Origin of the sequence: Confluentibacter sediminis (genome assembly GCF_003258355.1) — a bacterium.
GTDB classification, from domain to species: domain Bacteria; phylum Bacteroidota; class Bacteroidia; order Flavobacteriales; family Flavobacteriaceae; genus Confluentibacter; species Confluentibacter sediminis.
Genome location: NZ_QKPO01000006.1, coordinates 1 through 57,671 on the forward strand (window position 1 = coordinate 1; position 57,671 = coordinate 57,671).

Consider the following 57,671-nt stretch of genomic DNA (forward strand, 5'->3'; position numbering starts at 1 on the left):
AAGATACGAATTTAAAAAGAATCATTAATGGTTTTTAAGAAGAAGTTTTTGCGCAGTCTGACGGTCTGTGTATGATGTCGTAGCTGACGTTAGGAAGCTATGCATTATACACCTTGTTGTGAATCGTATTTAATCTAACCTCTGAGCTTGTATTCGTTTGCTTTGTGCCTCGCTATCAACTCACTTATTGTTTCTTTCATGCCATTCGGTAGAGATTTGATGTTCTTTACTATGTACAAATAGTCTAAAATAAATGTAGGGCTGAAGATTTCTTCTAAAACTTCTTTTGCATCTGTCTTATCCGATTCATCCAAATAATGCAAAAAATCATTTAGCCACCTAGAATATTCCCACACTATTCGATTTACTTCGCCAGAAGATATAAGGGAATCTCTGTTTTGTTTTAATTCATTGAGAACAGCAGTCGCAAAAATTTTCGGGTCACCGTTAGCGTCATATTGATTTACTATTTCATCTCTTGTTTCGAGTAAATTTCGGTTATAAAGATTCTTGAATTTTAGACGATCATTATACCTTTTAAAAAAATCAATGTAGATCTGAAATATTTCATGGGAGCTTTTTTTGTGGTAAACTTCATCAAATTTACTTACAATGAAACTTTCAACCCGTAGTTGAGACCATTTATGCCACTGAGAACTGTAGAATTCTTCAGAGCTTTCTAGCGTCATCAAATCAGCAAAGTATTCTTCTAAGCGATCTAAACCTGTCGCGTCAATAAGTTTTTCTGACTCAACTGCTGCTTCGAAGAATTTTCTGATATTTTGTTTAGTTTCTGAGGGGAGTTTCACATACAAGTTATTCTTCAGAGGATCGATAATATGGAAGCATTCAGAAATGATAGTGCTATCAAGATTACTGCGTAACGTCTTAATTGTAGTCTTTATATAAAAGTTGAGTAAATCAAAATCGATCTCTTCTTTTGGGATGTGCCATAAAAAAACACTTAACAAATGCAGAAATCTCATTGAACTATATATTCTACTATCTTTCTTAAGATCATGAAATATCTGATTGGCCAGTTCAGGAGATAGTTCTATTCTTTCGTTAATTAATATGGTATCCAATTCATTGATAAACTTCAATTCCGACTCTTTAATTAATTCACTGGTATCTAACAGTTCTAGGAATTCAGTATTTAACTTTTCATAAATTGCTTTTGATTCTTCATAGTCATTGTTTTCCTTCAAATATTGATATTCCCAAAATCTATTTTCAATTTCTATTAACTTATCATTATTAGTCGTTTCAAACTTGTCGTAAGCATATGATAAATAATTTTTTTGATCCTTATACACTAAAATTTGCTTTGTGAGCTCAAGTCTTTTGGGGCTTGATAGATAGTGTTGAATTCTTCTTTCTCTATATATCCAATATAGAATTATTCTGTTATCAAAATTGTGATCTTTTAAAATTTCAATTAAAGCCTTGATCTCACTATCGCTATTCCCTCCTCCAATGAAGGATTGCTTTGTTGTAAAGATGCGAGCATAAATCTCAGGAATATTAAAGCTTATGTTGATTTGAAGTTGAAGTGAGACCGAGGCTTTGAATTTACTATGCCATTTAGTATACCATTCTGAGATTTTATCATTATCCACTTTTGAGAATGATTGTATGAGTCTTGCCTGAGAATAGTAAAGATCGACTAAAGGCAACTTTAGTTCTAGTTGATTGAACAAGAACTCACAATCTATATATTGATTTGCTACCCATTCATAGCTTTCTCTCATCCCTCCTTCTTGATGAAATAAAGTATTGAAATCTGAATCATGAAGTCTTTGATGACTTGAATTACTTTGCTTAAGGCACAGCCAATAATGTACAGCTAAAGCATTCCAGTAAATCCTTAACGTTCTTAATGCTAATTCGTGAGTTTCTATCTGATCAACTCTTTTAACAAGAGAATCTAAGGTGCTAAGAAATAATTTAATTTTTTCTTGTTCCAAGTAGACATCAAGGAGTAGAAAACGATACCTCATTTCAAATATTGGAAAGTCACTTTTTAATGGTAATGCTAAATCATCAGTTAACCGTAAATCTTTTCGAAGCTGAAAAACAAACCCATCTGCCTCTCTAATTCTAAGATGTAAAAGGAGTAAGTAGTACAAGTTGCTTAGCCATGGCTTTTCCTTGATCCTTTGATGATCTTCCAAAGACTCTATTTCGGACAATAATGATAAGGGCTGCTCTTTCGCTAACAACCTTCTATATGCAGAAAAAACTCGTTTTGAAAGTATACTCTCTTCCTGAGTAAGAAGCTCATCTAATTCGAAATGAGCATCACCGGAAAGCTCAAATAGATATGCAGAATAATAAGCTAGCTTCTCTCTTTCTATCAAAGTGAGACTCTCGTCCTTAATTAATGAGTTCAATTGATTTAATGCTTTAAAAAATTGTTGAAATGTTCGAAAAGAAAGGTGACTAAATAAACTATCTAATAGGTTGACAATGTCGATGTGGATTTCCTTTAAAAGTTCCTCACAATTGGAAATACCATTGTGGTTCTGCTTGATGAAATTAATCCTATAAAGAATGCGTTTTGCCAACAAATCTTCCATCCCAATTACATAATCTCTCAGGTATTTTTTGATCCAAAATAATTGTATAAGTATCAAAGTACTCTTGTCAAGGGAGCTTTCAAGAATTATTCTCAATTTGTAAGGAATCACAAAAGCACCGGTCGCAAAATGTCTACTTTGAAAAAAATCCTCAATCTGCTTAAGCCTAGTTGCTAATTCAAAATAGTCCGGGTTATTGGTCATTGTATAGCACAGATGGGAATTTAGCGAAGTGATAATGTTTTTGGGGGTGTTAATAAAAAGCTCATTTATCTTATTGGAATTCCATCTCTCTATATGATGCCGATTCCCACTGAACGCTAAAAATTTCAATATGTCATATTCTGAGAAAACATTTTTATTGTCATTTTTCTCAATTTGATCTGTCCATTTTTTTTTCAATTGATTAATGGCTCTTTTTTCATCCTTAGAAATCAGGTAGTTCCCTTCAAGATCTAACTCAGGATTTAGGCCTATGATTTCTCTTAGTTCTTCGTTATTGTATGGCTTAAGTTCTAAAAGGTAATTAACATAGTGTTTTTCTCTGCAAACCGTCATCAAATCATCCAGATTATCTGACTTAGAAGTAAAGAGGAAAACCCAAGTACATCCAAATCGATTAGCACCATCATATGAATTCATTAAATCGAGGAGAAAATGGTATGGCTCCTCATCTAATAGTTCAGCATTATCAACTACTACTACCGTAGGTTTTTTTCTGAAACCCCTCTTATTCAAATATCGAATAATACGTTCTTTTTCAAAGGAGAAAGAATCATCCTGTTGTTTCTTTTTTTCGATTCTGCTCTTCAGGTTTTTAGGAATGAAAGTGAAAAAACTGAGTACTCCTAAAACTGATAGAAAAATACCTGCAAACTGCTGTAACGTTGGTGTTGAAAGTTTTCCGACATTGAATTGGTAGGATGAGATAATTAAAAGTGATATTATTCCAATACTTGCAACCATAAAACCAAACCTAGTTTTTTGGTCAAGACGCCTTATTTGATTTGTCAATGAGTTGTAGTTATTAACCAGACTCTTTAGGATCACATTAAAGTTTGCATTTACATAGTGTGTGTCTTCTAACGTATCCTCTCGTTTGACATCAAAGAATATGGAACAAGAACTCCGATTCATCGATTGTCTCTTCATGGAACCGATCAAATCTTTTTGAAACTCTTTCAGAAATGTAGTATTGTGATTATTTTCTGAAGATGTAATCGTGAAAACAGTATTCGTTCGTTTCAAAGATTTCTCAACCTCACCCGAGAACCTAGGTGCGAAGTTCTTTCCGTTTTCTCGTAATCTTGATTTCTGATCAATCATCGGCTTTTATGATTCACAACTTGTTTATATGCGGAACTTTCTTCTGCTTATCCAACCAAATTGGCAGGATATGCCCAAGTTTTAACATATTTTATTCCGTATACTTTTTTATTTATTTTGCTTTTTCACAACACCAACCAATATTAACCTTTTCTTACAAAAAAACCAAATAATTTAATAGTATTTACAAGCCCCCAGCAAAATCAAGCGGCTCCCCCTTGATACCCTGTTATAAACATTGCAAACACTTAGGTGCCTTTTCATGTTTTTTACGCTTGTCTTGATGCATTAACGATAGGTCATGCTTTTAACAAGTCCATAACAAGTCCATAACAGGTCTATAACAAGTCCATAATAAATATGGACTTGTTATAGATTTAATATGCATTAATTATGCACTTTTATAAAACAAAACAAAAGGAGGTTCTTAAAAAAAGCTTGTAGGGGTTAAAGATTGAGTATCAACCTTATTAAAAAACCTGATATCATGGCAAAACCTATAAACGATGGCGCGCTAAGTGGCGCTCTAGGCAATGTGGTGTTTGTAAACAAAGGCCGTTATACCTATGCGCGCACCAAACCCACCAAAGTAAAACAAACCGCCAGCACTAAGGCGGCAGCCAATACCTTTGGCTGGGTAAGCCAACAGGACAAAAAATTCAGGTTTGCCTTGACTCAGGCATATACACTCATAACGGACAGTTATTATGCAGCACGGCACCGTGCCAGCATGGCCAAGGCACTGAACGCTAGCGTACCGCCTGCTTCTTTGGCATTAAACATGCCCCAAGCACTAGAAGGGTTTGAGTTCAACAGCCAGGTACCATGGACTAAAACCTGCCGTTTCTATAGGGCGTTTACCCAAGGGGACAGCCACATGGCAGCGTGCCTCATCACCGCCCTCACCTTAGGGTAAAATATAAAACCGCCCCAGGCGGTGCGCAGTGCCCACCTGCAACTGCATGCCTTTATGGTGGATCACAACCAACCCAACATCGATTTAGTACCCATAAGCAGTTATGAGCGTACGCTACAGCCTCTTAAAACCTTGCCGGAAGCCCTTTGGAGTTTTCACCTCCCCACCCAACCAGCTTGGTTGCTGGTCGTAGGCACCATGACTTTTGAGTTTAGACAGCCAACGGTGCCTACCCATTTACGGGGCTGTTCGTCCTATTTGTTTACCAAGGAGGTGTAATCCCCGAGTAAGGAGCGCAACAACAAAACCAACGGCTTCATGACAGTCCCCATAACCATGGAAGTGGCCATAGGCTTAAAAACAAAAAATCCCTCCCACAGCGGAGAAGGCCTTATAGTGGTGAGAGAGGTAGGACTTTCAATAACTGCGCAATCACCTTTATCCTCCTTATTGTAAGCACAGGTGGTGTCGTTCAGCAAATGTCGTACCAAAATCAAAGGAATTATTTAAGCACAAGTTTTACAAGTCCCCGTTAAAACACAATTTACATGCTCCACAATATAAGCCTCCGAAAGCGAAAAATGGACTTCAATAGGCAGGCACTCAATCGTGTCGCAGGTGGTGCATCTAAAATGGAAATGATGTACGGGTTTTTTGTGGCCATCACATTTTTTGCATAAAGCAAAATACTGTTTCCCATCTTCGGCTACCACTTTATGCAAAATCCCATCCTCACAAAAGCGGTTTAAGACACGATAAATGGTGGCTCTGTTAATTGTAATGTCGATGTGCTGCTCAATGGCATCTTGGCTCATGGCCTTACCCGACTTTGCCAACACGTCCATCACAGCCTCCTTGGTAGGGGTGTTTCTTCTTTTCATTAGTTAATGCGAATGATTCGCAACAATTTATTGCGATTGTATTGCAATAGTATAAAAAAATAATATATTTGCAAACATATTAATGCGACATTTTTGCATTTAAACCCATAGTGGTGGCTACACATGCCCTGATCCTAACAGACCATGTGGGGATTTGGTTCTTAACAAGACCCACCATTAATAGTGGTTTTTACAAAAAATTAAAACGATGACAAGAACAGAAGACTTTGAGGTGATTATTGTAGGAGGCAGTTATGCCGGACTTTCCGCAGCCATGGCCCTGGGGCGCTCCTTACGGAAGGTACTGATTATTGATGCAGGCAAGCCCTGTAACAGACAAACCCCGCACTCCCATAACTTTTTAACCCAAGATGGAAAAACACCCAAAGAAATTTCCACCATCGCCAAACAGCAAGTGGCGCGTTATTCAACGGTATCTTTTATAAATGACTTTGCCGTTAGCGGCAAAAAGCACCCTACAGGCTTTGAGATTGAAACCCAAAGCGGCCAGGTATTTACAGCACAAAAAATAATTCTAGCCACCGGTGTTCAAGATCTCATGCCCGACATCCAAGGGTTTGCAGCCTGTTGGGGCATTTCCGTCATCCATTGCCCTTATTGCCACGGTTACGAACACAAAGCGGAAAAAACAGCCCTTATAGCCAATGGCGAAAGGGCCTTACACCTCGCGTCGTTGGTGAATAACCTCACGGATGATCTGACCATTTTAACCAATGGCCCTATGGATTTTGAAGCCGCCGCGTTAAAAAAATTCCAAGCACACCACATAGACGTGAAGGAAAAGGAGATAGCAGCCATAGAACATGCCGATGGACATATGAAAAAAATAGTCTTTAAAGATGGGAGCAAGGAGACCTTTCTGGCGGCCTATGCAGCCATCCCTTTTGAGCAAACCGTATCCATCCCGATGGCTCTAGGATGTGAATTAACAGCCCAGGGCCACATTCAAGTAGATGCTTTTCAGCAGACCACCGTAGAAGGTGTTTTTGCCTGCGGCGATAATGCCAGCCCCATGCGTGCGGTAGCCCATGCCGTAGCCACCGGAAATATGGCAGGAGCCATGGTGAATAAAACATTAACCGAAGCACACTTTTAAGTATGGGGGAGCCATGATTGAAGGTTTTACCACAAACATCCCCAGCATCCATCACGCAGCAAGCGTGATAAAGACCCTTGAAAATAGATTTTTAGAATAGAAGATTAGTTTCGACATAGAACGCCCCATCATCCATTACCCTGACGAATACAGCATACTAAGGGTGGAAGGCGAGACCATTGAGATAGCTAAATATAAATGAAACACAGATGAAAATTAAAAATAACACCCTCGACATCATTGCCCTTTCAAGTTCCTTAATATGCGCCGTACATTGTGCAGCCATCCCTGTAGTACTGTCATTTTCCTCCCTAACCAGTCTGCACTTTCTAGAGAACCCCTTGATTGAATGGACTTTTATTTGTTTGGGCGTAGTGTTTGCCATCACCTCGCTTTGGCCCAGTTATAAAAAAATACATCACAATAAAAAACCACTGTTATACGTGGCATCAGGCTTTACCTTCATAGCCTTAGGACGACTGGATTTTACAGAACTATGGGAAATGGGCAATACCGTGCTTGGAGCTTCTTTGGTTTCGATAGCCCATTATGTTAATTGGAAATTATCAGGTACAAAAAGGGGGCATAAACATTAGTTTCATTTAGAAGGGATGTTAGCACCCTAATTTTTAATTTATTTTAGTAAGTTTGCATCTCATGAAACAAGGTCGCTTAAAACATAGCATTACGTATTTGTTGCTTGTTGTTTTCATATCCATGAAAATGGCAGGGCTGCATGTGCTATCGCATACAGACGATAAAGACCATGCCTTGCATTGTGTGGTCTGCGACCAAGCCATCACCCATAATTTCACCCCGGCACTGACGCCCGATTCACAGGAGTTCGTTATAGGTGAGACGACAGCATACCTTGTTAAAAAGGAGATCAGCAAAAGCTATGGCTTTATCATCTCCAACACCCTTGCCGCCAATCAGCTTTTTTCCCGGCCCCCACCTTCGTTACTATAAGTTTTCCTATACATTCATTATTTAAGATCGATTAGACGCGTCTGATGATGGCATGCCTTGTACCACATGTTTAGTACGAAGTCATGTAATGACAGGCAGTGATGCTGTATGTCATCACAGTTTTCAAGAGTCAGATAGCGATGCATCGTCGTAGAGGTTTTACACCACTACGGCTTGCCATGTCATATCATCTTAGCGATGAGTGTCCTGATCGTCCGGGGCTTCCGGACACGTGTTCAAATCTTATAGTATCTCATTATGTTCCATAAAACATTGTGCGCATGGCTAAGTTTTAGCCTATGCACACTATCATTTGCCCAAAAAACCTTTACCATTGAAGGTACCGTTAAGAATGCCCAAACCCAAAGCCCAATTGCCGGCGTAAGTATCATTGGAGAAGGTATATTCGCCGTGTCGGCAGACGATGGCTCGTTTACCTTAAAAAATGTCGGCGAAGGCGTTTACACCCTTCAAGCCACACACCTGGGATATACGCCCAAATATTTCGACCTGGAAGTAAACGGCCAACCCGAAAACCTGCTGGTCACCTTAAGTGAATCCAATACCCTGCTCCAAGAAGTACAATTACTCGGGAAAACCAAAGAGAAACTAGCCAAAGAACAACCTTTGGTGACGGTGGAGGCCTCCAAAGCATTTATGGAAGCCAATCGGGAAAATAGCCTGATGCAAACATTGAGCAAAATCCCGGGCGTAAGCACGATTAACATTGGCTCTGGGCAGTCGAAGCCAGTGATTAGGGGCCTCGGTTTCAATCGGGTGGCCGTGGTACAAAACGGCATCAAACACGAAGCACAACAATGGGGCAGCGACCATGGTTTGGAAATCGATCAATACGGTATGGGAGCCATACAAATCATAAAAGGTTCCGCCTCCTTCATGTATGGCTCCGATGCCATTGCCGGGGTGGTAAACATTAAACCTGCCGCAGCCCCTGAAGAACATTCTTTTAGTGGGGAAGTAAACCTGTTGGGTGAAAGCAATAATAACCTGTTAGGCATTTCAACGGGCATCCAGGCAAGAAAAGAAAAATGGTTTTATAGAGCACGTTTGACTTTTCGCGATTATGGCGATTATAAAGTTCCAACAAATAGGATAAACTATGAAAATTACATTTTTGAACTGCACGAAAACCATTTAAGGAACACGGCCGGTATGGAAGCCAACGCCAGCTTTAGTGTGGGTTATATCTCAGATCATATAAAATCGGAAACCTTCTTTAGCAATGTGTACAACAAGAACGGCTTCTTTGCCAATGCCCACGGTCTTGAAGTGAGAACCTCCAGCATAGATTACGACCGTTCGGACAGGGACATCGACCTCCCTTACCATCAAGTGAATCATTTCAAAATAACGAACAACACGGTGATTACCGGCAATAAGCATACATTGTATTTTGAGACCGGTTTTCAAAATAACCAACGCGAAGAGCATTCCGAGCCTGTACCACATGGATATATGCCCAAACCAGCCCATAGCAAAGAGCGAGAGTTCCATAAAAACACCTTTTCACTGAATATCAGGGACGCTTTCCAAATGCAAAAAGGACACAGCATGCATGCAGGCGTGAATTTGGAGTTTCAACAAAACACTATTGATGGTTGGGGGTTTTTAATTCCGGCGTTCAACAGGTTTACAGCCGGAGTATTTGCTTATAACCAATTAGAAATCAACCCCAACTTACATCTTCAGGCAGGCCTGCGTTATGACTTTGGATTTTTAGATACCAAAGCCCATGTCGATTGGTACCCTTCCACCAGAACGAATGAAGATGGTTCCACCTCTTATATCTACCTGCAAAGAGCACAGAACAAACAGTTGGATTTTGGGAATATGAGCGCTTCGGTGGGCTTAAGCTACCTGCAAAACCATACCACCTATAAAATAAATATAGGAAAAAGTTTCCGGATGCCTTTGGCCAACGAATTAGCTTCAGATGGGGTTAACTATCACATGTATCGTTACGAGCGGGGCAACATTGATTTAGATCCTGAAACATCCTATCAACTGGATATCGATATAGACCATACGGCAGAACTATTTAGTGTGGGCATAAGTCCCTTTGTGAATGTCTTTGATAATTTCATTTATTTAAACCCCACCCCAAATTACTTCGAAACCTTACAGATTTACGAGTACACCCAAAACAAGGTTTTTAGGATGGGGGCTGAGGTTCGGGCCAGTACCACCCTGTTTGATAATCTACAAGTAGATGCTTCTATGGAATATGTGTATTCCCGACAAACCAGTGGTGCAAAAAAAGGTTTCACATTGCCCTTTGCGCCGCCTTTGTCCACACTGCTTTCCGCAAGCTATCAGTTTAAAAAACTTCTGTTCTTTAAAAAGCCACAATTCATCGTGGATTACCGAATAACAGCCGCACAAGATGAGATTGTCCCCCCAGAGGAAAAAACAGCTGGATACCAAGTTTTAAATATGGCTTTAATGAGCCATTTTAACCTGTTCAAATACGATGCCCAATGCCGTTTAAAGCTCAATAATGCGTTCGACACCAAATATTTCAACCACACCAGTTTTTACAGACTTATAGATGTTCCCGAAGCAGGCAGGAACATTTCTTTGTCCTTAACAATACCTTTTTAACAAACAATAATTATTAACAATCAAAACAAAAAAAATGAAAACAAAAAAAATGAAAACAAACATCAAACTTTTAGCCATGGTAGCCTTTTTAGGAATCTCTTTATACTCCTGTAGTGATGATGATGATCCGATTTTAAAGGCCCCCGTTATCTCTAATTTTGAGTATGGCGAAGGAAGTACCCATTCTACAGAGCAGGTAGCCTATAAAGGCTCAGACATTCACATGGAAGCAGACATAAACGCAGAAGCCACCGTAAGCAGTATAAAACTGTCTATCCATGCCCATGATATAACCCTAGGTGAGGGAGAAGTAGACTGGGACTTTGAGAAAAGCTTTACCGATAGCAAATACCTGGTAATAAACCCTAATTTTCATGAACACATCGATATTCCAGACAACATTCCAGCAGGAGAATACCATATAGAATTGGTAGTCACCGATGCCTTGGGAAATAGCACGGAAGTGGAAGGACATGTTCAAATTCTAGACCCCATTACCTTAAGTGATGTCTCTATCGATACTGAAGTAGTTCGTGGGGATGACTTTCATGCAGAGTTCTTAATCGATGCAGTAAACGGCATCCATAACATCACTGTTGACATTCATGCACACGGCATTACCCCTGGTGTTGGGGAAGTAGAATGGCACTATGAAGAAGTTTTCGAAAACGGTTATCATGGTGAGACCTCGGTAGAATTTCATGAACACATCGATGTGCCTACTACGGTGCCTGCTGGGGAATACCACATGGTCATCATCGTGGAAGATGAAGATGGCTATACCAAACGCTACGATACCCACATAGATGTAACAGCAGCCGTATAAATAACTTTTATCAACACCGCATAATTTCTGAAGAGGTTATGCGGTTTAAAAAATGAGCTATATGAAATTGACAATAAAACACCTGTTCTTTATCCTTTTTAGTGCCTGTATCATCTCCTGTTCTAGCGACGACAGCGTAGATAAGGATGAAGAAAAACCAACCATTACCATACAGTATGCTGGCGGATTTCCACAAGCCTGTGCAGAACTTCAAAAAGGACAGACCTATACCTTTAAAGCCAAAGTAATGGACAATAAGGCCCTGGCTTCCTATAGCTTGGACCTTCACCATAATTTTGACCATCATACCCACGATGACCAAGGTGAGACCTGTGATTTAAACCCTATAAAACAGGCTGTAAATCCATTCATATTCATGAAGAACTACACTATAGAAGGACATCAGACGGCTTATGAAATAAATATATCCTTAACCATTCCGAACGATATCGATTCTGGAGATTACCATTGTTCCTATTCCGTAACAGATGCCACAGGCTGGCAATCCAGAACCTCAGTAGATATAAAAATCATAGAATAAACAAAAGCATGAACCTCATCAATAAGAACAAACCATTCTTTTTCCTCTTATCAACGTTCGTATTCACATGCCTATTGGCATCCTGCTCCAAGGATGACGATACCGCAGTGCCTATGCCAATACCCAGCATGAGTGCATTGGAGATAGGGTCGGGGGAACACCAAGGTGTTATTGGCAGAGACTTTCACTTTAATGCCGACGTTGTAGCAGGGGGCCGTATTGACTTTATACAAATCAATATAAAACCCAAGGCAGGCGAGACCTATAGTCACGATTGGTCTTTTGAGATTGCTTGGGATGAATTTAAAGGCCTTAAAAACAGTACGGTGCATAAACATTTTGATATTCCCGAAGACGCCCCGGAAGGCACATTTGATTTTATCATCACCATCACCGATGAAAACGGCACCCAACTACAGGAAACCCATGACGTCAATTTGGTTGACCCCGCAAATCTTCCGGTAGATCCCTACTTGTATCTCTGGGACTTTTATACACCAAATGCCTATCAATACGTGAATGAATTACTTCAAAATCCAGAAGACGTCACCTATTCACAAGGCGATGTCTTTAAATCTTCAGTGACCATCAAAAAGGTGAAAGGCGATGGGAAAATGTACCTGCTGTTTATCAAAAAATCCGCAAACCATCTGCCTAGGATTGTAGATGACATAGATTTTTCAAAAGTGATTGTCTATGATGTGTTTGAGCATGAAAACTGGGAAGATGTAAATGCCTTTGCGAATATTATATACGACGGCCAAGGCGGATTTACCCGCCCTACCCCAGAGTTTGTTATAGGAGCCTCTGTTGATAACAACACTCCCGAACCCAACCCCATAGAAGGCGACAAAGCTTGGGAAAACGGCGCCTATTATCTTGGTGTCGTGTATACCAATACCACCTATAATATAAGTGTTTACCATTATTTGGAAGTCCAAATAAACGGTTTTTAATTTCATTGGAAATAGGCTGTCCTGAAAACAGGAGCAGCCTATGCATTACTACAAAACTGCTAATAAAAGGTCATACTATGAAAAAACTACCTGTAACTATATTAAGTGGATTTCTAGGTGCTGGAAAAACCACGCTGTTAAACCACATCCTCCATAATAAAGAAGGCTTAAAAGTAGCTGTCATTGTGAATGACATGAGCGAAGTAAATATCGATGCCCAGTTCATTGAAAATGAAAATACGCTCTCTAGAACCGAAGAAAAACTAGTGGAAATGTCCAACGGGTGTATTTGCTGTACCTTGAGGGAAGACCTGATGGTTGAGGTTGAAAAGTTAGCCAAACAAAACAAATTTGATTATTTGTTGATTGAAAGTACAGGCATTAGCGAGCCCATTCCCGTTGCTCAAACATTTACCTTTGAAAGCGAAGATGGCACCATAGATTTGAGTCGTTTTAGCTATATAGATACCATGGTAACGGTGGTAGATGCCTATAATTTTTTAAAGGACTTTTCAAGTCCCGATTACCTAGCCACCAGGGAACTTACCAATATGGAAGGCGACAACAGGACGATTGTTAACTTACTGACCGATCAAATTGAATTTGCCAATGTTATCATCATTAACAAAATTGATTTGGTAACTAAAGACCAGCTTGAAGAGCTTCATGCCATCATCCATAAGCTAAATCCGGAAGCTAGGATGATTACGGCTACCGAATCTAACGTTGCGCTTAAAAATGTAATCAACACAGGTCTATTTGATTATGCCAAAGCGGAAGCTTCTGCAGGATGGATAAAAGAACTGGAGAACGAGCATGTACCAGAAACCGAAGAATATGGTATGGGCTCCTTGGTTTTTAGAAGTAAAAAACCGTTTCACCCAGAGCGTTTTTTAAAATACCTTAATACGGGTTTTCCGCAAAACATTATAAGAAGTAAAGGTTTGTTTTGGCTGGCATCCAGACCCAGCCAAGCACTGATATGGAGCACAGCGGGCGGTTCTTTTAAGGCCGACAATGCGGGGGTTTGGTGGGCATCCATGCCTTTTGGTGAGCGTATTAGCTATACGGCCTTTGTAGAAAACAAAGACCAAATTGAATCTGATTGGGATCCGTTGTTTGGAGATCGCAAAATCGAATTGGTATTCATTGGGCAGTACCTAGAGAAAAAGACCCTGGAAAAGCAATTGGAAAATTGTTTAGTAAGCGACCTAGAAATCAAGCAATGGAACCATAAACTAGTAGAACAAGAAGATGAATGGTCCATTGCAAGATAAATACCATTAAAAACTTAAAGCGATAAAAAATGCATCATCCATGTTTTATAATAGAACAAATCCAGCTAAGAAATAGCAACATAATTTAAACATTCACTAAACATGGATGTGAGTTGGTTTTCTTAATGTGAGTGGGTAGAGCTGGACAATTATTGCTAGCACTGCTTTTTAAAAAAAGAAAAAAGAGTCTAAAAGAGGTTGCGACATGATTAAGACCAAAAACATAACATTTAAGTATAAAAAAAATGGAAACCATCGTTTTACTTTCCCGGACATTACTTTAAAAGATGAGGAAAATTTACTCATTTTAGGTAAATCGGGCATAGGAAAAACAACACTTCTTCATCTTTTGGCAGGCTTGCTAAAACCTGTTAGCGGAACGATCGCTATTGGTTTTGTTGATATCCATTCCCTATCACCTTCACAATTGGATACATTCAGGGGACAGCACATTGGATTGGTATTTCAAAAAAACCATGCAATTCAATCTTTAAATGTTACTGAAAATTTAGAGTCACGTCTTTTTTTTAGCAGAAAAGCCATCGACCATGTTATGATAAATGACTTATTAGAACAATTGGATTTGAGCGACTTTAAAAAGAGCAAAGTAAACGAACTGAGCGAAGGGCAATTACAAAGGTTGGGCATTGCTTTATCGGTCATACACAATCCACAAGTTATTTTGGCAGATGAGCCCACTTCAAGTTTAGATGATGAAAACTGTAAAATGGTTATGGATTTGCTTATCAATCAGGCAAAACAAAACCATGCCAATCTCATTGTTATCACACACGACCACAGGATAAAACCATTATTTTCAAAAGCCATTACATTATGACTATTTGGAGCATTAGCATACAAAACCTCAGGTCAAAACCATTCTATACTTTTTTAAGCGTCTTCAGTTTGGCATTAAGTATCGCACTTCTTCTAGGAATCCAACAAGTGGAAGCGTCCTTTAAATACCAAATGGAAAACAACTTAGGAGATATTGATTTGGTTATTGGTGCCAAAGGAAGCCCCTTACAATTGGTTTTAGCATCTGTACTGCATATGGACAACCCAACAGGGAATATTCCCTATGAAGATGCAAAAAAGGTGGGCAAAAACCCTATGATTAAAAGTGCCGTACCTATCTCTTATGGTGATAATTATAAAGGATATAGAATTGTAGGAACAACTAAGGGATTTGCCCCCCTTTACAATGCTGCACTGGAAGAAGGACGTGCCGTAAAAAAGTCAATGGAAGTCGTCCTTGGCCATACCGTGGCAAAACAACTGCAACTTAAAATAGGGGATACCTTTTTAAGCTCCCATGGATTGGTTGATAATGATATAGACGTGCATTCCGAAAAACTTAAAGTAGTTGGGATCTATAAACCCACTCAAAAAATAATAGACCGTCTCATCATTACAAATTTAGAAAGCATATGGGACGTTCATCATACCGAAGGCGAACATGAACATGGTGATGAACAGGAGGGAGGCTCTATTGAGCATTCTGGAAATGCATATGAAGGAAAAGAAATAACGTCCTTATTGATTTCTTTTAGAAATCCATCTGCCTTTTTAACGCTTCCTAGAAAAATCAATGAACAGACCAATATGCAAGCGGCATTACCTAAATATGAGTTGGACAGATTGTATGAATATATGGGCGTTGGGGTGAAAACAATTTCATGTATTGCCTATATCATCCTTGTTATTTCTTGCATGACCATTTTTATAAGCCTTTATAAAATGGTAAAAGAACATGCTTTTGATCTAGCACTGTTACGCACTTACGGTGCAAGCAATGTCCAATTGATACGCATGGTCGGGTATGAAGGATGCATAATGGGGCTACTCGCCTTTTTATTGGGGATTTTACTATCTAAAACGGGACTGTCCTTGATGTTTAAAATGGTAGAAACCGAATATAAACAAAACATGCTCCATGAATTGCCATTGATGGAATTCTTGCAAATAGGAGCTTTGGTCTTTATAATGATATTGGCCGCTATAGTCTTAGCCATCCATCCTATCATAAAAATGAACATATCCACTATTTTGAGCCATGAAAACTAAGATGCTGATAATCGCTACACTTTTAGCTTTCAATATAGGCTTTAGCCAAAAGAAAATCACTTGGACGGATTTATCCCATATAAAGTTTACGGAAAAATTTTTCCCAGCGTATGACACCTCTTTTTTTGTTCCTACTTTTTTGCCTCCCGTAAAGGCTTTAGATGGTAAACAGATAACTATTACAGGATATTTTTTAAATATAGACCCTAAAGGAGAATTGTATATCCTCTCCAAAGGCCCCATGTCTGCTTGTTTTTTCTGTGGGATTGGAGGGCCAGAAACAGCCATAGAACTGCAATTTACATCTAAACAGCTGTTTAAAACTGACAATATAGTGTCTGTAACGGGAATATTAAAATTAAATGCTACCGATGTAGATCATTTTACTTACATCCTAACGGAATGTAAAGGACAACGAATTAATTAATAACAGCCATACACAACACATATGAACAAAAGAATTTTTTTTAAACGGACGCTCCTTCCTTAGGAAAGAGATCACCTATACGCCCTGGAGTTTTGATTGCACAAATACCTATCAATTATTTTCTAAACCAGATCGTGAAAAACGAGTGAAAAACACTTGTTTCAATCGGTCATAATATTTAAAACCATGAAAGAATCCTTAAGTTTTTTAAATCAAAGTTTGCATCAAAAGAATACGGTATTCAATAAAAAAACAACCGTTATTTCTCAGTTAATAAATCTCTTAACCGGATCCACGATGGTTGGAGAATATTATCCAAAGAACAAGGGGAACGGCTTAAGAAGTAAAACAGGAGGTGGCAAAAGCAGGAGTCAAGAATTGAGCCTGCTAGAAAAATGGCAATCATTATTTGATATCCAACATTGGACCATTACCTATGAATCCATAGATGAAATGCAAGTTCTAGACGATTTGAAAGGCGATATGCCTGGCCATGAATTTGTCGGCATTGCCATCGATTTTGCAAATAAAACAGGTGTTATTTACCACACACGACCCTTACAGGAAGATGATATTATACATGAATTGCTACATGTGCGCTTTCCTGACTGGAGTGAACAAAAAGTGAATTACTGGACAAATTTACTTATAAACCAACCGAAAAAAGACATGTCGAAAATGTCAACCTAAGCAACAAAGCTTTCTGAAGTGAATTTAATTCAACGATGGCGAATTTTGCCTGCAAAAACAAAGCGAGAGAAAAAAATGCGATGTTTACGCTTAACACAAAACATGGGAGAAAAGTACCCACGCTCAAAGTCGAAACCATACAAAATTCATTTTTAAAGAGCCCCCTTTAAATTCATCACTCTAACGGATTATCCTATAGGGCGTGAAATACCTCTGCACTTACCGACTATGGATATTAAGTTGTTAGGCGTGCAAAAAAAAAATTAAGAGTTCGAGAGTATACCAATACAATAAGGTTTCATTGGAAAAAGACCGTTTTCTTGAAAAACAGAAATAGAGAAGTGGTTAAGGAGGTTTGCTGTTATTTCCATTTTGAAAGAAACCCAACTTTATAACTTTCTCCAATAGGTAGTTTCTGATTGTTGAGCAATACAATTTGATTGCCTTCTACATATTTTATGGCTGCTGCATTAACAATAAATGATCTATGGATTCTAAAAAAAAAGTTCTCTGGAAGGGAATCCTTAACGGATTTCATAGTACCATATACAATTAAATTTCCTATAGAAGTATGATACATTACATATTCATTATGTGACTGAATGTAAGTAATATCATTATAATTAACATTGAATAATTTCTTATTGGATTTTAATTGAACACTCTTTGTGGATTTATGCGCAGATTCTTTTTTAAAACTTGTTGAGGGATGTTTATCAATCTCTTTCTTTGCTTTGTTTACGGCTTTTAAAAATCGGTGAAACTCTATAGGTTTTAAAATATAATCTGTGACTTCCAGCTCAAAACCTTCCACAGCGTATTCTCGGTATGCGGTGGTCAGTATCACCTTTGGTTTCTGCGACAGCGATTTTAAAAAATCAATTCCAGAAATGTCGGGCATATTAATGTCTAGAAATAAGATGTCGATTTCTTCCTTTTCCAAGACAGCTAGGCAATCCAAAGGAGATTTGTAGACTCCAATGACTTCTAGACCGTCTATTTTTTCACTATAGTCATTCAGCAATATTCTTGCTGGTTCTTCATCGTCTACGATAATACATTTATAGACCATTTGCCTTAATTTTTAAAGATATACTAAATACATTTTCAGCTTCCTCGATTTTAAGCTCATGTTGTTCGGGATATAATAGCTCCAATCTCCTACTTACATTGGCAATACCTATTCCACCAGTTTTATCCACATTTTTTTTCTCTTGGTAGGAATTGATACAGTCAAATAAAAGGAAATCATGTTCGGTTTTTATTTTAATGGTTACAAATCCGTTTTTGACATCTGCGATATCTCCATGTTTAAATGCATTTTCAACAAACGGTATCAACAACAATGGTGCTATTTTCTGATTCGGATTAGCATTAGAATACTCAAATGCAATCTTGTTCATGGCACTGTCCTTTAACTTAAACAGTGCTATAAAATTATTTATATAGCCAATCTCATCCTTTAAACTTACTCTTCCCTCTTTCATGATATATAATGAATAATCTAACATCTTAGAAAGTTGCAAGACCGCCTTCGATCCTTTGGGCGATGTTTTATGGGTTAGTGAATAAATGTTGTTTAATGTGTTAAACAGAAAATGAGGGTTTATTTGCTGAACCAAGAAATTTTTCTCGGCCGTAATAATAGCCAATACTTTTGCCTCTTCTTGTTTACGCATATGAAAATTATACATAAAGTAACTGATAAAAATAATAAGCACTATCGGCATAGCATGGCTGAACAATTGTTCTATATCAAAAAGCTCAAGGGTATTTTCATCATATTCACCATTAATCAGTCCCTTTTCAGTATAATACTGTTGTACTTCAAGAGCTTCAGATTGATAGATAGGGGTTCTTTCTTCCAAATATTCTCCAAGAATGGCTCCAAATATGACGAACACCAAATTAATCACCACATAGGTTAAATAGCGTTTGGTGTGGTAGTAAACGGGTAAAATCCACTTTAGATTGGAATAAAATACAACCATCTGGATCGAAATGATAGAAAATACGCGAATAAATGCCGATAAACTATCTGAAACCCAGTTAAAAATAAAAAATATAAATAGGGTGTATATGACCCATGCCAAAGCATGTTGATAGCAATTTTTCATATTTCAAAAGTACCTATTTTGCCAAGAGGTTTGTTATTTTTTCAATGAAACCTAGCAAAGTTTAAATCAACGACCACATTTTAAAACTAAACGGATAAAAACTTGACTTACCCTGTTTTTAATGGTTCGTTTAAACAATTTGCCCTTTGGTTGAAAAAGTTTTTAAAGGTGGGGTCTCTTTTTCAATTTTGATCTTAAATTATTTAAAGAACTTAATTTAATGAAATCATGAAACTACTAAGAATCCTACTCCCGGCGACCCTATTTGTGTTAAGTGTATGTTCCACGGAAGCCCAAAGACGGTCTGTAAAGGAGGATACTCGAGAAGTGATTTTGGAAAATGAAACCTTTGGATTTAACGAAAGGCAATTTAAGGGTATCATTTTAGATTCCAAGACCAATGCACCCTTAGAATATGCTACCATATCAGCAATCAATAAAAAAACAAGTGGTATTTTAAAAGGAACGATTACAGATGATCAAGGGCAATTTAGCCTTACTATTGAGAAAGAAAAAGAGGATTATTATTTCTTAATAGAATTTTTAGGTTATAAACCCCAAACCATTAGTAATCTAGATTTTTCACGGAATAAAATAGATTTGGGTACTATTTTAATGCTATCAGAAGATAATCAATTGGATGAGGTGGTTGTTACTTCAGAAGTTTCCAAGACCAGTTTCAAACTTGATAAACGTGTATTTAACGTGGGCGCAGATTTAAGTAATTCTGGAGCTAGCAGCCTGCAAATTCTTGAAAGTGTGCCTTCGGTAACCGTAGGTATGAAGGGCGACATTTCATTGCGTGGCAACAGTAACGTAAAAATATTGATAAACGGAAATGCGTCCGCCAATAAAAGCAATGGTAAAGCGGCTCTAAATGGTATTTCGCCAGATATGATCGAACGCATAGAGGTCATTACCAATCCATCGGCCAAATATGACGCTGCTGGATCTGCGGGTATCTTGAATATCATCTTAAAAAAAGAACGTAAATCAGGCCTTAATGGCACATTTACAGCGACTGCTGGTAAACCTGAAAGTTATGGGTTGGGAGTGAATTTAAATTACAGAACCAATAAAATAAATCTTTTAGGAGGCATTAATGGGGAATATGGCATAATGAAAAGTTATGACACGTCCATAACCCTTGATAAAACACAAACGCCCAATGAAAATCGCTTTTCAAACGGGAGTGGTCTGGAAAAGAGAAAAGATTTAAGCGCAAATTTTGGTATGGATTATAATATATCGCCAACCGATTTTTTAAGCGTATCAACCTCTATGGGGATTTCTAAGAGTGATAGTGAAAATAGGTATGATTACAGAACTGAAGTAGGAAATACGACGACCCATAGCAATAGAACAGAAACAGGTAATAACAAAAGCCCCAATTATGAATTAAACGCCAATTATAAAAAGACTCTTGGAGGAAAAGATGAGCATACTTTGGAAGCACGGTATAGCGGTTTTAATTATACGGAAGATAAAAAAGCAGGTTTTATAAATACTGGAGATTCCGATCTTCAACAACGTTCCAATACAATGTTTCGTGAAGACTCCAATACGGCACAAATAGATTATAAATATCCTTTCGGAAAAGAGGAAGAAGAAGGTGCCTTGGAATTTGGTTTAAAGTTCGGCAACAGAAAACTTAAAAATGACTATGTTGTGGATGATTTATCAGATGGAAACTGGAGAAACAATACCAACTTTACCAATGTATTTCAATTTAATGAAAATCTGTGGGCGGGTTATTCGACATACGGGCAGGAATTTGGAAAATTTGGTGTAAAAGCCGGGTTGCGTTTGGAAAATACAAGACTTTTAACCGAGCTAGAAAACACTAATGAAAAAAACAAACAAAACTATACCGATTTGTTCCCTAGTTTGCATACCTCCTATAAATTCACTGATGCTCTTTCGTTACAGTTAAGCTATTCACGCAGAATATCGCGGCCAGATATGTTTAGTTTAAATCCGTTTGAATCGATTAGCGATCAGTTTAGTCAATTTCAAGGAAATCCAGCTTTAAAACCAGAGTATAGTAATTCCTATGAGTTTGGAACAATTCAAAACCTCGACAAAGGGTCTTTATTCGCTTCTGTATATGCCAGAACGACCAACAATACGGTTGAAGAAACCCAACAATTGGTCAATGGTATAACTATTGTAAAACCCCTAAATATTGGTAAACGCAATGATTTAGGAATTGAGTTTAATGGTTCTTACCGTCTGGTCGATTGGTTTAAAATGACCTCGGAGTTCAACTGGTTTTATTACAAACGAACAGGTAATTATTTAAATCAAAGCTTTAACTTCAATAGCAACCAATGGTCGGCTGGATTAATTAGCACCTTTAAAATACCTATCGATTTGGATGCTGAAGTAAGTTTGAATTATACCTCTAAAGAAAAGCAATTGCTACAGACAAAAAACAGTAATTTTTATTCCAATTTAGGTCTAAAAAAGAAACTATTTACCAATAGGGTTGCCGTAAACGTATCCGTAAGGGATTTATTTAATAGTAGACGATGGAATACGATAGTGGATCAACCAAGCCTTTACAGAAGTCAGAACTTTCGTTGGGGCGGACGACAAATTAATCTGAGTGTAAGTATAAAACTTGGGAAAGCCGATGTTGAAGGTGGTGAAATGGGTGATTATGGCGGTGATTATTAATTTAGGTGGTATGGTCTCCAATGATAGTGGTTATATCTCCTCTGGTTGTAATCTTTTAAAAATCAATAAAATTATTATAAATTTTAAAAGAGGTATGTTTGCGTATGCTTGTCTTTAATACAATGATCGTCAGCAATCCTATCGCGGAATGGCCTCTCTACCATAGCGGCAAGAAAGCCATGCTGGATAAGCTAAGTCATAAATATCCAAACACATTATTAAGTTTTTGTTATAGAGGATGGGAGCAAATGATGAAAAGCAAATTGAAATAAAAATCTTTTTTGATATGTCAAGTGTTTTTAAGCAAAAAACTTGACATATATTATTTGTTTAGGCCTTTGCAGGTACATGAACATAGCAACTAAAATAGCAAGCCAGATAGTCTCTGCTAGGTAAAAATTTTGGTTATAAAGGTTGCTCTCTTTTATTCATATAAAAACCTTATAATATTTTAAAAAAAAACAGGGTTGATATAGTCAGATTCAATGCTTTGAATTTTTCTACCAAACCACTTGTACTTTTTCTCCTTTTTTTAATTCAAGCTCTTTTTTAAGAGTTCCATACACCAAGGTTGTTTTTCCTGTAGTTTTTGCCAGAATAGACACAGCGGTTATTTTTTTATCTTTCCATGCCATAGAAATTTCGAAACCACCACGCGCACAAATACCTTCAATAGACCCATCTTTCCATGCATCTGGTAAAGCTGGCAATAAAAATATTTTGTTATCATTAGATTGCATCAGCATTTCTATAACAGCAGCAGTTCCTCCAAAATTCCCATCTATTTGAAAAGGCGGATGAGCATCAAAAAGATTTGGATAGGTGCCACCATGTCCTTTGTGTATGCCATCAGATTTGTCGGGATCTACATACTTAAGCAACTCTCTATACATTTTATAAGCATGATTACCGTCCCAAAGTCTGGCCCAAAGGTTGATGCGCCATCCTTTAGACCATCCTGTGGTTTCATCACCTTTTATTTCTAAAGTTGTACGAGAGGCTTCGGCCAATTCCGGAGTATCGGTAACTGTGATATGATTCCCGGGATATAGCCCGAATAAATGGGATTGATGGCGATGTTTTGGGTCTTCATCTTCCCAATCATAGTACCATTCTTGTAAATTTCCTTTTTTGCCAATGGTGTAAGGGTGTAGGTTGTTTTTGGCTTTAATGACCTGATTTAAAAATTCATCATTAATATTCAACACTTTTGATGCACTTATAAAATCATTGAACAATTCTCTTATCATAGCCAAATCGGCAGTTGCCCCATATAAAGTTGCCCCATGGTACCCTGTAGGAGTGATGTACATGTTTTCAGGAGACGTTGATGGCGAGGTTATCCAATGGCCTTTGTCGTCTTTGACCATCCATTCTAAACAAAATTGTACAGCCCCTTTCATTAAAGGATAAGCGTTCTCTTTTAAATAGGTTTTGTCTTGAGTGAAGTTATAGTGTTCCCATAAATGTGTGGCAAGCCAAGTACCACCCATATTCCAGTTCGCCCAGTTGGGGTCTCCGCCACCAAAATCGCCAACAGGATTACTCAATGCCCAGATATCAGAGTTTTGGCAGGCTGCCCAGCCATTAACACCATAATAGGTTTTGGCGGTAACAGCCCCCGTTAAAGCGACATTTTTTATAAAAGATAATAGAGGTTTGTGTAATTCTGAAAGATTGGCTGTTTCTGCTAGCCAATAGTTTTCTTCTGCATTAATATTTAAAGTGTAATTGCTGCTCCATGGCGGACGCATATATGGATTCCATATGCCTTGTAGGTTGGCAGGGACACCTTCAGTTCTAGAGGAGGATATAAGTAAATAACGGCCAAAATTGAAATACAGAATTTCTAGGTTTTTATCTTCAGATCCGTCGTTATAGCGTAATAATCTTTCATTAGTTGGTAATTTAGGAGCCTCAGTGTTTTCTAAATGGAATGTAACACGATTGTATAATTCTTGATAATCTTCTAAATGTCTTTTCTTTAAAGCCTTAAATGACTTTTTACAGGCGTTTTTAAGATTGTTTAATGCCAATGCTTTATTATCAACTCCTTCTGTTACTGGGTTTCTATCAAAACCATTAAAACTTGTCGCTATAGAAACATAAATGGTAGCTGCTGTACAATTTTTAAGTTCGATGGTATTTTCTGTAGTTATAACCTCACCGCCAGTATTAGAAACTTTAAAAAGAGTGGTAAATCGGGTGCCTCTATTTTCATCAAAGAGTATGGCGTTTGGTATGTCTCCTCTGTAGCTTGGTTCAGCATGGTAAGGAGCATATCCATTAATGTTTAAAATGTTTTTGTTTTTAGTTATTTGATATTTCAATAGGCTTTCAAATCCAATGGAACAATTAATAGCTTTTTTCTTGTCGCTGGTTAACTTAATTGCCATTATTTGGTCTGGGTAAGATATAAAGTATTCGCGCTGAAATGTTACGCCGTTACTTTCATAGGTAACTTTAGAAACCGCATTATTTAGGTCAAGTTCACGATGGTAATTCTTGAAATTTTCTTGATCTTTATAATTAATAAACATAGTTCCCAATGGGGCATACGATTGGGAATAGGCTCCTTGAATGAAACGATTTAAAGAATCGGCTGCTTTATAGTTTTCTTTTTTTAAAGCTTCTCTTACAAGTTCAACATATTTATAAGCCTCAGGATTATTGTTAGGGTTAATAGGTTCTCCAGACCAGAATGTAGCATCGTTCAGGTATATTTTATCTGAACTTACACCACCAAAAACAGAAGCTCCCATTTTACCGTTACCTAATACCAGAGTTTCTTCAAAATAATTAGCTGGCTTGTCGTACCATAAAATATTCTTGGATTGAGAATACGTTACATGGGACATACAAGTGAAAACGATGAATAAAGAAAAAGATTTAAACATGATTTAAATTAAAATTTAGAATATTATGGTTTTATTAAGTACTTTAAGAATCCTGATGTATGTAAAAAATAATAAGAATCTGGATATCGATAAATCGAAGATATATAATTAAAAATTCTCCATCAAAGCTTTTAAGGTCTTTGCCCTTTGAAATCACGATTTGTCCATGCATTTGGATAATATATCTATATCGACAAAAGGTGTTATCTATAATTTTAATGTTTCTATTGAGTTAGAGTTTTGAATATTTAGTTTAGTTGAGAACATTAGGGGGGATATTTTTCGTCTCCCCTTTTTTTGAATAATTTGAATTCATTGTTGAGAGCAACTACCGTATTTTTTATTAACAACTCGATTATCCAATCAACTTTATAAAATAACATCATTTCAAAGTAACATAACCATAATATTAAAACATGAAAAAAATCATTTTCTATCTATTGTTAATAATCGTTAGCCAAAACATCTACAGTCAAAACGATTGGGAAAATCCTAAAATGTTCCAACAAAATAGAGAAAAAGCGCGGGCTTCTTTTTACACCTATTCAACATTGGAAAAAGCCAAGCTTGATAAACCAGAAAATGAAGCATATATTAAATGTTTAAATGGAAAATGGAAGTTTAACTTCACAGACCATTCAGACCAAGGTATCCCCAATTTTCAGAACCTTGGTTTCGATGACAGTAAGTGGGATGAAATTCCTGTACCAGGTAATTGGGAATTATATGGATATGGGTATCCTAACTATACAAATATGGATTATCCGTTTGATAAAAACCCACCTTTTATTAAGGCATCCCAAAACTCGGTAGGATCTTATATAACCTATTTTACAGTAGATAAAACATGGTTGAATCGCGAGGTATACATTCAATTAGGTTCTGTGAAATCGGGTTACTATCTATGGATAAATGGGAAAAAAGTTGGTTATAACCAGGACTCTAAACTTCCTGCGGAATTCAATATCACAGCTTATTTAAAAGAAGGGGAAAATAAATTGGCCGTTAAAGTATTTAAGTTCACAGATGGTAGTTATTTAGAAGATCAAGATTTTTGGAGATTATCGGGTATTCAAAGAGATGTGTATCTTTTTGCCAGGCCAAAAATTCACATACGGGATTTTTTTGCAAAAGCACTATTGGATACCAATTATAAAAATGGCGAGTTTACGTTAGAAACAGAAATAAAAAATACATCTAATAAAAAAGCCTCTAATTTAAAACTGCAATATCAAATTTTTGATGCAGACGGTAAAGAGGTTTTGTCAAGTCAATCTGCTTTTAATAGTAAAGCTTCAAATATAAATATGATAAGTTTTACGGGTAATATTCCTAACGTGAACAAATGGTCTGCCGAAAATCCATATTTATATACTTTATTAATAAATCTACAAGACAACAAAGGCGTAACCATTGAAGCTACTTCCATTAAAGTAGGGTTTAGAACTACCGAAATTAAAGGAGGTCAATTATTGGTCAATGGAAAACCCATTCTTTTAAAAGGAGTCAATCGTCATGAACATGACCCAGATTATGGACATGTGGTTAATGAAGAAAATATGCTGGCAGATATCAAAATGATGAAAGAGAATAATATCAATGCGGTTCGTACTTGCCATTATCCAGATATGCCGCTTTGGTATAAATTATGCGACCAATATGGTTTGTATCTGTACGATGAAGCTAATATTGAATCTCATGGTATGGGTTATAATCCTAAAAATACGTTGGCAAATAAACCAGAATGGAAAGCGGCACATATCGAGCGCATTACGAATATGGTTGAAAGAGACAAAAATCATCCAGCTGTGATTGTTTGGAGTATGGGTAATGAAGCAGGTGATGGCCCTAATTTTTTAGCTGGTTATAAAGCGATTCATGCTCGTGATAAAAACAGACCTGTACATTACGAGCGAGCCGAAAGAGAAACAGATGTCACCGAGCATCATACTGATATCATTGGAGATATGTACAGATCTATTGAAGATGCAGTTGCTTGGATTGGAACCGATCTTGAGCGTCCATTTATTTGGTGTGAATATGCACATGCTATGGGAAATAGTACCGGTAATTTTAAAGAGTATTGGGATTTAGTTCGTAATAATAAACAATTTCAAGGAGGCTTTATTTGGGATTGGATGGATCAAGGATTAACAAAGTATAATGCTGAAGGCACTAAATTTTGGGCTTACGGAGGACATTTTGAACCAGAAGGGATACATCACGATGATAATTTTTGTTTCAATGGGCTAGTAAATCCAGATTTAACACCGCATCCTGGTTTGTTTGAAGTCAAAAAAGTATATCAAAATATTCATTTTAAAGATTTAAATATTTCTGAAGGTACTATTCGAATCATGAACGAACAGTTTTTTAATAATTTAAGCGATTATGTAATTAGCTGGGAAGTATTGGAAAATGGAAAAATTATTCAGACGGGGATGTTTGAACCCACAGGTGTTTTACCACAAACTGAAAAAGAATTCAGCTTAGGTTTAAAAGAGTTTATCCCTAAAAGTGGCAGTGAATATTTTTTAAATATCTATGCTTTACAAGCGAAAGATAGTGAGATGATTCCTTTTGGACATGAATTAGCCTCCGAACAGTTTCCGCTATCTACTGTGGAATATAAAGCTTTTAAAACAACAACTTTAAGTAAAATGATGGCAAACGATACTTCAGAAGCTTTTCTAATTACTGGTGAAAATTTTAACATCAATATATCTAAAAAAACAGGCGCCATCACATCATATAAGTTAAACAATTACGAGTTGTTGAATGAGCCTATAGTTCCTACATTTTGGCGCGCTCCAACTGATAACGATTTTGGTAACAAGATGCAAATCCGTGCGGAAGTCTGGAAAGAAGCAGTAAACAATGCGAGCTTAGAAAGTATAACTTCTAAAACCATATCACCCTCTGAAATATCTATAAATAGCATCCTTAAATTACCAACTGTTGATGGTAAAATAGTTATGGTTTACACTATTTATGGTGATGGGGTCATCAATGTAAATTATAAATTTGAAGCTAAGAAAACCGATTTACCTGAAATTCCACGTATTGGTATGGTATTTAGGATGCCAAAAGAATTTAATAATCTTGAATATTATGGTCGTGGTCCTTGGGAAAATTATATAGACAGAAATACGGCTTCTTTTGTTGGTATTTATGAATCTAAAGTGGCTAATCAATATGTCGCTTACGGAAGACCACAAGAAAACGGACATAAAACAGATACCAGATGGTTAAATTTGACCAATCAAATAGGTTTAGGATTTGAAATTGTAGCACAAGGAGCCCCCCTTGAATTTAATGCGCTTAATTATAGCACTGAAGATTTAGATGAAGGAAAGACAAAACGTTTAAGAACTCCTGCAGATATTAAAGAAAGAGATTTTGTTGAAGTTCATATAGACCATAAAATGATGGGGCTTGGTGGCGATGATAGTTGGGGAGCAAAACCACATGCACCATATATGTATTATGCCGATAAAGATTATCAGTATTCTTTTTCTATCATTCCAAAACTTTAAAAAGTAAATTGATGACATCTGTAAAATTTTTAAAAATAACCTATCTACTGTTTTTAGTTTTATTGACTAACAATATGGATTGTTTAGCACAAAAAGAAAGTGCTTTAGAAATCATTTTACACACAAATAAAACATTTCAAACCATACACAATTTTGGAGCTTCAGATGCTTGGTCTATACAGGCTGTTGGTAAATACTGGAATGAAGATGCCAAAGATAAAATAGCCACTCTTTTATTTAGTACATCAAACAAACTCGATGGAAGTCCTGAAGGTATTGGATTAACTACATGGCGGTTCAATATTGGAGCAGGAAGTGCCGAACAAGATCATAATGGGCAAATAGAAAGCCCATGGCGTAGTTCAGAAAGTTTTTTAAATGCAGATGGAACTTATGATTGGAACAAACAATCTGGACAATTATGGTTTTTGGAAAAGGCAAAGGCTCTAGGTGTAAAAAGTTTTATTGGCTTTGTGAATAGCCCCCCAGTTAATTTTACTAAAAATGGGAAAGCATGGTCTGATGATGGACTTTCGGCAAATATTTCAGCAGAAAATTATAAAAAATATGCCGATTTTTTATCAGATGTTGTTAAAGGTGTGGAGAAAAAAACAGGTGTTGTTTTTGATTATATAAGTCCTTTTAACGAACCACAATGGAATTGGAAATGCTGTAAACAAGAAGGTTCACCTTGGAATAATGATGAAATATTTGAAGCTACTAAAGCCATAGATGCTTCATTTAGAAAAAACAATGTGTCATCTAAAATAGAAATCACAGAAGCGGGACATTTAGACTTTTTGTATAAAGAAAAGGACAAGCCCAACAGAGGCAATCAAATAGCTTATTTTTTCGATAAGAAATCGCCAGGATATGTTGGAGATTTACATTCTATAGCAAAAAAAATTGCAGGGCATAGTTATTTTTCAACTTGGGATATTAATAAGTTAGTAAATACTAGAGATTCTTTATTCACAGAAATTCAAAAGGTAGATCCTTCTTTAGAATTTTGGATGTCTGAATATTGCATTTTGGAAGATAGTGAAGTTATTAAAGGAGGTGGTCGTGATTTAGGAATAAATCCTGCATTATATATTGCCAGAGTTATTCATTCAGATTTGGTTTTGGCAAATGCTTCTGCATGGCACTGGTGGTTGGCGGTTAGCCCATACGACTTTAAAGACGGCCTTATTTATATTGATGATAATAAATTTGGAGGCAATTATTATGAGTCTAAAATGCTTTGGGCACTTGGGCATTATTCAAGATTTGTAAAGCCAGAAATGAAACGTATCGCTACGTCTCGATCAGATGGCAAAACTTCTGCCGATGCGATTGAAGGTGTTTTGCAATCGGCATATATGAATGATGATGAAATTGTGGTTGTATTTGTTAATCAGTTAGAAAATTCAAAGGATATTATAATTACAGATATTCCAAAAGGATTTAAATTTATTGAAATCTATCAAACAACAGAAAATCTAGATATAAATTTAAAAAAGATCTCAACTAAGGGCATTGGAGAAGTTATTACTCTTCCTAAAAAATCATTAACAACATGTTTGTTGAAAAAATAAATATTTAAATATATAACTATGACTAAAATTTCAAAACACACGCACTTATTAAAAAACACACTATGCTTTTTAATCCTTTTATCAGTTATTTTAAATTGTAAACAAAAAAAGGAGCTAGAAGTTGTTAAGGAACCTCTGGTGACTAAAATTAGCAATCCAGTAATTCCTGGCTATTTTGCAGATCCTACAATGGTTAAATATGAAGGGAAATATTATGTATATGCCACTATAGATCCTTGGGGAGGTGATGAGTTAGCTGTATTTGAATCATCAGATTTTATCAATTGGGAACAAAAGCACATTAATTGGCCAACAAAAGAAGCTTGTACAACTTCAATTTCCACCGGAAGTATGGTTTGGGCACCATCTGTCATACAAGGAAAAAACGGAAAATTTTATATGTATGTGTCTGTAGGTAGTGAGGTTTGGGTTGGCGTAAGTGAAAAACCTTTAGGGCCATGGAAAAACGCAAAAGAAGATAATTCTCCTTTTATAAAAGGCGATATGTTTCCGGAATATCACATGATAGATGCCGAAGCTTTTATAGATGATGACGGTAAAGCTTATTTATATTGGGGTTCTGGTTTAAATTGGGAAAACGGCCATTGCTTTATAGTACCATTAAATGAAGATATGGTGTCTTTTAATGAAAATGATATTAAAGATATTACACCACCACATTATTTTGAAGCGCCATTCATGCTAAAGAAAAACAATAAATATTATTTAATGTATTCTGAGGGAAAATGCATCGATAGAACTTATATGGTAAGATATTCTATTGGAAATTCTCCTTATGGACCTTGGGAGGAAGGACCAAATAGCCCTATACTTTCAACATCCAAAGATTCTACAACATTAGGGCCTGGACACCATACTGTTTTTAAAGAAAATAATCAAGACTATATCTTATATCACAGGATTAAAGATAATAACGACACACTTTTACGCGAAATAGCTATTGATAGTTTAAATTTTGATTCACAAGGAGATATCTTAAAAGTGGTTCCGCAACAAGGCGTTAGTGATTTTGTCAATCAATAAACTTATCTCATAAATTAATTCTTTAAATTTATATCAGAGGGTATGATTTCCTTAGAACATTTTAAAAAATGGCAATTTGTCTATGCTTTTGAATAATGTGTCCATCCCAAGAATATTCTTTGTATGTAATTTTACGTCAGTAAGTATAAAATTTTGTTAATAGCACCTATGTTGACCATATGATTTTTATTAGAATGTATAATCTTATAAATAATTAAATCATTGGTAAGCATAAATGGTTTCAATTTGGAATCGAAATGTTAAGATGAAAGTAAGCCTTTATTTTGAGTTAAAATATTGGTTATTGAGTTCAGAGTTTAGTTGGTTAATAGGGAGATGATTTATTCTACAAAATTTATTCTCCCTATTTTTTTACAATTTTTTGAGCAACATAGATGTTATTAATTTTCATTAAAATTTATTTTGAAAATGATAAAAAACTCGTTAAATAATCAAACTTATAAGGTACTTAAAATATCTGTTTTATTTTTTCTTATCGCATGTTTCGCTATTTCGTGTAAAAATCCTGAAGAAACTAAAAGCTCAGTGGCGGTTATAGAAACCCTTGTAGGGAATCGTGCCAATGAATTTGAATTAAGTATTGTTGAAAATAAAACATCTGATCATGGCGAGTGGTTTGAGGTTAAAGCAACAGCAAACAAAGTCATTGTTAAAGGAACCTCCAATACAGCTATTTGTTATGCAGCTTATACCTATCTTAAAGATATTGGTGCTGTTCTAGTAAGTTGGGAAGGTAACAGAATAGATTTGCCCAACACATGGCCAACCTATTCTAAAAAAGGCGCTACGCCATTTAAATACAGAGAATATTTAAATGCTTGTGCATTTGGTTATACGACGCCTTGGTGGGATTGGGAGCGTTGGTCGCAAGAAATAGATTGGATGGCACTTCATGGAATTAATTTACCAACCGCACTTGAGGGACAAGAAATTGTTTGGCAACAATTATGGAAAGAATACGGGTTGTCAGACAGTCAATTACAAGAGCATTTTGCAGGTCCAGCATTTTTACCATGGCAAAGAATGGGGAATATAAACAGCCATGAAGGATCATTGCCACAAGCATGGATTGATAGAAAATCGGATATTCAGAAAAAAATATTGCAAAAAATGAGAGCCTTAGGGATGCATCCTGTCGTTCCAGCTTTTAGTGGTTATGTGCCAAAAGCATTTGCAGAGAAGCATCCTAATTCCAAAATAAACGAATTAAGCTCCTGGGCTGGTGGTGGTTTTGAAAGTACTTATTTATTAGATCCAAAAGATCCTTTATTTAAGGAAATAGGAAAACGTTTTATTGAATTATATTCCAATTTGTATGGTAAGTCAGAGTTCTATTTAGCAGATTCCTTTAACGAAATAGAACCCCCAGTATCTGAGGAACATAAATATGAAGAACTATCAGATTACGGAAAAATTATTTATGAAACCATAGACGAAGCAGCCCCAGGGTCGATATGGGTAATGCAAGGCTGGCTTTTTGGAAATGATAAAGATTTTTGGACAAAAGAAGCTACCATGGCTTTTTTAGAGAAGGTTCCTAATAATAAACTTATCATTCAAGATTATGCCAACGATAGATATAAAGTTTGGGAAAATCAAGAAGCCTTTTATGGCAAGCAATGGACTTATGGCTATGTTCATAATTATGGAGGTTCCAATCCTGTTTACGGTGATTTGAATTTTTATAATAATGAACTTAAAGGTTTATTGAGTCGAGCTAATAAAGGAAATCTTGTTGGTTATGGTGTTATGCCAGAAGGATTAAACAATAATTCAGTAGTTTACGAATATATTTATGATCTTCCATGGACACAGGGAAATGAACCAGTCAAGGAATGGTTAAAAACATATCTCCATGCCAGATATGGAAAAACACCCCAGTCTGTTTTCAAGGCTTGGCAATTATTAATAGAATCTATCTACAGTACCAAATATTGGGAAACACGTTGGTGGGATAGTAGAGCAGGAGCCTATTTGTTTTTTAAACGGCCTACCTTAAAAATAACTGAGTTTAAAGGGAATCCAGGGGATAAAGAAAAATTAAAGCAAGCTTTGGATATTTTGGTTAAAGAATCAAAAAACTTTGATAAAAACAGTCTTTTTCATTACGATGTGTTAGAGGTGTCAAGACAATATTACTCCTTGCTTATTGATGATTTATTAATAGAATGTGTCAAAGCCTATAATGAAAAAGATATAGAAAAAGCAGATTCATTATATAATGAAATAGAAAAGCAAGCTTTAGATATTGATGCAATGCTTTCTGGACAACCTCTAAATAGCCTAAATAATTGGTTGACATCAGCGTGGAATTATGGGGAATCTAACCAAACATCTAAAATTTATTTAAAAAATGCCAAAATGTTAATCACTATGTGGGGAGGCATGGATCATTTAAATGATTATGCATCCAGAGCTTGGCAAGGTATGTATAAAGAATTTTATTGGCCAAGGTGGAACATGTTTTTACGAGCATTAAGAACATCTGCTGTAAATAATACGCCTTTTGACGAATTAAAAGAAAGACAACTAATAAAAGAATGGGAAACAGACTGGTGCAATAGTATTGAAATGTATTAGTGTAAATCATTAAGCTTTCAGTTATTTTAATAAAACTAATTAATAGAAATATATATTTATGAAGCAGAATACTAACCAACCCAACAATACTTTAATTCCCATAATAATCATAGCGGGATTATTTTTCATTTTCGGATTTGTCACCTGGATCAATGGTGCCCTGATCCCTTTCATGAAAACCATAAACGAATTATCGGATGCCCAATCTTATTTTGTGGCGACGGCCTCGTATATTTCTTTCGTGGCGATGGCGTTGCCTGCCTCCTATATACTGAACAAGATCGGATATAAAAAAGGCATGTCCCTGGGCCTGATTGTTATGGCCGTTGGGGCGCTTGTTTTTATTCCGGCTGCCGAAGCAAGAACCTACTGGGTGTTTTTAACGGGCATCTTTATCCAGGGAATTGGCATGACCTTACTTCAAACGGCAGCAAATCCTTATATAACCATTTTGGGGCCTATAGAAAGCGGCGCAAAACGCATCGCGATAATGGGGATAGCGAACAAAACGGCAGGCGCTTTAGGCTCATTGATTTTTGGGGCATTATTGCTATCGGGAATAGATGAGGTAAAAGAGAAATTAGGAAGTGTCTCTGTTCAGGAAAAAGCGGTTCTTTTGGACACGATGGCCGATAGTGTATTTATGCCATATTTAACCATGGCTCTTGTTTTGTTCGTTTTGGGACTGCTCATCAGAAAGGCGCCTTTGCCAAACGTTGAGGCAGTGGATCCTAAAGCCCCAAAGGCAGGGGAAACAACCAAGACAAGCATTTTCCAGTATCCCAATCTATGGTTGGGGGTGTTGACCTTGTTCGTTTACGTTGGGGCAGAAGTGATAGCCGGGGACACCATCATTGCCTATGGCATATCATTAGGGTTTTCGGCAGCAGATGCAAAATTCTTTACCACCTTTACCCTGTTGGCCATGGTGGCGACCTATGCCGTTGGGGCCATTTTGATCCCCAAATACTTAAGACAGGTCATGGCACTAAAGATCAGTGCGGTATTGGGGATTGTTTTCAGCGTATGTATTTTACTGACAACAGGATTCACGTCGGTATTGTTTGTGGCATGTCTAGGCATTTCAAATGCGTTGGTTTGGCCAGCCGTATGGCCATTGACATTAGATGGTTTGGGCAAATTCACAAAAACGGGATCGGCACTATTGATCATGGCCATTTCCGGGGGAGCCATCATTCCACCATTATACGGAAGATTGGTGGATGCCAATGCACAAGAGCTTATTGCAACAGGAATAAACGGAACGGAAGCCATCGCAACGGCGGCAACGAGCAGTTATTGGATTTTAATTCCTTGCTATGCCATCATCCTGTTTTTTGCCATATGGGGACATACATATAAAAGTTGGAAGAAAGGGTAATCCATAAAAATAGAAATCAAAATATTTAACCAAGAAATAAAACAAAAGCAATGTTAAAGAGTGTTATAGATAAGGCAACAAGTTTTGAAAAACGGTTTGAAAACGTAGGGACCGTAGTCTATGAAAATTCAACGGAAGCCTCCAGATCGGTTGCCAAAGAAATAGCGGATTTAATAAGAGTGAAGCAGTCCCAAAAACAGCCCTGTATCTTGGGGCAGGCCACAGGGTCTTCCCCCAAGGGTCTGTACGCGGAATTGGTGCGCTTGCATAAAGAGGAAGGGCTTAGCTTTAAAAACGTGATCTCTTTCAATTTGGATGAATACTACCCCATGGAGCCGGATTCGATAAACAGCTATGTACGCTTTATGAAGGAACAGCTGTTCAACCATGTGGACATCTTGCCGGAGAATTGCCATGTGCCCGATGGGCAGCTTTTAAAAGAAGACATTGCCGAGTATTGCAATGCCTATGAAGCTAAGATAGAAGCTTTCGGGGGCATTGATTTACAGATATTGGGCATTGGCGGTAATGGACACATTGGTTTCAATGAGTCGGGGTCCCTTCAAAACTCCAAGACCAGACTGGTAGCCCTGGACCACATCACAAGGGTTGCTGCCAGCGGTGATTTTTCAGGATTGAACAATACCCCAAGGACGGCCATTACCTTGGGTGTGAAGAAAATAATGGAAGCTAAGAGGGTCATCCTCATGGCTTGGGGTGAAGGCAAATCAAATATTATAAAAGCCTCCGTTGAGGACTCGGTAACCAACCTTGTACCCGCTTCTTTTTTACAAGAGCATAACAATGCGACATTTGTGCTGGATAGATCGGCGGCCTCAAAGCTGACGCGCATTAACACGCCTTGGTTGGTCGAAAAGGTCGATTGGACAGAACAGCTTATAAAAAAGGCCGTCTTGGGTTTGGCATTACATGTAAAGAAACCTATTTTGATGCTTACCGATGCCGATTACATCGAGAACGGGATGAGCGACCTATTGGCAGATTCGGGACCGGCCTATGATATAAATATACAGATATTCAATAAATTACAGAATACCATTACGGGTTGGCCAGGAGGCAAGCCGAATGCCGATGACAGCAAACGTCCGGAGCGTGCCGAACCTGCAAAAAAGAGAGTGCTTATTTTCAGCCCACACCCAGACGATGACATCATCAGTATGGGAGGTACCTTCAAACGTCTGCACGAGCAGGGGCATGAAGTGCATATAGGGTACCAGACCTCTGGCAATATAGCCGTGGCAGATGATGAGGCGTTGCGTTTCGCAAGCTTTGTAGTGGACTATAATGCGAAGTTTGGAATAGAATGCCGGGAAGCGGAGAGCATATATAAAAAAGCGGTCACATTTCTTAAGAACAAGAAGGCAAGCGAAATAGATATAGAAGAAGTAAGGTACATTAAAGGGCTGATACGCAAAGGAGAGGCACAGTCCACCTGTTATTTTGTGGGCATACCTGAGAGCCAGATCCATTTTATGGAACTCCCCTTTTATGAAACGGGTACCATCGAGAAAAAACCTTTAAGTGAAGAGGATATCCAAATAACAATGGATTTGATCGAAAAAATAAAACCGCACCAGATCTATGCGGCCGGAGATCTGGCAGATCCGCACGGAACCCATAAAGTATGTCTGGATGCTGTTTTTGCGGCCGTTAAAAACCTGAAGCCTAAAAAGTTCATGAACGATTGCTGGCTTTGGTTGTATAGGGGTGCATGGCAGGAATGGAGCATCGATGAGATTGAAATGGCGGTGCCAATGGGCCCCGATCAGGTCCTGGAAAAGAGAAAGGGCATCTTCAAGCACCAATCGCAAAAAGACGGCGTGGTATTCCAGGGGGCGGATAGCAGGGAGTTTTGGCAACGTGCCGAGGATAGGAACAGCGAAACGGCAAAAATTTACGATCAATTGGGACTGTCTAACTATGCGGCCATGGAAGCTTTTGTGAGATGGATATTTTAATTGAAAAATTGTGAGAGATTATATGATTTAATACCAAATAGTTAGATAATTATAGCATTTAATGAAAATATCCATACAATTGAATAAGATGTCCATCACTTAACACATCCTTAACAATAGTTTAGCGTAACTAAAAATAATTAAACATTAAAATATGGAAAAATTAAAACTTTTATTGATAGTCTTTTTTATAGGCTTTTCTTTTAATTCTTGGGCGCAAGAAGCAGTGTCTGGTGTGGTGTCAGACGCAAACAATGTTCCGATACCAGGTGCCAATATTAGTATTAAAGGAACCACTGTAGGGGCTGCTACAGATTTTGATGGTAATTTTACTATCAAAGCTAAAAAGGGAGATGTGTTTGTGGTTTCTTATTTGGGCTATAAAACACAAGAAATAACTTACGCTGGAAGTGCTACTTTAAATGTAACACTTCAAGAAGACAATGCACAACTTGATGAGGTTGTTGTTATTGGTTATGGTGCTGTTAAGAAAAATGATTTGACAGGATCGGTTTCTACTGTTAGCTCGAAGCAAATTGAGCAAGCAAATAAAGTAGATGCGATTTCAGCACTTCAAGGTCAAACGGCGGGTGTAGTGATTCAACGTACAGACAACAAACCTGGTTCAGGTGGGTTTAATATTCGTGTACGTGGTTCTAGTACTATTCTTAATAATAAAACAGCAGATAACGGTGGTTTTACCCCAGGAAGAAATCCATTATTTATTGTTGATGGAATATTTCTAGATGATATTTCATTTTTAAATCCTGCAGATATCAGCAGAATGGATATTTTAAAAGATGCATCAGCTACAGCAATTTATGGTTCTAGAGGTAGTAACGGTGTAGTTTTAATTGAGACAAAAAGTGGTAAAAGTGGTGTGTTAAAAGTTAATTATTCCAATTATGTTGGGTTTAAAGAAGCTTACAATCTACCAACTATGCAAGATGGGCCTGGTTATATTGAATACATGAAAGATGTGGTAGTAGGAAATAAATTTGCTGCCAATCAATTAGGTTATAGAAGAGGTGATGTGGTTGTATCTGATTATCTTGATGCAGAAGAGCTACAAAATGTTGCTGATGGTATAAATACTAATTGGACTAATTTGATCCTTAAAAAAGGGTTTCAAACAAATCATACTTTAAACCTTAGCGGTGGATCAGAAAAAACAGTTTATTCTGCTGGATTAGGTTACACTAAAGATGAAGGTACTCTTGGAGGAGAGTCTTTCGAAAGATTCAATATTAGGGGAAGTTTAAAAAGTGATTTGAATAAATGGTCAAACATAAGTGTAAGTAACTATATTACAAATGCCATTCAAAATGCTGGAAGTTATGAGGGTTTTAGAAGTTCTTATCGTTTAAAACCAATTGGAAGACCATATAATGCTGATGGAACATTAAAATTCTTTCCTACTGCAAAAGAAACACAAATTACCAACCCGTTATTTGAACCAGATTATCAAACTAAAGAGACTAAATATCTTCAATACTTAGGCGATATTGCTTTAGAAATAAAACCTTTTGTAGGTTTAACATTAACAACAAAATTCTCACCAAATATTAAATATGCTAGATATGGTGAATATCGTGGTTTGTATTCAAAAGACGTCGTTGGTCAGCCTTCTTTAAGAAGAGCTCAGGTTAATAATTCGAATTATTTGTCTTATTCTTGGGATAATATTTTAAATTATAAATTTGAAAAAGGAATCCATGCACTTACAGTAACGGCAGTAATGTCAAGGTTTATGGAGCGTACTGAAAATTATTATAGCCAAGTTAGAAATTTTTCTACTGATGATTTTTCTTTTCACAATTTGGGGGCAGGGTTAGATATTAATACTCTTTCAAGTGATTATGCTAAACAAACTTTAGAATCTTACACAGCAAGGATAAATTATACATTGAAGGATAAGTATTTGTTTACAATAACTTCACGTTACGATGGTTCTTCTGTTTTAGCTGAAGGAAATAAATGGTCATTTTTCCCATCTGCTGCATTTGGTTGGAAATTGATTGATGAGGATTTCATGAAATCTCAAAAAATATTTAGTAATGCTAAAATTAGGCTAAGTTATGGGGAAACTGGTAATAACGGAGGTTTACCTCCATTAAGCTCTCAATCATTATTAGATGCAGGAGCTGTTAATATTGGTGACTCACCGATTTCAACAGCCTCTTTAGGGCGATTAGCTAATAAAGATCTTACATGGGAAAGAACCGCTGAGGTTAACTTAGGGTTTGATTTTGGTTTCTTAAATAATAAGATTAACGGTTCTATTGATATATATAATAGAAAAAACACAAATCTTATATTATATACAGAGCTACCTACGGTAACTGGTTTTCCAGGTGTTTTAGACAATGTGGGAGAGTCAATGAACAAAGGTATTGAAATAGGTTTAAACACAACAAATATTGATAATGGAGATTTTAAATGGACTACTAATTTCAATTTCTCTAGCAATAAGAATACAGTTAAAAAACTTTACGGTTCAACCAATCAATTGTTTACTAATGATTCAGGTATAAATATGATTATTACTCCTGGTCAACCAGTGGGAGCTATTTATGATTATGTTTTTGATGGTATCTGGCAATTGGATGAGGCTGCAGAAGCAGCTGTATATGGTCAAACTCCAGGACAGGTAAAAGTAAAAGATATTAATGGTGATGGTAAGCTTACTGATGAGGAAGATAGACAAGTTATTGGTCAAGTTGCGCCTAAATGGAACGGTTCTGTAACAAGTACAATGAATTTTAAAAATTTTGATTTCACATTTTTAATTACAACAAGTCAAGGTAGTACAGTGTCAAGTAGTTTCCACAATAATACAATTTTCCCATATGATGGAGAGCCTGCAAGATTGTTTAATGCAGCTAAAGTTAATTATTGGACACCTGAAAACCCATCTAATTCATATTATCAACCAGGTAATGGTGGTAGATTTAGTAATTTAGTGAAGTATAAAGATGTATCATTTACTAAAGTTGGTTTTATAACTTTAGGCTATACAGTACCTAAAGGATTTTTAGATAAGCTTAAAATAAGCAGCTTAAGAATATATTCTACTGTACAAAATCCATTTGTTTTCACTAAATATGATGGTTGGGATCCAGAAAATGCTGGAAGAAATGCTTGGGGAGCTGCATTTATGTCTCGTACATACATGGCAGGAATTAATGTAAACTTTTAAGGTGTTGAATCTAAATTAAAGAAAATGAAGAAATATTTAAATAATAAATTAATACTTATGTTTCTTTTTGTAGGAATATTAAGTACCAGTTGTGAATCTTATCTTGAAGAAGAAAATAAGACTTCAGTATCAATCGAAATAGCTCAAAAACACCCAGAGACATTTGATCAATTAGTGGGTGCAGTTTATCTGAAATCTAGAGAGACGACAACTAAATATGCTTCGGATATGTACTATGTTCTTGAAGATTTAGGGACAGATATTGTAACGAGAGGTGGCGTGGTATCTGGAACAGACGATATTAATGATTATGTGAATTTTACATCAAGAAACTGGCCTATACAGGTGTATTGGACAAATCAGTATAGTATTATTGCTGCTGCTAATACTGCTATTGATAATGCAGATAATATTCAAGGGTTAACTGCAGATGCTAAAAAAGTTGGACTAGCTGAAGTGAAATTTTTTAGAGCGATGTCTTATTTTAACTTAGTAGAAAACTTTGGAGGTGTTCCTTTGGTTTTAAGGCAAATTGTAACAGCAGAAAGAAACTTCGTTAGAGATACAGAAGAAGATGTGTATAAGCAAATTGTAGCAGATTTAGAAGATGCTTTAGATGGTGTTCCTGAAACAACAACTGTTTATGGTAGAGTTACTAAAGATGCTGTAAAACACTTAATGTCTAAAGTATTATTGACTAGAGGCTATAAAAGTTTTGGTTCTACAGCGGACTTTACTCAAGCAGCTGCATTAGCCGATGCTGTGATTGCAAATCATGCTTTAGTAGATTCGTTTGATTCATTGACAAGTATTACCAATCAAAGAAATTCAGAAGTTATTTTTTCTTATTTGTTTGGTGCAAATGCTGTGACACGTGGATGGGGAAATTCAAGACATGAATTGTATAAATTTGAATTTTATAATTACCCTGGTTTACAACGTACTGTTAAAGGTTTAGGACCAATGCCTACTCCATTTTTCTACTCATTATTTGAGGATAACGATGAAAGAGCTAATGGAACTTTTAAAAGAGTTTTATATGCTGATAAGGATTTTCAATATAATGTTAATGGAACTATGGTAGATAGAGTTGTAGGTGATACAGCAATATATTTCCCTAAAGTGGCTTTGCCTCAAAATGTTATCGATTCCAAGCCATATAAGGTGATTAATCCAGATAAATATCTAATCAGTGATGGTACTACAGGTGTTCACTATCCAATTTTTAAAAAATTTGATGATCCTACAATTCCTTTTGCTTACGGTGATCAACCATCATTAGGTGAAAGAGATATGGTTATGATGAGAAGTGGTGAAGCTTATTTAATTGCAGCTGAAGCTTACTTAGGATTAAATAACACTATTAATGCAGCTGCCCGTCTTACTACATTACGTTCAAGAGCAGGCTTAACAACTCCTGTATTGCCTTCTGAGGTTGATTTAGATTTTATTCTTGATGAACGTGCTAGAGAATTAGCAGGTGAAGTAAATAGATGGATGGACTTAAAAAGAACAGGTAAGTTAATAGAGAGAACTTTATTACACAATCCACATGCAGCTTTAAACAATGCACTTACAACAAAGCATCTTTTAAGACCTATACCTCAATCTGAAATTAATAATTCAAATGAAACTCTTACTCAAAACCCTGATTATTAATAGTATAAATATCATTTTATAGAATTAGTTAATAGTTTGTTAAATAGGCAGGTGTGTTTTCCTGCCTATTTTTTTTAATTAAAACGAGATATGAACATTGATGTTAATTTAGAAAAGCTTTACTCGGGCGAAACGTTTGTTTTTAAGACAATTTATTATTGAGAATTAAATATAAACTAAATTCAGGAATAGGATAAATTTCAAAATCGTTACCAATTAAAACCATATAAGAACAATGAAATTAAGAATTAAATACCTAATTATTTTAACAATATTAGTATTTTTTGTTGTTAGGATTAATGCTCAAAACCCCTTACACAGCTATGTAGATCCCGTGATTGGATCTGAAGGAGATGGGCGCGTATTTATTGGTCCTTCATGTCCGTTTGGAATGGTAAAACCAAGTCCCGACTGTACCGTAAACCCCAATAGTGGTTGGTTGCCCATGCCAAAAGAAGTGACAGGATTTAGCCAAGTGCATGTTAGTGGAACGGGTGGTGGACCAAAATATGGGAATATCCAAATCATGCCATTTTCTGGTGAATTAAATAAGATAGATCAAACTTCATTTAGAGAAGAAGAAAACGTAAAGCTTGGATATTATGAAACTGTTTTTAAAGAAAACCAAATAAAAACAGAAATAACTACAGGCGAAAAAGTGTCATTTTACCGCATGACATATCCTAAAACTTCCACTAAAGAATTAAAGATTGATCCTGGATTTTTCTTAGGAGAACCGGAACAACCAGATCCAGATGCCAGAGAAGCTCAACAATTTGTGGGGTCTCAAATCGAAATAGTTTCAGATACTGAAGTGAGAGGCTATAGTCGAATTAGAGGGGGTTGGAATAACGGTCGTGCTTACACTGTGTATTTTTGGGCTGTTTTCGATCAGCCCATTACAAACTATGTAACTTGGAAAGATGGAAAATTATTTCAAAATGAACCAGCACAATTTGATTCTGGAAAGAAAACAGGTGCTTTATTATCTTTTGGAAAAGAAGGCAAACGAGAACTCAATATTAAAATTGGCATCTCGTTTTTAAGTTCGTTAAAAGCAAAAAATAATATAGAAGTAGAAGTTCCACATTGGGATTTTAATAACGTTTTGTCAGATTTGGAGAATAAATGGGAACAACTGCTAAACCGTATAACCCTATCACCAGATACTCCAGAAGACTATAAAAAAATGTTTTATACAGGCTTATACCACACCATGATCATGCCTGTGGATAGAACAGGAGAAAATCCCTTATGGACCAATGACGAACCTTATTACGACGACTTTTACTGTATTTGGGACACGTTTAGAACCTCTAGTCCGTTAATCACACTTATAGCTCCAGATCGAGAAGTTGAGATTATTAACGCCATGTTAAACATTTATAAGCGTGACGGCTATTTGCCAGAAGGCAGAAGTGGCAACGAAAACGGACGAACACAAGGTGGCTCTAATGCTGAAACAGTAATTGCTGATGCTTTTGTTAAAAATTTAAAAGGAATAGATTATGAATTGGCTTTAAAGGCCATGATAAAAGATGCAGAAGTACCTCCAGGAGGTAATGAAGAAAAAGAAGGACGAGGCGGATTGAAGGAATATTTAGAACTAGGTTACATTCCTTACGGCATCGACCGTGCAGGTAATAGAACCATTGATTATGCTTATAATGATTATAATATTGCCACCGTTGCTAAAGGTTTAAATCATAACGCTATTTATGATAGGTACATCAAACAATCAGAGAATTGGAAAAACCTTTGGAGAGCTAATTATGAAAATAATGGTTCTAAAGGATTTATTATGCCTAAAGATGCTTCTGGAAGTTGGTTAGATGATGTTGTTTTTGGCGAGTCAAAAATTCAGAAACCAACCTTTAAATATACGCCAACAATTACCGAATCGCCATGGTATGTTTGCCACTGGTGTGTATTCTTTTATGAAGGAACCTCTTGGGAGTATTCTTTAAGCATTCCTCATGATATTCCTGAAGTTGTTGCCAGATCTGGAGGCAATATGGCTTTTAAAAATAGATTGGATACGTTTTTTGAAAAGGAATTGTATGATGTGTCGAACGAACCTTCTTTTTTAGCACCTACCATGTATCATTGGATTGGTCGCCCAGACTTAAGCAGTGATAGAATACGTGCTATTATAAAGAACAATTTCAATAGCTCATCAAAAGGTTTGCCTGGGAATGATGACTCTGGAGCCATGTCTTCTTGGTTGGCTTTTCACATGATGGGATTGTATCCCAATGCAGGGCAGCCTTATTATTTAATAAACACCCCTTTAATTAAAGAAACCACATTGCAGCTAGGTACAGGCAAGTCTTTTAAGATTTCTACTAAAAATCTGAGTGATAAAAAGAAGTATATCAAATCAGCCTTATTAAACGGAAAGCCCTATAATAAAGCATGGATTTTACATGAAGACATTGTGAGTGGTGGTGAATTAATTTTAGAAATGGCATCAAAACCTTCAACTTGGGGAACAACTATGTTACCACCAATAAAATAACTAGGATATGAAAAATAGAATTATAGCCATCATTTTTTGTGCAGTTTGCCAAATTGGTTTATCACAAAACAACATGCCATCAATTAAAGATGACACGACTTTAAATTATATCTGTAAATTACATGGACAAACAAGAACGTTGACTCTTACTAAACAAGTAATTTCAGATACTTTAGTATTTCATTTAGATACAAGAGGTGTGAAAAGTAGTATTAAAATAATGCCAGAAGCTTTTAAAAGTGGTAAAGAATTAAGTTTTAATCAAGGGGAATATGCACCCGTTTTAGTTTTAAAACCCACAGAAACGTTCTTTGTCATTTCTAAGTCTGCCTATCAGGATTTATTAAAAAATCATGAATTTATTTATAATGAAACTACATATGTATTAGATAAAAATGAAGAAACGAAACCGATGATTATTGACGGAATGGCGCTATCAACTTTGCACGTGGTAGCGCAAATTGATAACACTGAACTATGGATTTTACAAAATCCTGAGTTTCCATTACTTTGTAAAGTGGACAAAAACCCATTAGGTATTAATTTTACACTCACAGAAATTGTTGGTCGATAAGGTTTTAATCAAAAGGATAGATTTTGAATATGAATAAGTTATATCTTTTCTTGGCGCTAGTTGTATTGCAATTTTCTATTTTGAATGCTCAAAAAAGCGATGATTTCATCATTGTTAATGGTATGGAATCTTGCCAAATTGTAATTAATAAAACAGATGCCAAAGTAGTGGAGATTGCTGCAAACATATTGGCACATGATATAAAAAACAGTACAGGGAAAACAGTTGAAGTTTCAAATGAAATAGGTTCTCATATCATTCTTGCTGGCACAATTGGGAAGAATAAACACATAGACCAGCTCGTTGGCTCCAATAAAATAAATATCGATTCTGTAAAGGGGAAATGGGAACGTTATAGTATCCAAATAGTTAAAAAGCCTTTTAAAGACGTCGATCAAGCCTTAGTAATCGTGGGTTCAGATAGGCGGGGAACCGCTTACGGTTTGCTTGAAATATCCAGAATGATTGGAATTTCACCATGGGAATGGTGGGCAGATGTTACCCCCGAAAAGAAGAATGAGCTTATAATCTCCGTTGAAAACAAAACATATAAAGGCCCCTCAGTAAAATACAGAGGTGTGTTTTTAAATGATGAGGATTGGGGATTACAACGATGGGCGGCTTTAAATTTTGAACCAGAGACAGGAGATATAGGGCCAAAAACATATGCTAAAGTTTTCGAATTATTGTTACGTTTGCGGGCCAATACTATTTGGCCAGCCATGCATTCGAGTACCAAACCATTTTATTCCTATCCAAAAAATAAGAAGGTGGCAGATGATTATGCCATCGTTATAGGGACATCGCATGCGGAACCCATGTTGAGTAACATTAATACGGAGTGGAATCATAAAACCATGGGTGAATATCGTTATGACACCAATTCAGGAGTCATAAAACATTTGTTTACTAAACGCGTAAAAGAAGCAGCGCTATATGAGAATATATACACCACAGGTATGCGTGGAGAGCATGACTCTCCTATGATTGTTGGGGAAGATGATACCGATCAACAAGTGAAACTGTTGGAAAATATTATTGCCGATCAAAGGGCAATTTTAAAAAAAGAAATAAAAAAAGACCCTAAAACAATACCACAAGCTTTTATTCCATACAAAGAAGTTTTGACCTATTATCAAGAGGGGTTAAGTCTTCCTGAGGATATAACATTGGTTTGGACGGATGATAATTATGGCTACATGCGACAGTTTAGCAATCCTAAAGAGCAAACACGGTTGGGTGGTGCAGGTGTGTATTACCATACCTCTTATTGGGGGCGTCCCCATGATTATTTGTGGTTGAACTCCACCAACCCTGTATTGATGTGGGAAGAAATGTCAAAAGCCTATGAGTTTCAATCCCGTGATTTATGGATTTTAAACTGTGGGGATATCAAACCACATGAATACAATATCGAGCTATTTCTAGACATGGCTTGGAATATGGATGCTTTTGAAAAAAGTAGTTCAGTCAAAACCCACATGAATACTTGGGCGACCAGAGAGTTTGGAAAGGAACATGCAACGGCTATTACCAATTTAATGTTCGAAAATAATCGATTAGCTTTTATTAGGCGCCCCGAATTTATGGCCTGGAGTCAAGTGGAGCCCGTTACCAAATCGGGTGTTACCGAATTAAATCAGTTTCATTATGGAGATGAAGTTAATACACGAATAAAAGAATATCAAGCCATCGAAGGTAAGGTAGAAAAATTATATCCCAATATAGCGACTCATCGCAAAGATGCATTTTACCAATTGGTATATTATCCTATAATAGCGGCGTCAAAAATCAATCAAAAATGGTTGTACCGTTTTAAAAATGATTTTGATGCCAAACAGGGGAAATTAAGTGCCAATTTTTATGGTGAGCAATCTGCCGAAGCCTATAATCGTATTCAAAAAGAAACGCGCTATTATAACGAAATCTTACACCAAGGAAAATGGCATCATATCATGACCATGGAACCACGTTTTCTTCCCGTGTTTACTAAACCATCTTATGTATACGTTAATCCAAAAGAGGAAGCGATTTTAGGCTTGGCTTTGGAAGGTTATGAAATGGAAGTAAACCACGATATCGTTAATAGCTTTGCTGATGTTTTGCCTGTTTTTAATAAGTACGCCGATAGCCATTATTTTATTGATGTATATTTAAAAGGCGAAGGAGACCTAATGTGGAAAGCTGTGCCAAAAGCTGATTGGATTAAAATATCAGAGGATCAAGGTGTTTTGAGTAGTAAATCTGGAAATCCTACAAAACGCTTGTGGGTAAGTATAGATTGGGAAAAAGTACCTCAAGGAGAGAACAAAAAAGAAGCACCTTTAGGACATGATTTTCAATTGATACCACCAAGTTATAAAGTAAATAGTGAAATAGATTTTGTAACCAAAGACACTACCATAACCATAGGTGTTTCAGCATATAATCCGAAATTTGAAGTGTTAGAAAATTATGCTGGTTTTATTGAAGACAAAGGCTTTGTATCCATCAATGCCGAAAACTTCACTCGAAGTAAAGTGGGGAAACAAGCGCAATGGGAAGTATTTGAGGGTATGGGTTATACAGGAAAAGTGATTGCAGCTTTGCCAAGGAGTGTTGACTCTGTGACCGATTTAAAGTTGATTCAGCAAAATAGTCCAGTATTAGAATATGATTTTTATACCTTTAATTTTGGAGAAGCCAATGTTCGTATACAAGCCATTCCAACACATGCAGATTATGAAGGTAGAGGCGTACGTTGCGCTATAGCCATTGATGATGCCGAGCCTGTAGTTGTTAATTTCCAAACAGCGGGTAGAAGTGCCGAATGGATGCAAAACGTACTTAAAAATGCTAGTGTGCAATCGGCTAAACAAATTATCAATAAAGCAGGAAAACACACGTTAAAGGTTTGGATGGTCGATTCGGGAGTCATGTTAGATCAAGTGTTAATAGATTTAGGAGGGTGGAAATCGAGTTATGCATTTCCAAAAGAGACTTTTAAAAAATAATTGAATTTATGGGGTTTCAAAAAAATATTTGTGCCATAATTATTTTGCTGCTTCTGGTTTCTTGTAAGTCTGAACAGGCTTCGGTTTCAAAAAAACAACAGATTGCTTTTATTGCTGATGCCCATTTACAAGATATTTTTGGGACATTTCAAGATAACGATTATAAAGGAATTCCAAATCCAGTAACGGGCGAATATGCGAATATTAGAACCATGCGTTCCCAATTGCAATCTACTCGAATTTTCAACGAAAATTATTTTGCTTTTTTAGAAGCATTAAATGACATAGCGAGAAGAGGAATAAAGTTAGTGGCTTTGCCTGGTGACTTTAGTGATGACGGTCAGCCTATTCACGTTAGAGGTCTAAAACGAATTTTAGAGGACTACTCGAAAAAGTATGGGATGTCTTTTTTTGTAACCACAGGAAATCATGATGTGGTAAAACCCTTTGCCCAGGAGGCTACTAAGATGGATTTTTTAGGAAAAGACGGAAAAGAACAAATCATTACGAGCTTTAGAGCAAAATTCACAATTGCTGAAGATAAGTTAAAACCTATTGTGACTTCAGATATCAAAAATTGGGGCTACAAAGAAATGACGCAGGAAATGGCTGATTTTGGATTTTTTCCTCAAAGAAAATATCTCTATTGGGAAACTCCTTTTTCAAAATACACTTATGAAAATTATACTTTTGAACAAGCCACGCAAGCAGCTTCGCTAGAAAAAAGAACCTATGCCATAAAAAATACATCTCTTTTTCTCCCGGATGCAAGTTATTTGGTTGAACCTGTAGAAGGCATTTGGCTTTTGGCTATCGATGCGAATGCGTATATTCCAGTGGCAAAATTATCGGGTGATTTGGAGAATCCAAAAGATTTTTCAGGGTCTAGTGTAGGGTATAACAATACTGTTTTATATAAAAACCATTTGATTGATTGGGTAAAAAGAGTTTCGGTAGAAGCTAAGAAAAAAGGTAAAATATTGATTGCATTCAGCCATTATCCTATGGTCGATTTTAATGATGATGCTTCTAAGGACATGAAAGCTTTTTTTGGAGGCGATAAAATGCAATTACAAAGAGTTCCAAATGAAACTGTAGCGCAGTCTTTTGCTGATGCAGGACTTCAAATTCATTTTGGAGGGCACATGCATATTAATGATACAGGCATTCGCAAAACCATAAAAGGCAATACCCTATACAATATTCAAACGCCTTCGCTAGCAGCTTATATGCCAGGTTATAAAATACTAACAATTAGCTCAAATAGTGAGGTTGAGGTAGAAACAGTGGTGGTTAATTCTGTTTCGAACTTTAATAAATTATTTCCTTTTTATGAAGAAGAATACGCGCATTTAAAACAGATAAAATGCCCTGAAATTTGGAATAAAGATATATTAAAAACAAAAAACTATGAGGAGTTTACAAAATGGCACTTAAAGGAATTGGTTAGACTTCGTTTTTTGCCAGAAGATTTTCCTAAATCATTTTTAGGTTTTATGGAAACACTTTCAGGAAAGGATTTGTTGTTGGTAAATAAAGATACTCTAGAAGTTGAAAAACAAGTAGTAGCAAATAACTTAACGATTAAAGATTTTAAATCATGGACAGGTAATGATATGATTTTTGATTTTTATAAATTGAGAAGTGCCGATGAATTAGCCATTCCAGAAATTGGCACTAAAAGATTAACGGAATATCAGATAGTTTGTAAACAACTAGAAAAAACGACTGATGAAAAACTCGTTCTGTGGTCTAAACTATTCTTAAAGACCATTAGTGGAAAACCTGCAAATCATTTTAAAATAAATCTAAAAAAAAACTATATTGAACGTTTATAAAGGTTGATTATTTAAAATCAGTAAATTACATATCATAATTAGTTTTTATGAAAAGACATTTATATATATTACTTTTTTTCTTAATTGGTTTATGTGTTTCCTATGCACAGAACATAAAATTTGAGCATTATAATGATGATAATGGGCTTTCCCATAATTCAGTAAGGCATATTGTTCAAGACAGTAAAGGTTTTTTGTGGTTTGGTACATTTTATGGGCTTAACCGATTTGATGGATATCAATTTAAAACGTATTTAAGTTCTGCTCCGGGCAAAAACAAATTATATAATGATGATATAACAGCATTAGAACTTGATGAAGCATCTAATAATTTTTGGATAGGAACGCGAAAAGGATTGACACTTTATAAGACGGATTCTAATGTTTTTACTACTTTTTTGCCAGAAAAAAATAATCCAAATAGTCTGCCAGACGTAGAGATTAGAGGTGTGCATGTGGATAGATTTAAAAGGGTTTGGGTAGGAACCAGAGATAAAGGTGTTTATACATTCTCTTTAGAAGAAAAGAAGTTTGAGAAAATTCAGTTAGAAGGGTTTGAGTATGTGAAAGAAATTTTTGAAGATAAAAAAGGACATATCTGGGTAGGTAGTTTTCAAACGGCATCGGTAGCAAAAATTACGTTTGATGATGTTGGGAACATTGTTAAAATCAAGAATTATTCACTGTCTATACCTAATTCTAGAGAGAAAAATCCATATATCAATTTTATTTACGAAGATGCTAAATCTGATATTTTTATAGGAACCCGTGAAGGGTTATATAAATTAAATACAGGTACAGATGAGTTTGAGAATCTTTATATTGAAAATAAGGAAGTTAGATCTAGTTTAGGACCTCATTTTTTATCGGTAGCACAAGCGCCAAATGGGAAGTATTGGATAGGTACTTTAGGAGGTTTACTCGTTTGTGATGCGTTGGAAGATATTAAAAGTGGGAACTATAAATGGTATTATTCCATTTTATCAGACAATACATCTTTGGTAGATAACCTTGTTTATGCATTATACTTTGACGAATCTGGAGTGTTGTGGATTGGCACAGAAGATGGACTTGATAAATATGATCCATATGAAAATCAATTTTCTTTAAATAAAGACATCTCTAAATATATAGGTAATCAAGCACCACGGATTAGAGGTTTCTCTAAAACCTATGATGGCAAATTAATTGTGCAAACAAGAAACAATGGACTTTTTATATCTGATGGCGAAAATTTCATTCCGTTGTACGATAATAAAAAAGATATGGCTAGTATTTATTCAGATGATGGAAAAATATTTTATTGTGGTTTATGGAGCGGTAATGTATTGGTATATGATTATGTTAAAAACACCTCAAAAGAGATAAATATAGGATTTGAAACCTTGCCAGTTTTTGCCTTTGCTAAAATTGATGAACATTCTGTAATGATAGGTTCTTTTGGGGATGGAGCCCTTATATTAAATACTAAAACGCTACAAATACAAGATTCTAAGAACAAATTGCTGCCAAATTTTCAAATAGTAGATATTGAAAATGATGGTGTTGGTAATGCTTGGTTTGCAACCGAGACAGGTGTGGTAAAGTATCATATTAAATCTGGGAAAATAGAAACCTATGAGTCGTTTTCCAATAAAGAAAATGATTTACCTGTAAATAATAATGTCAGTGATATTTTAATAGATCCTAAAGGAAAGGTTTGGGCCTCTAGTCCAAATGGATTAAGTTTTTATAACCCCTCAAATAATAATTTTCAAATACTAGCAGAACCAAAAGAACTCTTCGGAAAATGGATAACGGATATGTTGGCGGATGACAATGGAGACTTGTGGTTGAATATAAACAACAATAGTGTAGCGAGGCTTAAAACTAATTTGAAAGATATTAATGTGTATCATGTAAACAGTGGTAATAGATTGGATGTATTTAGTTCTAGTGGATTTTATTATTTTAATAACTCAAATATTTACTTAGGTGGTAAAAATGGGATTATTTATTTTTCACCTAATGAAATGGATACTAACAAAAAATCTCCAATACCTGTCATTACAGAATTTAAAATTCAGAATGAAGAGGTGTTTCCAGGAATGGAAATTAATGGGCAAATACCACTTTTAAAAAATTTGAATGATATTAGAAAGGTTGAATTGAACTATGCAAATCGTAATTTTTCCTTTCAGTTTTCTGCCCCCTCATTTACAAATGAAAGACTTAATAAATTTCAATACATGTTAGAGGGATTTGATGAGAATTGGATAACGACTAACAGTAATTCAAGAACGGTTCAATATACCAACCTATATCCTGATGACTATGTGTTTAAAATAAGGTCAAGTAATAGTGATGGAAACTGGAGTGATGTTGCGTCTTATAAAATAAAAATACAACCTCCCTTCTGGCTAACTATCCAGGCCTTAATACTGTTTTTTGTATTCTTATCAATCGTTTTTTATTTTATTAGGAGAGAGGTTAAAAGTCGGATTAAATTAAAACAAGCGTTAATTACAGAAAAAGTAAATAGAGAACATGATATTAAATTGAATACTGAAAAACTTCGATTTTTTACTAACATTTCGCATGAGCTAAGAACGCCATTAACACTCATTTTGGGGCCTGCAAAACAATTAATAGACCAAAGCAGAACCAATGCGACCGACTATCAAAAAAGCAGATATAACCTTATTTATCAAAACGCAAGCAGATTATTAAATTTGGTTAACCAAGTTTTGGATTTTAGAAAGGCAGAATCTGGGGAATTAAAACTTAAGGTTTCAAAAACAGATATTCTTTCTTATTCTAAAAATATTTTTGAGTCATTTCGTCAATTAGCTAACGATAAAAAGATAAGGTTAAATTTTATTTCGGAAGACGAAAGTATATTAGGTTGGATAGATAATGATAAGTATGATAAAATTCTTTATAACCTTTTGTCCAATGCATTAAAATTCACAAACAAATATGGAAATGTGGATTTGTTTATTAAACTAAAAGATGGCTTAGATGACTACCTGGTTATAGAAGTTAGTGATGACGGCATTGGAATTCCTTTAAAAAGTCAAGAAAAGATTTTTACAAGATTTTATCAAGCTAATAATAGCAAAGAAAATAATACAGGAACTGGTATTGGTTTGTCTTTGGTTAAATCGTTGGTTGAACTTCATAAAGGGTCTATAAAAGTAGAAAGCACACCTAATAAAGGAAGTGTTTTTAAGGTTGAAATACCAATAAACCGTAACTTTTATAACAATAAAGAAGTATTTGAATATGTATTAAAGGATCATAATTTAGAAGTTTCTATTCCTGAAAAGTCTGTGAAAAAAATAATTCAAAACACGGAATTGAAACAAAAAATATTAGTGGTAGAAGATAATACAGAACTCAGAAAGTATTTGATTGATTATCTATCCGATTATTACAAAGTTTATGACGCAGAAAACGGTATAGAAGGCTTGAAAATTTGTAGACAAATAAAACCTATTTTATGTGTTGCAGATGTTATGATGCCCGTTATGGATGGATATGAATTTTGTAGAGAATTAAAAAATGATGAGTTTATTAGCCACATTCCAGTTATTCTATTAACGGCACTTTCTGAAAATGAAGATAAAGTAAAAGGCTATGGAATAGGGGCTGATGGCTACTTGGTTAAACCTTTCGATCCCTCGTTATTAAAAACGGTCATAGAAAATATTATAAAAACAAGATTGGAATTAAAGTTGAAGTTTTCCGGTGAAGTAGAAAGTGACATCGGTTTACTTACACACTCTCCAATTGATGAAGAATTCATGGAAAAAGTAACGAGTTTAATTAATGATAATTTAAGTGAGCTCGATTTATCGACCGAATTTTTATGTGATAAGTTGGCTGTTAGTTCTTCAAAATTATACCGAAAAATAAAAGAGTTAACAGATTTGGCTCCTAATGAATTTATTAGAACAGTTCGTTTAAAAAAATCGGCCCAACTTCTAAAAACAAAAAAGTATAACGTATCAGAAGTTACTAGTTTAGTAGGCTTTAATGACCCTTTATATTTTAGTAGATGTTTTAAAAAGCAATTTGGTTTTCCACCAAGCAAGCTTATTAATTAGAGTTTCTGTAATCAAATATATCCTTTTGTAAAGATTTATCCATGTTTTTGATGTATTAATCCATCCGTTTCCTTGCTCTATATTTTAGTTTCGTTTAAAACTAATTTTCAATTTTTAATATCATGAGTAAGGTACTAGATTCTGACAATCCATTGAATAATATGGATGAGTGGGAAGATGATTTATTATTAAGGTATCCCAATCCAGCAGAAAAGAAAAAAGAAGAATTTAGAAACTATGTGGATTCAGAAAGGGTAGAAACTGTTAAAGAATTTTACAGAATAAATCATATCTATCAGACTTATGATTTTGTGTGTAGTAAAGAAGAGGAGTTTTTGAAATTTGATAAAAAGGAAATGTCAATTTGGGAAGCTGTCGATTTTTTAAACACGTTAGTTGATGATAGTGATCCAGATATTGATTTAGACCAAACACAACATCTCTTACAGACTTCAGAAGCCATTAGAGCCGATGGGCATCCGGATTGGTTTGTGCTAACAGGATTCATCCACGATTTAGGAAAAATTTTGTGCCTCTTTGGAGAGCCACAATGGGCCGTTGTTGGAGATACCTTTCCTGTAGGTTGTGCATATTCAGATAAAATTGTGTATTCAGAATTTTTTAAAGAAAATCCAGATTATTCAGATGAAAGATTCAATACTAAATTCGGTGTCTATTCAGAAAATTGTGGATTAGATAGTATAAAAATGAGTTGGGGGCATGACGAGTATTTGTATCAAATCATGAAGGATTATTTACCAGAGCCTGCTTTGTATATGATTCGATATCATTCTTTCTACTCACAACACCGAGATAATGCGTATGCGCACTTAATGAATACTAAAGATGTGGAAATGTTTGAATGGGTGAAAAAATTCAATCCTTATGATTTATATACTAAGGCACCTGTTAAACCAGACGTAAAAGCCTTATTGCCATATTACAAAGAATTGGTGGCTAAATATTTACCTGAAAAATTGAAGTTTTAATAAAGTTTTCTATTTGTTTTCAATAGAGCTTATATATCTATCATTTAATACAACATTAACTAACTAAAAACAAACAATGTACACAGTTATTACTTTTATTGCCTTTACTGCGTTTGTTGCCTTTTATTCTTGGTTTAAGTTAAGAAAACAAAAGTTAAATACTAAAGATGGTTATTTTCTTGGAGGTAGAAGTTTAACAGGGGTGGTTATTGCAGGATCCATGCTTCTTACCAATATCTCTACAGAACATCTTATTGGTATGAATGGGTCTTCCTACAAAAATGGCTTTATTATTATTGCTTGGGAAGTAACATCAGCTTTAGCTTTAGTAGTAGCTGCTATTTATTTTGTTCCAAGATATTTGAAAATGGGCCTTACAACCATTCCTCAGTATTTGGAAAATAGATTTGATAGTGCCACAAGAACACTCGTAGCTCTTTTTTTGATGATTTCGTTTGTTGTAACCTTGTTACCGATAGTTCTTTATACAGGTGCCATAAATATTGAAAGTATTTTTAATGTCTCAGGCGTTTTACAGGTTTCTAAAGAACAAGGATTGTGGATTACCGTAGTTTTAATTGGGGTTTTAGGCTCTGTTTACGCCATTTTTGGTGGGCTTAAAGCTGTAGCCGTATCTGATACTATTAATGGTTATGGACTTTTAATAGGAGGGCTTCTTATTCCTTTGTTGGCACTAATAAGTATTGGAGATGGAAATCCAATGGAAGGTTTAAATAAAATATATTCTAACAGTCCGGAAAAATTTAATGTTGTAGGTGCAAAAGATTCCGTTTTACCATTTGGAGTTCTTTTTACAGGTTTAATTATTAACCAACTTTACTTCTGGTGTATGAATCAGACCATTATCCAACGGGCATTTGGAGCCAAAAATTTAGTAGAAGCCCAAAAGGGGTTATTGTTTACGGGAGTTTTAAAAATATTAATTCCATTAGTTATCATTCTGCCAGGTGTTATTGGTTTCTATTATTTTGGAGATTCTCTTTATGGCAGTCAGGATATGATATATCCCGAGTTAATAAAAAAAGTATTGCCCTTGGGGTTAGTAGGCATTTTTGCAGCCATAATTTTAGGAGCTGTATTAAGTACTTTTAATAGTGTACTAAATAGTGCAGCAACCATATTCAGCATCGATATTTATAAACGACACATTGGGAAAAATTCCAGTGATATAGTATTGGTTAAAGTAGGTAAACTAACCTCTACAATTTTAGCTCTTTTTGCTATACTGGTTGCCCCCATGGTAGCAAATGCTCCAGATGGGTTATATCAACTTTTGCAACAATTAAACGGTATTTTTTTCATACCTATTGCCTCTATTATGTTGGCTGGATTTTTTCTTAAAAACGTATCAGCTACAGGAGCCAAAGTGTCACTCTTTGTAGGATTGCTGTTTTATATATTAACAACCTTTGTTTTTAAAGTCAACATTCACTTTGTACATCTGTGGGGCATAGAGTTTCTCCTAAATATAGGGGTCATGTTTTGTGTATCCTACTTTTATCCTCAAAATAAAACATACATACAAGATGATTTGCATATAGTTGAAATGAATGCGTGGAAATATACCAACCCAATGGCAATTTCACTTTGTGCAATTACAGTGCTTATTTATGTGTTTTTAGGTAAAAACTACTGAAAATCAATAATTTATAACTATTACATACAATTTTAATTATGAAAGAAACATTAAATCAGAATTCTAACCGTTTTTTATCCCTTGATGTTTTTAGGGGTATGACAATCTGTTTAATGATTATTGTAAACACCCCAGGGACTGGAGCTCATTTATATCCTTATTTGGTTCATGCAGATTGGTTTGGTTTTACATTGGCTGATTTGGTTTTCCCATCATTTCTTTTTGCTATGGGTAATGCCATGAGTTTTTCTATGGGTAAATTAAGGTTTGCTTTGCCTAGCTTGGTATGGAAAAAAATTTTAAAAAGAACATGTCTCATTTTTTTGTTTGGTTATTTAATGTATTGGTTTCCTTTTTTTCAACAAGGTATCGATGGCGCATGGGAATTAAAACCATTTAGTGAAACCCGTATTTTGGGAGTATTACAACGCATTGCCTTGTGTTATTTTTTTGCATCTATTATTATTTATTATTTATCTGAAAAATTAGTTTTAATTCTGTCCCTTGCTATTTTATTGATTTATTGGGCCATTCTGTATTTGTTTAGAGAGTCAGGAGATGCTTTTGGTATTGCAACCAATGCAGTAACTCAATTAGATTTAAGTATTCTAGGGGAAGGACATATGTATAAACGAGATAAAGTTGCATTTGATCCCGAAGGTATTTTAAGTACATTGCCTGCCATAGTAAATGTCATTGCAGGATATATAGCAGGTGTTTTTGTTCAGAAAAAAGGAAAGACCTATGAAGGGATTTCTAAAGTGCTTATAATCGGAGCTATTATAACGGCATTGGCACTTTGGTGGAACCTCATTTTTCCAATGTCTAAAAAGCTTTGGACAAGCTCGTTTACACTTTATACTATTGGATTGGATTTAATGATTATGGCTATTTTAATATATGCCATTGAAATAAGAAAAGTGAATTTTGGGATCAGTTTTTTTGACGTCTTTGGGAAAAATCCTTTGTTTATTTATCTATTTTCTGAATTATTTTATATCGTTTTGCGTCTTATTCCAACCAGTTCAGGATTGGATGTATTTGAATGGGTAAGTGAAAGTATTTTCCAAAAGATCTTCCCTGGATCTTTTGGTTCTTTAATGACAGCAATAGCTTTTATGCTTTTGTGTTGGTCCATAGGATGGTGGCTT

General features: G+C 35.8%; 35 protein-coding genes (1 of these 35 running past the window's edge). 30 read left to right on the forward strand and 5 right to left on the reverse strand.

All coding sequences use genetic code 11. The features are described from left to right. Positions 1-134 precede the first annotated feature (134 nt). Positions 135-3,905 (reverse strand): hypothetical protein, encoded by a 3,771-nt coding sequence (locus DKT72_RS06180; RefSeq protein ID WP_111307868.1) that lies wholly within the window; start codon positions 3,903-3,905, stop codon positions 135-137. 487 nt (positions 3,906-4,392) lie between these two features. Between DKT72_RS06180 and DKT72_RS06185 the strand changes: the two genes are divergently transcribed. Further along, positions 4,393-4,821, forward strand: coding sequence for a hypothetical protein (locus DKT72_RS06185; RefSeq protein WP_111307869.1), 429 nt, complete (start codon positions 4,393-4,395; stop codon positions 4,819-4,821). A gap of 506 nt (positions 4,822-5,327) precedes the next feature. On the opposite strand, the gene DKT72_RS06190 is transcribed toward DKT72_RS06185, so the two are convergent. Continuing rightward, positions 5,328-5,702, reverse strand: coding sequence for a Fur family transcriptional regulator (locus DKT72_RS06190; protein ID WP_111307870.1), 375 nt, complete (start codon positions 5,700-5,702; stop codon positions 5,328-5,330). Between the two features lie 208 nt (positions 5,703-5,910). Between DKT72_RS06190 and DKT72_RS06195 the strand changes: the two genes are divergently transcribed. The 12 genes from DKT72_RS06195 to DKT72_RS06250 all read left to right on the forward strand — a co-directional run bounded on the left by DKT72_RS06195 (position 5,911) and on the right by DKT72_RS06250 (position 17,194). Beyond that, a complete protein-coding gene (locus tag DKT72_RS06195) occupies positions 5,911-6,819 on the forward strand; it encodes an NAD(P)/FAD-dependent oxidoreductase (protein WP_111307871.1) in 909 nt (302 codons plus the stop codon). A 209-nt stretch (positions 6,820-7,028) separates the two neighbouring features. Beyond that, positions 7,029-7,415, forward strand: a complete 387-nt coding sequence (locus DKT72_RS06200; RefSeq protein ID WP_111307872.1) for a MerC domain-containing protein — start codon at positions 7,029-7,031, stop codon at positions 7,413-7,415. A 61-nt stretch (positions 7,416-7,476) separates the two neighbouring features. Next, the gene (locus DKT72_RS06205; RefSeq protein WP_111307873.1) at positions 7,477-7,788 is read left to right on the forward strand and encodes a hypothetical protein; all 312 of its coding nucleotides are present in this window, start codon (positions 7,477-7,479) and stop codon (positions 7,786-7,788) included. Positions 7,789-8,046: 258 nt separating this feature from the next. Continuing rightward, positions 8,047-10,410 (forward strand): TonB-dependent receptor, encoded by a 2,364-nt coding sequence (locus DKT72_RS06210; protein WP_111307874.1) that lies wholly within the window; start codon positions 8,047-8,049, stop codon positions 10,408-10,410. Between the two features lie 34 nt (positions 10,411-10,444). Then, positions 10,445-11,236: a DUF4625 domain-containing protein gene (locus DKT72_RS06215; RefSeq protein WP_235841628.1), complete on the forward strand. Its 792-nt coding sequence runs from the start codon at positions 10,445-10,447 to the stop codon at positions 11,234-11,236. A gap of 61 nt (positions 11,237-11,297) precedes the next feature. Continuing rightward, complete coding sequence (locus DKT72_RS06220) at positions 11,298-11,777, forward strand: DUF4625 domain-containing protein (RefSeq protein ID WP_111307875.1); 480 nt, start codon at positions 11,298-11,300, stop codon at positions 11,775-11,777. Between the two features lie 8 nt (positions 11,778-11,785). After that, a complete protein-coding gene (locus tag DKT72_RS06225; RefSeq protein WP_111307876.1) occupies positions 11,786-12,733 on the forward strand; it encodes a DUF4625 domain-containing protein in 948 nt (315 codons plus the stop codon). Positions 12,734-12,810: 77 nt separating this feature from the next. Next, positions 12,811-14,010, forward strand: a complete 1,200-nt coding sequence (locus DKT72_RS06230; RefSeq protein ID WP_111307877.1) for a GTP-binding protein — start codon at positions 12,811-12,813, stop codon at positions 14,008-14,010. A gap of 205 nt (positions 14,011-14,215) precedes the next feature. Continuing rightward, entirely contained in the window at positions 14,216-14,848 is a 633-nt protein-coding gene (locus DKT72_RS06235; RefSeq protein ID WP_111307878.1) for an ATP-binding cassette domain-containing protein, read from the forward strand. Beyond that, positions 14,845-16,077 carry an ABC transporter permease gene (locus DKT72_RS06240; protein WP_111307879.1) on the forward strand — a complete coding sequence of 411 codons (1,233 nt, stop codon included), beginning with the start codon at positions 14,845-14,847 and terminating at the stop codon, positions 16,075-16,077. The genes DKT72_RS06235 and DKT72_RS06240 overlap by 4 nt, the downstream gene beginning before the upstream one ends. Continuing rightward, positions 16,067-16,504 (forward strand): hypothetical protein, encoded by a 438-nt coding sequence (locus tag DKT72_RS06245; RefSeq protein ID WP_111307880.1) that lies wholly within the window; start codon positions 16,067-16,069, stop codon positions 16,502-16,504. The genes DKT72_RS06240 and DKT72_RS06245 overlap by 11 nt, the downstream gene beginning before the upstream one ends. 186 nt (positions 16,505-16,690) lie before the next feature. After that, positions 16,691-17,194 carry a hypothetical protein gene (locus tag DKT72_RS06250; RefSeq protein ID WP_111307881.1) on the forward strand — a complete coding sequence of 168 codons (504 nt, stop codon included), beginning with the start codon at positions 16,691-16,693 and terminating at the stop codon, positions 17,192-17,194. Positions 17,195-17,555: 361 nt separating this feature from the next. Here DKT72_RS06250 and DKT72_RS06255 read toward each other — a convergent pair whose 3' ends face one another. Continuing rightward, the gene (locus DKT72_RS06255) at positions 17,556-18,266 is read right to left on the reverse strand and encodes a LytR/AlgR family response regulator transcription factor (protein WP_111307882.1); all 711 of its coding nucleotides are present in this window, start codon (positions 18,264-18,266) and stop codon (positions 17,556-17,558) included. Beyond that, on the reverse strand, positions 18,256-19,311 hold the full coding sequence (locus DKT72_RS06260) for a sensor histidine kinase (protein WP_111307883.1): 1,056 nt from the start codon (positions 19,309-19,311) through the stop codon (positions 18,256-18,258). The genes DKT72_RS06255 and DKT72_RS06260 overlap by 11 nt, the downstream gene beginning before the upstream one ends. 228 nt (positions 19,312-19,539) lie before the next feature. Between DKT72_RS06260 and DKT72_RS06265 the strand changes: the two genes are divergently transcribed. Continuing rightward, positions 19,540-21,990 (forward strand): TonB-dependent receptor, encoded by a 2,451-nt coding sequence (locus DKT72_RS06265; protein WP_111307884.1) that lies wholly within the window; start codon positions 19,540-19,542, stop codon positions 21,988-21,990. 500 nt (positions 21,991-22,490) lie between these two features. Here the strand turns inward: DKT72_RS06265 and DKT72_RS06270 are convergent, their stop codons facing one another. Beyond that, positions 22,491-24,887 carry a glycoside hydrolase family 95 protein gene (locus DKT72_RS06270; protein ID WP_111307885.1) on the reverse strand — a complete coding sequence of 799 codons (2,397 nt, stop codon included), beginning with the start codon at positions 24,885-24,887 and terminating at the stop codon, positions 22,491-22,493. Between the two features lie 416 nt (positions 24,888-25,303). On the opposite strand from DKT72_RS06270, the gene lacZ reads away from it, so the two are divergent. The 16 genes from lacZ to DKT72_RS06350 all read left to right on the forward strand — a co-directional run. Next, a complete protein-coding gene (lacZ, locus tag DKT72_RS06275) occupies positions 25,304-28,423 on the forward strand; it encodes a beta-galactosidase, LacZ type (protein WP_111307886.1) in 3,120 nt (1,039 codons plus the stop codon). An 11-nt stretch (positions 28,424-28,434) separates the two neighbouring features. Continuing rightward, positions 28,435-30,000: a glycoside hydrolase gene (locus DKT72_RS06280; protein ID WP_235841630.1), complete on the forward strand. Its 1,566-nt coding sequence runs from the start codon at positions 28,435-28,437 to the stop codon at positions 29,998-30,000. 18 nt (positions 30,001-30,018) lie between these two features. Then, positions 30,019-31,044: a family 43 glycosylhydrolase gene (locus DKT72_RS06285; protein WP_111307887.1), complete on the forward strand. Its 1,026-nt coding sequence runs from the start codon at positions 30,019-30,021 to the stop codon at positions 31,042-31,044. A 429-nt stretch (positions 31,045-31,473) separates the two neighbouring features. Beyond that, entirely contained in the window at positions 31,474-33,645 is a 2,172-nt protein-coding gene (locus DKT72_RS06290) for an alpha-N-acetylglucosaminidase (RefSeq protein WP_111307888.1), read from the forward strand. Positions 33,646-33,703: 58 nt separating this feature from the next. After that, positions 33,704-35,026, forward strand: a complete 1,323-nt coding sequence (locus DKT72_RS06295; RefSeq protein WP_111307889.1) for a sugar MFS transporter — start codon at positions 33,704-33,706, stop codon at positions 35,024-35,026. 50 nt (positions 35,027-35,076) lie between these two features. Then, entirely contained in the window at positions 35,077-37,005 is a 1,929-nt protein-coding gene (gene nagB, locus DKT72_RS06300) for a glucosamine-6-phosphate deaminase (RefSeq protein WP_111307890.1), read from the forward strand. Between the two features lie 154 nt (positions 37,006-37,159). After that, positions 37,160-40,204, forward strand: a complete 3,045-nt coding sequence (locus DKT72_RS06305) for a SusC/RagA family TonB-linked outer membrane protein (protein WP_111307891.1) — start codon at positions 37,160-37,162, stop codon at positions 40,202-40,204. Between the two features lie 24 nt (positions 40,205-40,228). After that, positions 40,229-41,863: a RagB/SusD family nutrient uptake outer membrane protein gene (locus DKT72_RS06310; protein WP_111307892.1), complete on the forward strand. Its 1,635-nt coding sequence runs from the start codon at positions 40,229-40,231 to the stop codon at positions 41,861-41,863. Between the two features lie 235 nt (positions 41,864-42,098). Beyond that, positions 42,099-44,381: a GH92 family glycosyl hydrolase gene (locus tag DKT72_RS06315; RefSeq protein ID WP_111307893.1), complete on the forward strand. Its 2,283-nt coding sequence runs from the start codon at positions 42,099-42,101 to the stop codon at positions 44,379-44,381. Between the two features lie 7 nt (positions 44,382-44,388). After that, a complete protein-coding gene (locus DKT72_RS06320) occupies positions 44,389-44,955 on the forward strand; it encodes a hypothetical protein (protein ID WP_111307894.1) in 567 nt (188 codons plus the stop codon). A gap of 29 nt (positions 44,956-44,984) precedes the next feature. Beyond that, the gene (locus tag DKT72_RS06325; RefSeq protein WP_111307895.1) at positions 44,985-47,948 is read left to right on the forward strand and encodes a glycosyl hydrolase 115 family protein; all 2,964 of its coding nucleotides are present in this window, start codon (positions 44,985-44,987) and stop codon (positions 47,946-47,948) included. A gap of 8 nt (positions 47,949-47,956) precedes the next feature. Then, the gene (locus DKT72_RS06330; RefSeq protein WP_111307896.1) at positions 47,957-49,786 is read left to right on the forward strand and encodes a metallophosphoesterase family protein; all 1,830 of its coding nucleotides are present in this window, start codon (positions 47,957-47,959) and stop codon (positions 49,784-49,786) included. Between the two features lie 47 nt (positions 49,787-49,833). Continuing rightward, a complete protein-coding gene (locus DKT72_RS06335; protein ID WP_111307897.1) occupies positions 49,834-53,874 on the forward strand; it encodes a hybrid sensor histidine kinase/response regulator transcription factor in 4,041 nt (1,346 codons plus the stop codon). A 122-nt stretch (positions 53,875-53,996) separates the two neighbouring features. After that, the gene (locus DKT72_RS06340; protein WP_111307898.1) at positions 53,997-54,863 is read left to right on the forward strand and encodes an inositol oxygenase family protein; all 867 of its coding nucleotides are present in this window, start codon (positions 53,997-53,999) and stop codon (positions 54,861-54,863) included. Between the two features lie 76 nt (positions 54,864-54,939). Continuing rightward, positions 54,940-56,520 carry a solute:sodium symporter family transporter gene (locus tag DKT72_RS06345; protein ID WP_111307899.1) on the forward strand — a complete coding sequence of 527 codons (1,581 nt, stop codon included), beginning with the start codon at positions 54,940-54,942 and terminating at the stop codon, positions 56,518-56,520. Positions 56,521-56,558: 38 nt separating this feature from the next. Next, positions 56,559-57,671, forward strand: the 5' portion of a protein-coding gene (locus DKT72_RS06350; protein WP_111307900.1) for an acyltransferase family protein. Its footprint extends 30 nt past the window's final position; only the first 1,113 of its 1,143 coding nucleotides appear in the window; its start codon is at positions 56,559-56,561; its stop codon lies beyond the right edge, outside the window.

Bases quoted from the DNA above. Each gene is read 5' to 3' on its own strand.
- DKT72_RS06180 (WP_111307868.1), bottom strand. From the start codon at position 3,905: ATGATTGATCAGAAATCAAGATTACGAGAAAACGGAAAGAACTTCGCA.
- DKT72_RS06185 (WP_111307869.1), top strand. From the start codon at position 4,393: ATGGCAAAACCTATAAACGATGGCGCGCTAAGTGGCGCTCTAGGCAAT.
- DKT72_RS06190 (WP_111307870.1), bottom strand. From the start codon at position 5,702: ATGAAAAGAAGAAACACCCCTACCAAGGAGGCTGTGATGGACGTGTTG.
- DKT72_RS06195 (WP_111307871.1), top strand. From the start codon at position 5,911: ATGACAAGAACAGAAGACTTTGAGGTGATTATTGTAGGAGGCAGTTAT.
- DKT72_RS06200 (WP_111307872.1), top strand. From the start codon at position 7,029: ATGAAAATTAAAAATAACACCCTCGACATCATTGCCCTTTCAAGTTCC.
- DKT72_RS06205 (WP_111307873.1), top strand. From the start codon at position 7,477: ATGAAACAAGGTCGCTTAAAACATAGCATTACGTATTTGTTGCTTGTT.
- DKT72_RS06210 (WP_111307874.1), top strand. From the start codon at position 8,047: ATGTTCCATAAAACATTGTGCGCATGGCTAAGTTTTAGCCTATGCACA.
- DKT72_RS06215 (WP_235841628.1), top strand. From the start codon at position 10,445: ATGAAAACAAAAAAAATGAAAACAAACATCAAACTTTTAGCCATGGTA.
- DKT72_RS06220 (WP_111307875.1), top strand. From the start codon at position 11,298: ATGAAATTGACAATAAAACACCTGTTCTTTATCCTTTTTAGTGCCTGT.
- DKT72_RS06225 (WP_111307876.1), top strand. From the start codon at position 11,786: ATGAACCTCATCAATAAGAACAAACCATTCTTTTTCCTCTTATCAACG.
- DKT72_RS06230 (WP_111307877.1), top strand. From the start codon at position 12,811: ATGAAAAAACTACCTGTAACTATATTAAGTGGATTTCTAGGTGCTGGA.
- DKT72_RS06235 (WP_111307878.1), top strand. From the start codon at position 14,216: ATGATTAAGACCAAAAACATAACATTTAAGTATAAAAAAAATGGAAAC.
- DKT72_RS06240 (WP_111307879.1), top strand. From the start codon at position 14,845: ATGACTATTTGGAGCATTAGCATACAAAACCTCAGGTCAAAACCATTC.
- DKT72_RS06245 (WP_111307880.1), top strand. From the start codon at position 16,067: ATGAAAACTAAGATGCTGATAATCGCTACACTTTTAGCTTTCAATATA.
- DKT72_RS06250 (WP_111307881.1), top strand. From the start codon at position 16,691: ATGAAAGAATCCTTAAGTTTTTTAAATCAAAGTTTGCATCAAAAGAAT.
- DKT72_RS06255 (WP_111307882.1), bottom strand. From the start codon at position 18,266: ATGGTCTATAAATGTATTATCGTAGACGATGAAGAACCAGCAAGAATA.
- DKT72_RS06260 (WP_111307883.1), bottom strand. From the start codon at position 19,311: ATGAAAAATTGCTATCAACATGCTTTGGCATGGGTCATATACACCCTA.
- DKT72_RS06265 (WP_111307884.1), top strand. From the start codon at position 19,540: ATGAAACTACTAAGAATCCTACTCCCGGCGACCCTATTTGTGTTAAGT.
- DKT72_RS06270 (WP_111307885.1), bottom strand. From the start codon at position 24,887: ATGTTTAAATCTTTTTCTTTATTCATCGTTTTCACTTGTATGTCCCAT.
- lacZ (WP_111307886.1), top strand. From the start codon at position 25,304: ATGAAAAAAATCATTTTCTATCTATTGTTAATAATCGTTAGCCAAAAC.
- DKT72_RS06280 (WP_235841630.1), top strand. From the start codon at position 28,435: ATGACATCTGTAAAATTTTTAAAAATAACCTATCTACTGTTTTTAGTT.
- DKT72_RS06285 (WP_111307887.1), top strand. From the start codon at position 30,019: ATGACTAAAATTTCAAAACACACGCACTTATTAAAAAACACACTATGC.
- DKT72_RS06290 (WP_111307888.1), top strand. From the start codon at position 31,474: ATGATAAAAAACTCGTTAAATAATCAAACTTATAAGGTACTTAAAATA.
- DKT72_RS06295 (WP_111307889.1), top strand. From the start codon at position 33,704: ATGAAGCAGAATACTAACCAACCCAACAATACTTTAATTCCCATAATA.
- nagB (WP_111307890.1), top strand. From the start codon at position 35,077: ATGTTAAAGAGTGTTATAGATAAGGCAACAAGTTTTGAAAAACGGTTT.
- DKT72_RS06305 (WP_111307891.1), top strand. From the start codon at position 37,160: ATGGAAAAATTAAAACTTTTATTGATAGTCTTTTTTATAGGCTTTTCT.
- DKT72_RS06310 (WP_111307892.1), top strand. From the start codon at position 40,229: ATGAAGAAATATTTAAATAATAAATTAATACTTATGTTTCTTTTTGTA.
- DKT72_RS06315 (WP_111307893.1), top strand. From the start codon at position 42,099: ATGAAATTAAGAATTAAATACCTAATTATTTTAACAATATTAGTATTT.
- DKT72_RS06320 (WP_111307894.1), top strand. From the start codon at position 44,389: ATGAAAAATAGAATTATAGCCATCATTTTTTGTGCAGTTTGCCAAATT.
- DKT72_RS06325 (WP_111307895.1), top strand. From the start codon at position 44,985: ATGAATAAGTTATATCTTTTCTTGGCGCTAGTTGTATTGCAATTTTCT.
- DKT72_RS06330 (WP_111307896.1), top strand. From the start codon at position 47,957: ATGGGGTTTCAAAAAAATATTTGTGCCATAATTATTTTGCTGCTTCTG.
- DKT72_RS06335 (WP_111307897.1), top strand. From the start codon at position 49,834: ATGAAAAGACATTTATATATATTACTTTTTTTCTTAATTGGTTTATGT.
- DKT72_RS06340 (WP_111307898.1), top strand. From the start codon at position 53,997: ATGAGTAAGGTACTAGATTCTGACAATCCATTGAATAATATGGATGAG.
- DKT72_RS06345 (WP_111307899.1), top strand. From the start codon at position 54,940: ATGTACACAGTTATTACTTTTATTGCCTTTACTGCGTTTGTTGCCTTT.